This is a genomic window from Streptomyces sp. NPDC052225 (genome assembly GCF_040679615.1).
In the GTDB taxonomy this organism is placed as follows: Bacteria; Actinomycetota; Actinomycetes; order Streptomycetales; family Streptomycetaceae; genus Streptomyces.
Window position 1 is genome coordinate 172,255 of the sequence record NZ_JBFAVD010000013.1, and the last position, 47,930, is coordinate 220,184.

Genomic DNA, 47,930 nt, shown 5'->3' on the forward strand with positions numbered 1-47,930 from the left:
CGCTGGCGGTCCCCGTCGCACAGGCGCAGCAGGTACGAGAACAGCGGTCCGCCGTGCTCCCGCTGGACCTGGGCGAGGTCCTCCTCCGGTGTCGTGGGTGTCGTGAGCGCCGTCGTCATGCGCGTATGGCAACGCAGCCCGCCGCGCCCGCCCAGGGGCCGCGCGCGGATCTGCGGCAGGCGGTCGAAGCCGTCGACGAGCGGTGCGGTGAACGGGCCGAGTGGCCCAGCGAGGTGACGCCGATTCAGGGATGTACCCGGTATGGGGACTTGACTCCCGCTGATGCTCGTACGTGGATTCGTATGGCGAAAATCACCCCGAAAACCACCCACATACGGACTCGTTCCGTCCAGTGACCCCAGGGAGCCTTGTCGATGACACGGAGCACGCGCCGCACGCGGCAGGCGGCGGCCGCCCTCGCGGCCGTCCTGACGGGCCTCGGCGCGGGCTGCGCCGCCGCCCCCGAGCGGCAGCCCTCGCCCCCCTCGGCCTCCGCCTCCGGGCAGCCCGCGCCCGCGGCGGCCCGCGGCTTCACCCTCGTGGCGTCCGGCGACGTCCTGCCCCACACGTCGATCATCGCCAAGGCGAACGAGGACGCGGGCGGCGACGGCTACGACTTCCGTCCGATGCTCGCGGGCGTCAAGCCGGTCGTCTCCGCCGCCGACGTGGCGATCTGCCACATGGAGACGGTGTACGGCGCCGACGGCGACTACAGCGGCTACCCGGCCTTCAAGTCCCCGCCGCAGGTGGCCGCCGCACTGCGCGCCACCGGCTACGACTCCTGCTCCACCGCCTCCAACCACACCCTCGACGACGGCGCGGACGGCATCGCCCGCACCCTGGGCGCGTTCGACCGCGCGGGCCTCGGGCACGCCGGTTCGGGCCGCACCGCGGCCGAGGGCCGTGGCCCGGCCTGGCTGCGCGCGGGCGGCGCCAGGGTCGCCCAGCTCGCCTACACCTACGACACGAACGGCTACCCGCTGCCCCAAGGCAGGCCCTGGGCCGTGAACTTGATGGACCGTCAGCGCATCGTCGCCGACGCTCGCGCCGCCCGGAAGGCGGGCGCGGACGTGGTCGTCGTCTCGCTCCACTGGGGCACCGAATGGCAGGACGACCCGGACACCCGCCAACTCACCCTCGGCCGGCAGCTCACCGCGTCGCGCACCCACGGCCGCCCCGACATCGACCTGATCCTCGGCACCCACGCGCACGTCCCGCAGGCGTACGAGAAGGTCAACGGCACCTGGATCATCTACGGCATGGGCGACCAGATCGCCGGCGAGATGTTCAACCACGAAGGCGCCCAGGACGCCCGCGGCAACATGAGCACCATCGGCCGCTTCACCTTCGCCCCGCCTGCCCGTGCCGGTGAACGCTGGCGTGTCACCAAGGCCGAGTTCGTCCCGCAGTGGTTCGACCTCGGCTCCGACCGCGTGGTCAACCTGAACCGCGCCATCGACCGGGGCGCCGACCTGGAGGGCATCCGCGACGAGATCCGCCGCGTCGTCCTCGGCAGGGGCGGCGCCCGGGACGGCCTCGTCATGGGGAAGTAGGCGGCACCTTCGCCAGCTCGGACCTCTTGTACGAGTACCCGAAGTAGATCCCGAGACCGATCACGAACCAGACGGCGAACCGCACCCACGTCTGCCACTGCAGGAACGTGATCAGCCAGATCGAGAAGACGACGCCCACCGCGGGCACCACCGGCATCCCCGGCGTACGGAACGTGCGCGGCAGCTCCGGCTGCCGGTAGCGCAGCACGATCACCGCCACGCACACCACCACGAACGCCAACAGGATCCCGATATTGGTCAGTTCGGCCGCCTCGCCGATCGGCAGGAACCCGGCGATGGCGGCCGACGCGGCCCCGACGATCCACGTGACCCGCGTCGGCACATGCCGCGTCGGATGCGTCTTGGCGAACCACTTCGGCAGCAGCCCGTCCCGGGACATGCTGAACCACACCCGGGTGACGCCCAGCATGAACGTGAACATGACGGTCAGGATGCCGATGATGGCGCCCACCGCGATCACATCCGCGAGCCCGCTCAGGCCCGCCGCCTTGAACGCGGTCGAGAAGCCGCTCTCCGGGTCGATGTCCTTGTAGTTCTGCATCCCGGTGAGGACCAGGCACGCGAGCACGTACAGGACCATCGAGATCGCGAGCGAGTACAGGATCGCCTTCGGCATGTGACGCTGCGCGTCCTTCGACTCCTCCGCCGCCGTGGACATCGCGTCGTAGCCGAAGACGGCGAAGAACACCGTCGCCGCACCCGTGAACGCGCCGCTCACCCCGAACGGGAAGAACGGCGTGTAGTTGCCCGTGTCGATGTGGAAGAAGCCCACGCCGATGACGAGCAGCACCACCAGGACCTTCAGGACGACGACGATCGTCTCGAAGCGGGCCGCGTTCTTGATGCCGAGCGTCAGCAGATACGCGATGAGCAGGCAGAGGGCCGCGGCGAACAGGTCGACCTTGTGGCCGTCACCGGTGCCGGGAGCGCCCAGCATCCAGTTCGGCAGGTCCACGCCCATCTCGCCGAGCAGGAAGCTGAAGTAGCCGGAGATCCCGATCGCGACGACCGCGACGATCGCCGTGTACTCCAGGAGCAGGTCCCAGCCGATGAACCAGCCGGCCAGCTCGCCGAGGACCGCGTAGCCGTACGTGTACGCCGATCCGGCCTTCGGGATGAGGCCCGCGAACTCGGCGTAGGAGAGGGCCGCGGCCGCACTCGCGATGCCCGCGATCAGGAACGAGACGAGGACCGCGGGCCCGGCCGTGCCGTTGGCGACCGTCCCGGCGAGGGTGAAGATCCCCGCGCCGATGATGCCGCCCACGCCGATCGCGGTGAGCTGACCGAGCCCCAACGTGCGGGTGAGCTGCGGCCGTTGGCCCTCCGTGCCGGCCTCGGTGTCCTCGATCCGTTCGATGGGTTTGCGGCGCAGGACGCCCTGGCCCATCCGCAGTTTCGGGGGAACGGTCATGAGACCACCTCTTCGCATACGCGACGGCTGATGGCCGATCATGATGCACCCGGGGCGGCAGGGACGGAAGACGGCACGCCCCGCCCGCGGCCGCGGGCTCTAGGGCACCACTGTGACGGGCCAACGGCCCGCCTTCACCAGGCGGATGGCGACCGAACCGACGATGCGATGACCGGCCTGCTCCGAGGCGCCGACCACCACGGCGTCCGCCTTCAGCTCGTCGGCGGCGGTGACCAGGCCGTTGAACGGGTCGCCGCGGAAGGTGTGGAACTCCCAGCGCACGTCGTATATGTCCTTGACCCGTTCCGTGGCCTCCCGGATCTCGGCGATGAGGCCCTCCGCGATCTCGTCGGTCGTCTCCGCGACGGGCACCCCGAGCGCGGCCCCCGCCGCCATCACGGGCTGCACGTAGACGACGGCGAGCAGGGCCCGCTGGCGCCGGGCGAGGCCGCCCGCGTAGGCCGCGGCACGGAAGGAGGAGTCGGAACCGTCGACGCCGACCACGATCACCTTGGGCCCGTCGGTGCCGCGCTCGAACTGGTGTGGCTGTTGTTCGGTCACGGGCAGAGGCTAGCGGAAACCCGCAGGTGGAGCGATGGGCGGGGCGTCACGGCTGAACGGGTGCTTTCCCGCGTCCCATCCGGTGGTGCTCTGCGCGGCGCCACCGGCGCCGTGTGACGCATAAAGCATGAAAACGCACCAGATCGCAGCAGGGCGTCGGACGCTGATCCGCGGGTTCACCGCCGTCGGCCTGGCCGCACTCACCGGCTGCGCCGCCGGCGAACGGGCGAGCTCCCCGCCGAGCGCGAGCCCGAGCGCCGCGCCCGCCGCGGGACCGCCTGCCGCCCGCGCCCTCAACCCCTCCGCCTACCGGCTGCGCCCCATGGCCGGGTACGAGCCCCAGCGCGCCGCCACCGCGAAGCTCACGGTCCGTCACAAGCCCATCCTCAGCATGGACTTCGAGCGCGGCGAGCGCGCCATGGTGCTCACCTTCGACGACGGGCCCGACCCCCGCTACACCCCGGACATCCTGCGCACGCTGCGCAAGCACGACGTGCGCGCCATGTTCTTCGTGTGCGGCGAGATGGCCGTCGACAACAAGGACCTGCTGCGCGAGATGGCCGACGACGGACACGTCATCGGCAACCACACCTGGACCCATCCGCTCCTGACCCGGATGACCCGCTCCGGTATGCGGCCCGAGATCGAGCGCACCTGCGAGGTCATCGAGGACACGGTGGGCGAACCCCCCGCCTGGTTCCGTGCGCCGTACGGGGCGTGGAACCGCGCCGCGTTCCGGCTCGGCGCCGACCTCGGCATGGAACCCCTCGCGTGGACCGTCGACACCCTCGACTGGAACACCCCCGGCACCGGCACCATCGTCACCCGCGTCCTTCGCGGCGCCGCGCCCGGCGTCGTCGTCCTCAACCACGACGCCGGCGGCAACCGCTCGCAGAGCGTCTCCGCGCTGCGCGAGTACCTGCCGCAGCTGATCGACGACGGGTACCGCATCACCGTCCCGCGCCGCCGCGGCATCTGATCGTCTGATCCCCCCCCGCTGGTGTCCGTGCGTCAGCGCACGGACACCAGCCGGGCGAAGGCCACCACGTTGCCGTCGTAGCCGCTCTGCTTCGAGAAGCCGCCGCCGCACGTGATGACGCGCAACTCCGGTGTCCCGTTGGAGCCGTAGACCCGGTTGCCCGGGAAGTTGGCCTTCTCGAAGACCTCGATCCCGTACACCTGGAACACGGCTGTCCTGCCGTCCCTGCGCCGGACCTCGACGTGGTTGCCCTTCTTGAGGGAGCCGAGCCCGTAGAACACGGCCGGGCCCTGCATGTTGTCGACGTGGCCGACGATGACGGCCGTGCCCTTCTCGCCCGGCGACACCGCCCCGGTGAACCAGCCCGCCAGGTTCGGGTCCTGGGGCGGCGGCGCGTCCACCCAGCCCTCCGCGTCCAGGCCGACCTGCGTCACCGGGGCATCCACCCGGATCGCCGGGATCCGCACCCGGTCCACGAGCGAGAACGGCAGCGGCTGCGGCCCCTTGGACGTGGCCCACGTGGGTGTGCGGCTGTCCGCGGCGGCGGCCGACGCGGGCTGCGGCGGACCGATGTCGAATTCCCCCGAACCGTTGCGGATCAGCGCGAGACCGGTGAGCAGCACCAGCGCTATCACGCCCCAGGGCGCACGCTTTCTGGGCTGCTCCTCGTCTTCGGGCCTTGCGTAGGACATTCGCTCATCCCCTCTGGATCCGGCGGCGAGACCGGCTCCGTCGCGCGTACCGAAACGCTAAGTCGACCGCGCACGGAGAGCGACGGGGCGAGGGCGAACGGGTGCACCGGCCGCGTCCGTTCAGGGGCCGGGTGAGCCATCCGAGGTGCGGGTGTCAGGAAATTTCTGACGGTCTGTGACCTGCGGCAATATCGGCTTGTACGGAATTCCTTCGGTGTGTCGGATCACCGGGACGGCCGATTCCCGAAATGCGGGCGTGCGCACGGCATCTGAGGGTTCGTCTGGGAGGCGTTCTCGCCGAAATTCCCGGGGACCGTTCCCCGGGGACGCCTTCCGCGGAGGATTTTCATGCGTACCACCCGTGCCCTGGCGGTGTCCGCCGTCGCCGTCGCCGCCGTCGGTCTCGCCGCCCCCGCCGCGTCCGCCTGGACGGACCCGTCCAACCTCACGGTCTCGCCCAGCGTCATTCCGCGCGGTGGCCAGGTGACGATCTCCGTCACCGGAACCAAGTGCCAGTCCGGGAGCACCGCCACGTCGGACGCGTTCGGCACGGTGAACCTGACCAACGCGGGCGGCGAGCAGGCGAGCGCCAACGCGACCGTGCACAGCGACGCCGCCCCCGGCGCCCACGACGTCTCCGTGAGCTGCCAGGGCGTGCCGCTCACGCGTCCTGCCGCCTTCACCGTCATCCACGGCGGTGTCCGCGGTGGTCTCGGCGGTGCCAGCGAGACCGGCGCCACCTCCACCGACATGGCCATCGGCGGCGCGCTCGTCGCGTCCGCGCTGGTCGGCGGCGGCGTGTTCTGGATGCGCCGCCGCTCGGAGGGCAAGGCGTAAGCAGCGGTTACGAGGATCAGCGGGCCCCGCCCCCCTTCGCGGGGCCCGCGGCGCACGTGAACGGACCGGTGCCCCGAAGACAGCGTGGTCTTCGGGGCACCGGCCCGTGTGCGGGAGCGTCAGGCGTTGTCGTCGCCCGTGCGGCGCCGGGAGAAGTAGTACGCCGTACCGAGCGCGCCCGTGATCAGCGCGGCGCCAAGCCCGATCTCCTGGAGGTCGAACCCGCCGAGACTGCCGCCGACGCCCGCCCGGACACCGTGGTGCACCGGTGGGGGAGTCGGATCGACGGGTCTGCCGCCCGCGATGGTGAGGTCGGCCGTGCGGGTCCAGCTGCCGGAGCAGGAGAACGTCACCGAGTACATGGCGCCCTGCTTGGCGTCCCAGTCGACGATGGCGGTCTGCGACCCGCGGCCGCTGCCGCTGCCGATCGTGACGGTGTCGAAGATGCCGGAGGACACCGTGATGTCCTTCGAGCAGCCGCTTCCGTAGACCGTGACCTGGCCGCCCGCGGCGATGGTCGTGGGGGAGACGCGCACCGAGCCGCCGGAGTCGGACTCCGCCAGCGCGGGCGGTGCGGCGAGGGTCAGAGCGGTGAGGGAGAGCGCGGCGGCACAAGCGGCACGTATCGCCTTCATGGGGGTTCCTCCGGGTCCACGAGGAGCAGCTGCGGACCGGTTCCGCGCGCTTGGGACAGGCACCTCGATGCCCGAAACGCTAGGGACACCCCTTGAGGGGCGCGATCGGTGTCGTGCGAACGGGGCATGTCCTTGGGCCGGTCAGGGGACCTCGTGGCGTGCTGACGCCCCGTCGGGGCCCGTCGTGTGCCAGACGTGCGGGCCGGCGCCCCGCCATTCGACGAGGTGCGGATCGTCGAGGGTCAGGTCGGCCGAGCCGAGCCCGGCCCGGCCGAGCAGCCGGGTCAGATCCGCGTCGCTGTGCGCGAGTCCGACCGCCTGCCCGCGCACGGTCACATGCCGCCCGCCCTCGGGCGCGAGCGGGTGGACGACGATCGGGGCGTGCCATGGAGTCATGCCCCCAGCGTGCTCCAGGTGGGGTCAGCCCGCTCCCGGAAACAGCATCAGGAAGGGCTCCGCGGTGGCCGCGATGCCCCGGCTGTAGGGCGCGTCGAAGTCCCAGATCAGGAAGAGCAGGAACGCGATCAGGGCCGAGAAGAGCCCGGCGAGGATGAGTTCGCGCAGGGTGCGTCTGATCTGGAGCGCGAAGATCATGCCGATGGTGACGAGGCCGCCGACGATCAGGCCGAACCAGACGACGCCCGGCATCGTGGCGCCCGTGGAGTCGGCGCGGGCGTTACGGGCGTCGTCGGCGGCCGTGACCTGGTCGACCAGCGGCTGGTAGGCCTGCGCCTGGAAGTCCGTCTTCGGCTCGTAGTCGGTGACGTCGTGGCGCACGGTGTCCAGGAGTTCGGTGCCCTCAGCCGTCAGTTCGCCGCGCGAGCGCATGGCGTGCCACTCGGTCGTGACGACATGGCTGACATACATGTCGACATCCGCCCGGATCCGGTCCCGGACGTCGGCCGGGTAGACGCGGACGCGCTCGTGGATCTCGTGCAGCGCCTGCGCCTCGTCGCGCACGTGGTCCTGGGCCGCGCTGCGCGCCTCCCAGACACCGGCGATGGCCAGGCCGAGGACGATCGCGTAGACCACGCCGATCATCATCGTCATGTACTCGATGACGTCCGGGGTCTCCGTGGGGTCGTCGTCCTCGCCGATTCTTCGCTGTTGCAGGACCAGGACGACGAGGACGATCGCACAGACGGCGACCATCGCGAGGGCGAGAACAAGCCATTCCGACATGGGTACCTCCACAAAGGTTCAGCGGGGGCGCAGAGCGGCGACCGCGAGCACCGCGGGCGCGGTGATGAGCAGGGTGAGCGTGACGATCGACGGGCCGCCGCGCGGGGGCGCGCGGTGCACGGCCGGCCGGTACACCGGGTAGTGCACGGGTGTCGGAGTGGGATGTGCGGACGGGGTCGGCGTGGGGCTCGGCGGCGGCGGCGGGGGTTCGGGTGCGGGCGGGGGCGGCGCGGCAGGGGGTGAAGGCGGGGGCGGGGGCGTGGGTGAGGGCGGTGGAGGAGGAGGGGGTGGCGGGGCCGGCGGGGGCGGCGTCGGCTTCTTGGGCGGGGGCGGTTTCGGTACGGGCTTCTCGGGCGGGGGCGTGCGCGGCCCCGCGCTGCACGTGACGCCGTCGCCGGAGACCGCGACGGCGCCGCCCGTTCCGCCGCCGTCGACCGAGGCGTACGCGCAGCTGTCGGCCGGCGCGAGCAGGGGCAGGGCTGTCGCGGCCGCCGCCGGGACGCCGCACAGCCACGCGGTGACGACCATCGCGACAGCACGGGTGACCAGGGCGGCTCTGGCCCGCTGTGTTGGAAGCACGACGGAGATCATGGGCGGCGGCCGTGACCGGCACGCCGTTTTCCGTGCGGAGTACCCCGAACGTGGGGCGCGGGCGCCGAGCTGGTTTGCGCCCCGGTCCTTCGCTCGTCCGAGTCAAGAAATCTTCGGCCCCGTTGAACACACCGGCCACCCCCGCCCGTACCTAGGGCCATGTGCGGACCCGACCGGGTGTGCACAACACCCAAGCAACATGCGGGAGTTGACGATGAAGACCTCCTGGCGGAGCGCCTCGCTCGTAGCGACAGCTGCGGCCCTGCTGGCGCTGACGACGGCGTGCGGTCAGGACAAGGGCGACGCGTCCGCGAACGGCCAGAACGTGGGCAACGCGGCCCCGGCGCAGGGCGGTTACGGATCCGACGACGGCTACGGCGCGGGCAAGGGTGACGCCTACGGGTCGGGTTCCGCGGACAAGGACACCGGCGCCAAGACCAAGTCGGCGGGCCGGCTGGCGGTCTGGGACAGCAAGAAGCTCGGCCGGGTCCTCACGGACGACGCCGGGTTCACGCTCTACCGGTTCGACAAGGACACCGCGCAGCCGCCCAAGTCGAACTGCGACGCCGCCTGTCTGAAGGCGTGGCCCGCCGTGCCCGCGAGCGGCGCGACCGCCGCGTCCGGCGTCGACCCGTCGCTGCTCGGCGAGGTGACCGCCGCCGACGGCAGCAAGCAACTCACCATCGACGGCTGGCCGATGTACCGCTACGCCATGGACACCAAGGCCGGTGACGCCAAGGGGCAGGGGGTGGGCGGTACGTGGTACGCGGCGGCCCCCGACGGGAAGAAGGCGAGCCCCGAGCCCGCCGCTGAGCCGGCCGACGCGGCGGGGCTTTCCACGCGAAGGGATCCGAAGCTCGGCGAGATCGTCGTCGACAAGAACGGAATGACGGTCTACCGGTTCCTGAAGGACTCGGCCTGGCCCATCAAGTCCAACTGCCTGGGAGCGTGCGCCGAGAAGTGGCCCGCTCTCGCACCGGTCGCCAAGAACGACACCAAGAACATTCCGCTCAAGGGCTACATGACGTTCGACCGCCCCGACGGCACCAAGCAGCAGACGCTGAACTGCTGGCCGGTGTACACCTTCTCCGGCGACAAGAAGCCCGGTGACGTCAACGGGCAGGGTGTGGGCGGCACTTGGTACGCCGCGGCCCCCGACGGAAAGCCGGTCGGCGCCCCGCGGAAGTAGTGGCCGTCACAGGGGCGGCCGTGGGATGAGCGGCTCCGGGCGGAGCCCTCGAAGGTAGAGTGTTCAAAGGATTTGGTGAATCGCCGGTCCGTTCCTCGCGTGACCACGTGATGGTCCCGTATCGGGAACGGACCGGTTCTCTTCGGTGGGGATAGAGATGGTTTCGGGGTGGTTTCGGATCATTGCCAATTGGCACGTGCCGGAGGCAGTGACCGAGAACGGACGGTCAATTTCCGTTTTGACTCGCTCCTTTGGCGGCTGATCAGTAGCCTCAGCTCGAACACCGGCTCGCCTACGCCTTGGAGAGATTGATGGAGCGTCCTGCCTGGGCCCCGCAGGGCATCGACATCTCGGTGCCCAGTGTGTCCCGGATCTACGACTACTACCTGGGCGGCTCGCACAACTTCGAGGTCGACCGGGAGGCCGCACGCAAGGCCATGGAGTTCATGCCGGGCCTGCCCAAGATCATGCAGGCGAACCGGGCGTTCATGCGGCGGGCCGTGCGCTTCGCCGTCGACGAGGGCATCACCCAGTTCCTCGACATCGGCTCCGGCATCCCGACGTTCGGGAACGTCCACGAGGTGGCGCAGCAGGCGAGCCCCGGCGCCCGCGTGGTCTACGTCGACCACGACCCGGTCGCCGTCGCGCACAGCAAGGCCGTCCTCGACGGCAACCCCGACTGCGCCGCCGTCTCGGCCGACCTGCGCAAGCCGCGGGACATCCTGGGCAGCCCCGAGGTCCATGAACTCCTCGACCTGAAGCGGCCGGTGGCGCTGCTCCTGGTCGCCGTACTGCACTTCATCGAGGACGCCGACGAGCCGCAGCGGGCCGTGGCCGAACTGAGCGCGGCGCTCGCACCCGGAAGTCTGCTGATCGTGACGCATGCCTCCTTTGAGGGAATGCCCATCTCGACGGAAACGGCCAGTGGCGCGGTCGACGTCTACCGGAACGATGTCCGCAATCCGCTGATCATGCGGAACCGCGAGGAGATCGCACGGTTCTTCACGGGATATGAGACCGTCGAGCCGGGCATCGTGCCGATGCCCGTGTGGCGGCCTCAGACCGCGCCCGAGGACGAGGACCCGTACACATTCGCGGGCTATGTGGGAGTGGGGCGCAAGGCGTGAGCGAAGAGCCGGGCGGACCGGAAGACAGACTGCGCAGGTTCGCCACGATCTGGAGCCGGGCGATCTTCCCGGTGACGGCGACGTCCCTGACCCGGCACGAGTTCGAGGACGAACTCGTGCCGCTCGCCCGCCGGCTGCGCGACGCGCTGGCCGCGCGGACCTTCGACGCCGAGCAGGGGCGGGCCGTAGGCGGCGCGCTCGTCACGGCGCACTGCACCGACCCCGAGGCGCTCAGCCGCACCCTCGACGTCGTCGACGCCTACCTCGTCCTGTACTGCGGCGACGAGGCGCGCACCCCGGAGCGCGAGGACGATCTGCGGGCGCGCTGCTCGCGTATCCAGCACCAGCTCGCGGCCGGTTTCGCCGCCGCGCTGCGCGAGCGGACCCTCGTCGAGCAGGAAGCCATCTCGCGGGCGGCGCTCGCCGCCCGCAGCGCCGTCGCCGAGGCGCTGCACGCGAGCGAGGCCCGGTTCCGCGCGGTGTTCCACGGCGCCGCCATCGGCATCGGCATCGCCGACCTCGACGGCACCGTCCTGGAGGTCAACGACGCGCTGGTGCGGATGTTCGGCGGCAGCGAGGGCCTGGTGCGCGGGCGCAACGTCGCGGAGTGGACGCACCCCGAGGACGCCCCGCAGGTCTGGCACCTCTACCACGAGCTGGTGCGCGGCGAGCGCGAGCACTACCGCGTGGACAAGGCGTTCTACCGCCCCGACGGCACCGCGCTGTGGACGAATCTGACGGTGTCGCTGCTGCGCGACAAGGACGGCGTCCCGCAGTACCAGCTGGCGCTCATGGAGGACACGACCGAGCGCCGGCTGCTCAACCTGCGGCTGCGCTACGAGGCGACGCACGACGCGCTCACCGGCCTGCCCAACCGCACCCTGTTCTTCGAGCGCCTGGAGAAGGTGCTCGGTGCGGGCGAGGGCGCCCGGTTCGGCCTGTGCTACCTGGACCTCGACGGCTTCAAGACCATCAACGACAGCCTCGGCCACGCGGTCGGCGACCGGCTCCTCGTCGAGGTCGCCGACCGGCTCCAGGCGTGTGCCACCGCCCCCGGCGAGATGGTCGCGCGGCTCGGCGGCGACGAGTTCGTGGCCCTGACCACCGGCAAGGACACCGAGACCGAGGTCGACGAGCTCGCCGGGCGCATCATGCACGCCCTCGCCACCCCGATCCGGATCGACGGCCGCGAACTCACCGTGCGCGGCTCCGTCGGCATCGTCGAGGGACCGGCCGCCGAGCGCAGCCCCGCCGAGGTGCTGCGCAGCGCCGACATCACGATGTACCGGGCCAAGTCCGCGGGCGGCAACCGCTACGAGCTGGCCGACCCGGAGGCCGACGCCCGCGCCATCACCCGCCACGGCCTCACGACGGCGCTGCCCGCCGCCCTGGACCGCGGCGAGTTCTTCATCGAGTACCAGCCGCTCGTCCATCTCGGCGACGGCAGCGTGCGCGGCGCCGAGGCACTGGTGCGCTGGCTCCACCCGCAGCACGGCGTCCTCGGCCCCGACCGCTTCATCCCGCTCGCCGAACACACCGGCCTCATCGTCCCGTTGGGCCGCTGGGTCCTGGAGGAATCGGTACGCCAGGCCCGCGTCTGGCAGGAGCGGCACGCCGAGGCGGGCCCGATGCGCATCAACGTGAACCTGTCGCCGATGCAGCTCACCCACCCCGGCCTCGTCTCCGACACGGTCGACATCCTGGAGCGGGCCGGGCTCGCGCCGGGCGCGCTCTGCCTGGAGGTCACGGAGTCGGCTCTGATCGGCGCCGACGACGACCTCCTCAAGCCGCTGCGCCGGCTCTCCGAGATGGGTGTCGACATAGCGCTCGACGACTTCGGCACCGGGTACTCGAACCTGGCGAACCTGCGCCGGCTCCCGGTCAACGTCCTGAAGCTGGACCGCTCCTTCACCCAGGGCATGCAGCAGTTCCCCGCGGACCCGGTCGACCTGAAGATCGTCGAGGGCATCGTCTCGCTCGCCCACAGCCTGGACCTCGCGGTCACGGTCGAGGGCGTCGAGACCGGCGCGCAGGCCGAGCAGTTGAAGGAGCTCGGCTGCGACACGGCGCAGGGCTGGTACTACGCGCGCCCCGGCCCGCCGGACCGCCTCCACGAGCTGGCGCTCGCGGACGCCACGGGATGAGGCCGCTGTCATGATCCGGTGGGCGTACCTGTTCGTCGACCGGCCCTACGAGGACTTCGGCGCCGCCTGCGACTTCTGGGCGCGGGTCGCGGAGGCTCGGCTCTCTGAACTCCGGGGCGAGCGCGGTGAGTTCACGACGCTGCTGCCGTCCGGGGGTGACCCGTGCGTCAAGGTGCAGGGTGTCTTCGACGGGCCCGGCGGGGCGCATCTCGACCTGGCCGTGGACGACGTGCCGCACGAGGCGCGACGGGCCCGTGAACTCGGTGCCGGCGGTGTCCACACGGAGCCCGGTCTGGAGGTCATGCGGTCGCCCGCGGGGCATCTGTTCTGCCTGGTCGAGTGGGCCGGTGAGCGCACGGGCCCCTCGGCGGTCTCCGGCACCCGCATCGACCAGCTGAGCCTGGACACGCCGCCGAGCACGTACAAGGCGGAGGCCGAGTTCTGGGCCGCGCTCACCGGCTGGCCCGAAGTTCCGTGCGAGAGCCCGGAGTTCAGGCTGCTGTCGGCCGGTCGTACGGTGCTGCCGGTGCAGGTCCTCCTCCAGCGCCTCGACACGGAGTCGGTGCCCTCGGCTCATCTGGACATCGCGTGCTCGGAGCGGGCTGCGGCGCGGGCTGAGCATGAGCGGCTCGGGGCGACGTACGTCAGGGACGGGCGCGGCTGGACGGTGATGCGGGACCCTGCCGGGGGGTTGTACTGCCTCACGGACCGGGCGCCGTAGGGGTTGGTGTTCCGTTGCCGGGTGCGGCGTTCGTCGTGGCTGGTCGCGCCCCGCGGCGGAGCCGCCAATGACACAGCCCCGCGCCCCTGAGATGCGCACTTCGTGCGCCATCTCAGGGGGCGCGTTCGCGGAGCCGGCCTTTGTCGGGGAAATGCGCGCGAAGCGCATGCATTTCAGGTGCGCGGGGAACTGCGCGACCAGCCCCCACCGAACCCGCATCCAGCAACGAACCCACGCACCCCGAGCTGTCACCCGTCCCGCTCCACGAGCATCCGCTGAAGCTCACGCGCAGCCCGCGGCGGCGCCACGTCCGACCGGTGCGCCAGCGCGATGGTCCGATGCAGCCCCGGGCGGGCCAGTGGAGTCACCCGGAGATCCGCCCCGGCCCGCGTCGCCACCATCGACGGCACCACCGCGACCCCGAGCCCCGCCCGCACGAACCCCAGAACCGCGTCCATCTCGCCGCCCTCCACCGCGAAGTCCGGCTCGAACCCCTCCGCCCGGCACGCGGCGACGGTCAGCTCCCGCAGGTCGTAGCCGTGCCGGAACATGACGAGGCGCTCGCCCTCCAGATCCGAGACGCGCACGGATCTGCGGCCCCGGCCGGGGCTCGGCGCGGTCGGGGACGAGACGATCACCAGTTCCTCGCGGAGCAGCTCCACCGTGGTCAGGGCGGGCGCGGGGGTCGGTAGCGGCAGGACGACGAGGGCTAGGTCGAGCGCCCCGCGCGCGAGTTCCCGTACGAGATCGTGCGAGCCGCCCTCCTCGATCAGGAGCTGGATGCCGGGGTAGCGGTCGTGGAAGGCGCGCAGCACGTCCGGGAGCAGGCCCGTGCACAGGGACGGCGTCGCACCGAGGCGGACGCGGCCGCGCTTGAGCTGGGCCAGCTCCTGCACCTCGTGCCGCGCCGTGTCCGCGTCCGCGAGGATGCGCCGGGCCAGCGGAAGCAATGACTCGCCCGCGTCGGTGAGGGTGATGTTGCCCCGGGCCCGCTGGAAGAGATCCGCTCCCAGCTCCCGTTCGAGGGCCCGGATCTGCTGGGACAGCGACGGCTGCGCGACGTGCACCTGCTCGGCCGCGCGCGTGAAGTGCCGGGTCTCCGCGACCGCGACGAAGTACTGGAGTTGCTGGAACTGCATGCCGCCACCCTAGCCCTTCCATAGGCCATGCCTATGGAAATGAGCCGGACCATGTCTTGGACCGATCGGGGCCTTCGGCCCTACCGTCTCTGACATGGCTCTGGCAACGCGGACGGACCGACGGTCGTCCATGACGCGCACGATCTGGGACAGCTCCCTCGGCAAGAAGACCGTGATGGCCGTCAGCGGCATCGTGATGCTGCTCTACCTGGTCGCGCACATGATCGGGAACCTCAAGATCTTCTTCGGCCCGGGCGAGATCAACCACTACGCCCACTGGCTGCGCACCATGGGCGAGCCGGTACTGCACTACGAGTGGGGCCTGTGGCTCGTACGGATCGTGCTCGTCGTCGCCGTCGTGGCGCACGCGACGTCCGCGTACCAGCTCAGCCGGCGCGACATCAAGGCGCGGCCCACCCAGTACGTGCACAAGAAGCCGCGCGCCAGTTACGCCACGCGCACCATGCGCTGGGGCGGCATCATCCTCGGCCTCTTCATCGTCTGGCACATCCTCGACCTGACGACGGGGACCGTGCATCCGGGCGGCTACGAGCACCTGCACCCGTACCAGAACATCATCGACACGTTCTCGACCTGGTACAGCAACGTCATCTACATCGTCGCGATGCTCGCCCTCGGCTTCCACGTGCAGCACGGGTTCTGGAGCGCGGCGCAGACCCTCGGTGTCGGCAGCCGCACCCGCGACCGCGTCCTGAAGACCGTCGGCACGGCCCTCGCCGTACTGCTCACGCTCGGTTTCATCGCCGTGCCCGTGGGCGTCATGACCGGATTGGTGAGCTGAAGAACATGACTTCGTACGCCGACTACACGACCGGGGAGCCGGTCGCCGACACCAAGGCACCGGCCGGGCCCGTCAACGAACGCTGGGACACGCGGCGCTTCGAGGCGAAGCTGGTCAACCCCGCCAACCGCCGCAAGCACACCGTCATCGTCGTCGGGACCGGCCTCGCGGGCGGTTCGGCCGGCGCGACGCTGGCCGAACAGGGCTACCACGTCGTCCAGTTCTGCTTCCAGGACTCGCCGCGCCGCGCCCACTCGGTCGCCGCGCAGGGCGGTATCAACGCCGCGAAGAACTACCGCAACGACGGCGACTCCGTGCACCGTCTCTTCTACGACACCGTCAAGGGCGGCGACTTCCGCGCCCGCGAGTCGAACGTGCACCGCCTCGCCCAGATCTCCGTCGAGATCATCGACCAGTGCGTCGCCCAGGGCGTGCCCTTCGCCCGCGAGTACGGCGGCCTGCTCGACAACCGGTCCTTCGGTGGCGTCCAGGTCTCCCGTACGTTCTACGCGCGCGGCCAGACGGGACAGCAACTGCTGCTCGGCGCCTACCAGGCACTCAGCCGCCAGGTGGCCGCCGGGAACATCGAGCTTCATCCCCGTACGGAGATGCTGGACCTGGTCGTCGTCGACGGGAAGGCGCGGGGGATCGTCGCCCGCGACCTCGTCACCGGGAAGATCGACACCTACTTCGCGGACGCCGTCGTGCTCGCTTCGGGCGGCTACGGCAACGTCTTCTATCTGTCGACGAACGCCATGAACAGCAATGCCACGGCCGTGTGGCGGGCGCACCGGCGCGGCGCCTACTTCGCCAACCCGTGCTTCACGCAGATCCACCCCACCTGCATCCCGCGCACCGGCGACCACCAGTCGAAGCTGACGCTGATGAGCGAGTCGCTGCGCAACGACGGGCGGATCTGGGTGCCGAAGGCCAAGGGCGACGACCGGCCCGCGAACGAGATCCCCGAGGACGAGCGCGACTACTACCTGGAGCGCATCTACCCGTCGTTCGGCAACCTCGTGCCCCGTGACATCGCCTCCCGCGCCGCCAAGAACGTGTGCGACGAAGGGCGGGGCGTCGGACCCGGCGGGCAGGGCGTCTACCTCGACTTCGCCGACGCCATCGCGCGGATGGGACGCAAGGCCGTCGAGGCCAAGTACGGCAACCTCTTCGACATGTACCAGCGGATCACCGACGAGGATCCGTACCAGGTGCCCATGCGGATCTACCCCGCCGTGCACTACACGATGGGCGGCCTGTGGGTCGACTACGACCTCCAGACCACCGTCCCGGGCCTGTTCGCGATCGGCGAGGCGAACTTCTCCGACCACGGGGCCAACCGGCTCGGCGCGAGCGCGCTGATGCAGGGCCTGGCCGACGGCTACTTCGTCCTGCCCGCCACCATCAACGACTACCTGGCGAGGAACCCGCACACCGACGAGGTGAACGCCGAGCACCCGGCGGCCGTCGAGGTCGTGCGCGAGACCGAGGAGCGACTCGCCCGGCTCCTCGCCGTCGACGGGGACCGCACCCCGGACTCCTTCCATCGTGAACTCGGCGAGCTGATGTGGGAGTTCTGCGGCATGGCCCGCACCGAGAGCGGCCTGCGCAAGGCCCTGGAGCGCATCCCGCAGATCCGCGAGGAGTTCTGGCGCCGCATCAAGGTGCCCGGCACCGGCGAGGAGTTCAACCAGTCCCTGGAGAAGGCGAACCGCATCGTCGACTACCTGGAGCTGGCCGAGCTGATGTGCCTGGACGCGCTGCACCGCGCCGAGTCCTGCGGCGGGCACTTCCGCGAGGAGTCGCAGACGCCGGACGGCGAGGCCGCGCGCGTCGACGAGGAGTTCTCGTACGCGGCCGCCTGGGAGTTCACCGACACCGGCGCCTCGCCCGTCCTGCACAAGGAAGACCTCGTCTTCGAGTACGTCCACCCCACTCAGCGGAGCTACGCATGAAGCTCACCCTGCGCGTCTGGCGCCAGAAGAACACCGACGCCGAAGGCGCCATGTCCACGTACGAGGTGGACGGGATCAGCCAGGACATGTCGTTCCTGGAGATGCTCGACACCCTCAACGAGGACCTCATCGTCAAGGGCGAGGACCCCGTCGCCTTCGACCACGACTGCCGCGAGGGCATCTGCGGGGCCTGCTCGCTCGTCATCAACGGCGACGCGCACGGCCCGGAGCGCACCACCACCTGCCAGCTGCACATGCGGTCCTTCAAGGACGGCGACACGATCGACATCGAGCCGTGGCGCGCCTCGGCCTTCCCGGTCATCAAGGACCTGGTCGTCGACCGCGGCGCCCTCGACCGGATCATCCAGGCCGGCGGCTACATCACGGCGCCCACCGGTGCCGCGCCCGAGGCGCACTCCACGCCCGTGCCCAAGCCGGACGCCGACTTCGCCTTCGAGCACGCCGAGTGCATCGGCTGCGGCGCGTGCGTCGCCGCGTGCCCCAACGGCGCCGCCATGCTGTTCACCTCGGCGAAGATCAACCACCTGAACGTGCTGCCGCAGGGCGCCCCGGAGCGCGAGACGCGGGTCCTCGACATGGTGGCCCAGATGGACGACGAGGGCTTCGGCGGCTGCACTCTCACCGGAGAGTGCGCGACGGCCTGCCCCAAGGGCATCCCGCTGTTCTCCATCACCAGCATGAACAAGGAGTGGCTGCGCGCCAACCGCAAGGTCAGCCGCTGACCGGCGCTGACCCACGCTGAGACGTCCCGCGAAGAGCGCGGGGTGGGCGGGACCGGGAGTGGTGCTCAACCCCCGGTCCCGTCATCGCGTTGTCAGTGGCGCTCTGTACGCTGCGCGCATGATCTTCAACCGCAGGGGGAGGGAGCGGTTCCTCGACGCCGTCACCGGCTTCGAGACCGCCGTGGAACAGCAGGACAGCGCGGGGGCCGAGCGCGGCTTCCAGGCGCTGCACCAGCACTATCAGGACGCGGGGGAGCGGGAGTTGGCGGCGGGGGCGGCGCGTCTGGCGCGGCTGCTGCCCACCGTGCCGCCGGGGCCGCGCGGCACGGTCGCGGTCGTCATCGGGGCCTGCGTCGAGCGCGGCGCGGATCCGCTCGTGTGCGCGCCGGCGATCCTCGACGGGCTCGCCGACGCGGTGCGGGCCGCGGGCGAGTTCTGCGAGCGCTGGGCCGCGACCGGGGGCGATGAACTGCCCGACCCCGAGGAGTCGGGGCCCGACGAGGCCGCGTTCGAGCGGGCCGGCTTCGAGCAGACGATGGCCTGGTGGACGCTGCCGCAGTGGGAGATGGCCTCCGTCGCGATGCTCAACCACGCTGGCGTGCGCACCGGCCTGGACGCCGGTCGGCGCGCCGAACTGCTCACCTCCATACGGGCCGTGGAGGAGGCGTCGGGCCACGACTTCAAGTGCCTGACATACGCCCTGCTGGTCCTGGACGACGAGCCGCTGATCGTCATCGACCGGCCGACCGGCACCGGATACGCCCTGCGGATGACCGGCCTCGGCGACACCTTCCAGCTCCACACGCTGCTCGCCGACCGGCTGACGGGCGGCGGCCACCTGCCCGGGTACGCGCCCGCGCCGCAGGAGGTCGCCGTGTGCCGGGACGCGCCGGGCCAGGTCCCCACCAAGGGCAGCTTCAATTTGGTGGCGCCGGACGGCGGTTGGATATGGAATGAGGGCACACCCAGCGACATCCCCGTCGTCGACGGCTCCCGCCTGCTCGTCCTCGACCCGCCGCCGTACGAGCGCGGCTGGCCGGCCGGACGGTTCTTCCCCGGCATGACGGGCGACCTGGTCCTGGAGCGGGTGCTCACAGCGGAGGAGACGGCACGGTGGTCCGCCCACGTCCGACCGGCACGGCAGCCCGGGAACTAGCGCGCTATGAGGGTGAGTTGGAGACCCACCTCACGGTCGGCGCCGAGGCGGGGGAGACGCTCTCCTCCTGGGCGGCGGCCCGCGGGCTCGGCTTCACCCACATCGTGCTCGCCCGGGGCCGCCACCCGTCCCAGCCGATGGTGACGCTGCGCGGGCGCGGGCGGGCCGACGCGTGGATCGCGGGCCGTGTCGCGCGCACCGCCGAGGACCTCGCCAGGGACGGATTCCCCGTCGTACGGGCGAAGACCGAGGCCGCGCCGTGGGCCAGGGGTGTTCCGACGACCGACGCCGAGGCCCGACAGGCGCCATCGCACCTGCACTTCGAGCACCACGTGAAGGTCCTCCTGGACCGGGAGTGCGCCCCGCGCGCGCTCGCCGCCCGCGTCGAGGAGCACACCGCGCACGTGTCGTGGAACGCCCGCCGGGTCCGCCCCGACGGCCGCCACGAGCGCTTCGTGACCCAGCGCTGCCACGCCGTCGGCCGCGCCACCGCAGGGCGCCGTCTCGACGCGCTCGTCGCGGCTCTGACCGCCGCACCGGGCGTCCGGATCCTGGAGACCGAGCGCGAGTACGTCCTGCACGACACCCGGCTCGGCCTCGACGCGGGCTGGATCACGAGCCCGACCACGCAGGGAGCACCGTCATGACACCGTCCGCACCGCCACCCGACGAGCGGGACTGGCGCCGTGCCCTGTCCCCGGGCGGCTCGATCCCGCACACCGCGCCGGCCCGAGGCGACGAGCGGCCGGGCCTCGGCCTGCCGCGCACCCTCGTGCCCGCGCCGCGGGGACTCGACCAGCCGGCCGTCTTCGACCCGGCGCTGCTCCAGTTCCCGTACGCGTACCGGGCGGGCGACCCCCGGTTCGCGGACGAGAGCGAGGCGCGGGCCTGGTTCCTCGCCCGCCGGACCGCACTCGACCTGGTGCTCGCCGCCGCGGCCGGCACCCCGCTCGGCGCGCGGCTCGTGCTGCGCGGCAGTGTGCTGATGTCGACCTGGTTCGGTGCCGAGGCGCGTGAGCCGGGCGACCTCGACTATGTGGCGCCCGACGACTGGGAGTTCGAGGGCGCCGAGGCGCGGGAGCTGTTCGCACAGCTCGCGACAGCCGCGCAGCGGACCGCGGCGGCCCGGCCCGGCGCAGGCGTCCGGATCGACGCCGAGGGCGCGGTCACCGAGGACATCTGGACCTACGACCGGGTACCGGGACGGCGCCTTCTGCTGCCCTGGACCGCGCCCGGCACGGCCGGCGGCACCGTACAGATCGACGTCGTCTTCCACGAGCTCCTCGCGACCCCGGCCGTCCGCACCCCGCTGCGCCCGCTCGGCGCCGGTCCTGGCACCGTCGTCGACGCGGTCACCCCCGAACTGTCGCTGGCCTGGAAGGTCATGTGGCTGATCAGCGACATCCACCCGCAGGGCAAGGACCTCTACGACGCGGTCCTCCTCGCTGAGCGCGGCACACCCTCCCTCGACGTCCTGCGGGCCGCGTTCGTGCTCGCGGGCGACGAGATGCTGCGGCCGGGCGGGCGCTGGTGGCTCTCGGAGATCGCCGAGTGCGCCGACATCGGATGGGAGCACTTCCGGGCCGAGTACCCGCAGGTGACGGGCGAGGCGGGTGAGTACGTCGACCGGCTGCGGACCGTGCTCGGACCGCTGGCCGACCAGGCCGAGGCCGCGCGTGAAGGCCGGTCCGACCCGTACGACCGGTGGGCGCGGTGGCTGGCGCCGCTCGTCGAGCACGTGCGCGAGACCGCTCCGGACGCGCCCGCGACGGCGGTCGCCCGCCGCTTGTCGGCCTCCGGCCGCTGGGGGTTCGTGGCGTCGGTCGTCGTCGTCCGCGAGGTCCTGGGACGCCGGACGACCACACTGGACGACGCGTGTGCCACTGTGCTGCGGGACGAGGAGAGGTGGGCGTACCTGCGCGGCCGCCCCGATCTGCGCTCCCTGTTCCTCGACGAACTGCGCTGACGACCCCTGACGCCCCGTCATATGGGCGGGGTACCGTCTGCCCATGTATCCGGGAGCGTACGACCCCGCCAGGCCGGCCGTCGTCACAGCCGACGGCAACACCACTCTCACGTACGGGCAGTTGGAGGAGAACTCGCTGCGGCTCGCCGACCATCTGCGGTCGGCGGGGCTGCGCCGAGGGGACCACGTCGCCCTGCTCGCCGACAACGATCCGCGGGTCCTTGAGGTCTCCTGGGCCGCCATGCGCTCGGGCCTCTACCTCACCGCCGTCAACCACCACCTGACGGCCGAGGAAGCCGCGTACATCGTGCGGGACTGCGGGGCCGGCACGCTCATCGTGTCGGGGGCCCTCGGCGAACTCGGCGCGCGCGTCGGCGCGTTGGTACCCGAGGTCACGCACCGGCTCGGGCTCGACGACGGGTCGTACGACGCGGCGCTGCGCGAGGCCTCGCCCGAGCCGCCGGACGCCCAGCCGCGCGGCGCCGACATGCTCTACTCGTCCGGCACGACGGGCCGGCCCAAGGGCATCGAACCCGCGCTGCCCGACGGCGACATCCGCACGGACCCGACCACGTACCAACTGCTCTTCCAGCCCATGTACGGCTTCGGCGAGGACACCGTCTATCTGTGTCCCGCGCCGCTCTACCACGCGGCTCCGCTGCGCTTCTGCCACACGATCACGGCGACCGGCGGCACGGTCGTCCTGATGAAGTCCTTCGACGCGCAAGAGGCGTTGGAGGCGATCGAGCGGCACAAGGTCACGCACAGCCAGTGGGTGCCGACCATGTTCGTGCGGATGCTCAAGCTGCCGCAGGAGGTGCGCGAGCGGTACGACACGTCGTCGATGAAGGTCGCCATCCACGCGGCGGCGCCGTGCCCGGTCGAGGTGAAGCGGCGGATGATGGAGTGGTGGGGGCCGGTCCTGTACGAGTACTACGCAGCGACGGAGGGGAACGGGATCACGTTCATCGGCCCCGAGGAGTGGCTGCGCAAACCGGGGTCCGTGGGCCGCGCCGGGCTCCTCGGCGAGCTGCGCGTCTGCGACGAGGCGGGCAAGGTGCTGCCGCCCGGGGAGACCGGCGTCATCTACTTCGAGCGCGAGGAACTGCCCTTCCGCTATCACCGCGACGACGGCCGCACCCGCGAGGCCCAGCACCCCGACCACCCGACCTGGACGACGACCGGCGACATCGGCCACGCCGACGAGGACGGCTATCTCTACCTCACCGACCGCAAGGCATTCATGATCATCTCGGGTGGGGTCAACATCTACCCGCAGGAGATCGAGGACTGCCTCGTGCTACACCCCGCCGTCGCCGACGTCGCGGTCATCGGCGTGCCCGACCCGGAGATGGGCGAGTCCGTCCGGGCCGTGGTGCAGGCCGCCGAGGGAGCGGAAGCCGGACCGGAGTTGGCGCGTGAGCTGATCGCGTACGTACGGGAGCGGATCGCGCACTACAAGGTGCCGCGCGACGTCGTGTTCGTGTCCGCGCTGCCGCGCACCCCGACCGGAAAGCTCGCCAAGGGCAGGCTTCGGTCAGCGGCCCAGTAGCCGGGCCAGATAGGGCGCGGTACGGCTCTCCGGGTCCGCCGCCACCAGCCGCGGCGGGCCCGCGACGACGACCCGGCCGCCCGCGTCCCCGCCGCCGGGACCCAGGTCGACGACCCAGTCGGCGCCCGCCACCACCGCCATGTCGAGCTCGACCACCACCACGGAGTGGCCCGCGTCGACCAGGCCGTGGAGCTGGCGAAGGAGCACCTCCACATCGGCGGGGTGCAGGCCGGTGGTCGGCTCGTCGAGGAGGTACAGCGTGTGCCCGCGCCGCACCCTCTGCAACTCGCCCGCCAGCTTGATGCGTTGGGCCTCACCGCCGGACAGCTCGGTGGCGGGCTGGCCCAGTCGCAGGTACCCGAGGCCCACGTCGAGCAGGGTGTGGAGGCTGCGCAGCACCGGCCGGGCCGCGTCGTCGCCCGCCGCGTCCGCCGCTGTGAAGAACTCCGCGGCCGCCTCCACCGTCAGATCGAGCACCTCCGCGATGTTCCGCCCCCGGTAGGCGACGTGGAGCGTCTCGGGGTTGTAGCGCGCACCCCCGCAGTCCGGGCACGGCGCGTACGTGCTCGGCAGGAAGAGCAGCTCGACGCTGACGAACCCCTCGCCCTGGCAGGTCTCGCACCGTCCGCCCGCGACGTTGAAGGAGAACCGCCCGACCCCGTACCCCCGCTCCTTCGCCTCGGCGGTGCCCGCGAAGAGTTTCCGTACGACATCGAACAGGCCCGTGTACGTGGCCAGGTTCGAGCGCGGCGTGCGGCCGATCGGCTTCTGGTCGACGACCACGAGCCGCCCGACCCCGTCGAGTTCCTCGGTGATCTCGCCGATCAGCGTCGACTTGCCGGACCCGGAGACGCCCGTGACGGCGGTGAACGCGCCGAGCGGGAACTCGGCCGTGACCTCGTGCAGGTTGTGCCGGGTCACCGGGCCGACCTTCAACCAGCCCTTGGGTTCGCGGACTTGGCGCATGTCGGCGGGGGAGCCGTCGAAGAGGAAGCGGGCGGTCGCCGAGTCCGGCACGTCCCGCAGCCCCGCCACCGGACCGCTGTGCAGGACACGGCCGCCGTGCTCCCCGGCCAGCGGCCCGACGTCGACCAGCCAGTCCGCGTGCCGCATCACGTCCAGGTGGTGCTCGACCACGAACACCGAGTTGCCCGCGGCCTTGAGACGGTCGAGGACGGTCAGGAGAGACTCGGTGTCGGCCGGGTGCAGCCCGGCCGACGGCTCGTCGAGGACGTACACCACACCGAAGAGCCCCGACCTCAACTGGGTGGCCAGACGCAGGCGTTGGAGCTCGCCCGCGGAGAGCGTCGGTGTCGGCCGGTCCAGGGCGAGATAGCCGAGGCCGAGCTCGGTGACCGTGGCGATCCGGGCCCGCAGGTCGTCGGTGAGGACCCGTGCGGTCTCCGAGGCGTCGCCCGGAACGGTGAGGATCCCGGCCAGCTCGGACAGCGGCAGTCGCGCCAGCTCGGCGATGGTGCGCCCGGCGAACGTCACGGAGAGGGACTCCGCCCGCAGCCGTGCGCCGCCGCACACCGGACACGGCGTGCTGTGCAGGAACTTCTCCGCCTTCGCCCGCAGGGAACGGCTCTTGGAGTCCGCGAACGTCTTGAGCACATACCGGTTCGCGCTCATGTACGTGCCCTGGTAGGGGCGTTGGATGCGGTCGGCGTCCCGGACCGGGTGCACCGTCACCACCGGCTGCTCGTCCGTGAAGAGAATCCAGTCCCGGTCCGCCTGCTTCAACTCCCGCCAGGGGCGGTCCACTTCGTAGCCGAGCGTGTCGAGGATGTCGCGCAGGTTCTTGCCCTGCCAGGCACCCGGCCACGCCGCGATGGCGCCCTCACGGATCGACAGCCCGGGGTCGGGGACCAGGAGCTCCTCCGTGGTCCGGTGCACCAGGCCGAGGCCGTGGCACTCCGGACACGCCCCGGCCGCCGTGTTCGGCGAGAACGCGTCGGAGTCGAGGCGCTCCGCGCCCTCCGGATAGCGGCCCGCTCGCGAGAACAGCATGCGCAGCGAGTTCGACAGCGTGGTCACCGTACCGACCGAGGACCGGGACGTCGGCGCCGAACGGCTCTGCTGCAAGGACACCGCCGGCGGGAGCCCGGTGATCTCGCCGACCTTCGGGGCGCCCACCTGGTGGATCAGCCGGCGCGCGTACGGGGCGACCGACTCGAAGTAGCGGCGCTGCGCCTCCGCGTAGATCGTCCCGAACGCGAGCGACGACTTCCCCGACCCGGACACGCCCGTGAAGACCGCCAGCACATCGCGCGGGATGTCGACGTCGACGCCCTGGAGGTTGTGCTCGCGGGCGCCGCGCACCCGGACGAGACCGTCGTGGCGGGGATCGGACGAGTCGGGGTGGGGCATGGGGCGCGGCTCCGCTGGTCGTGCTGGTGTCGGGGTCCTGGCAAACCCCACGATTCTAGGACCCCGTCAGTCGCGCGACCCGGGCGAGCCTGCGGTACGACTCCAGGAGGCCCTCGCGGTCGTACGTACTGGTCGTGACCAGCACCTCCTGCGCCCCGCTCTCCTTGATCAGGGTGTCCAGCTCGTCCGCGACCTGGGACTCCGTGCCCACGATGTGGCCGCGCAGCCCCGCCTCGTACAGCTCGCGTTCCTTCGTGGTCATCTCGCGCGCGGCGACGCGTTCGGCGGGCGGCAGCGGCGGGAACGTGCCGTGCGTACGCGAGTACGCCATCGACCACGCCTCGGGGATCAGAAGGCGGCGCGCCTCGTGCTCGCTGCCCGCGACGGCGACCGTCCCGGAGATGACGACGTACGGCTCCTCCGCCCAGGCGGACGGGCGGAACTCGGCGCGGTAGCGCTCGATGCCGCGCAGCATCTTCTCCCGGCCCCGGAAGTCACCGATGACCATCGGCAGACCCGCGCGGGCGGCGATGACGGCACCCTCACCCATCGCGAGCACGAACGGCGGCACGCGCAGCCCCTCCGAGGGCCGGGCGTGCACGCGCGTCGACGACGTGCCGGTGAAGAACGCGAGCAGCTCGTCGAGCTGGCCCGCGAAGTCCTCCGCCTCGTCCTTGCCGCGCCCCAGCGCCCTGCGCACCCCGTCGGTGAACCCCACCGAGCGCCCCAGGCCCATGTCGATCCGGCCCGGGAAGAGCGACTCCAGGACGCCGAACTGCTCGGCCACGACGAGCGGTTGGTGGTTGGGCAGCATCACGCCGCCGGTGCCGACGCGCAGCGTACGGGTCGCCGCGGCGACCGCCGCCGCGAGCACCGTCGGCGCGGAACCGGCGACCCCCGGCACCCCGTGGTGCTCCGAGACCCACAGCCGCTCGTACCCGAGGTGCTCCAGGTCGCGGGCGAGGGCGACGGTGTCGCGCAGCGCCTCGGCGTCGCTGTGGCCCTCGCGGGTGCGGGAGCGGTCGAGTACGGAGAAGCGGGTCGTTTCGATCACGGAGGTCACGCCTTGTACAACGTCGGGGCCGTGGGAGGATTCCCGCGGAGCGGCAGGCCGCGGTTCCTTAGGCTGGTCCCATGGTTCACGACAGACGCCCCCTCGCCGTGTTCGACCTCGACGGCACGCTCGCGGACACCGCGCACCGCCAGACGTATCTGGAGCGCAGGCCCCGCGACTGGGACGGGTTCTTCGCGGCGGCGCCGCAGGACCCGCCGCTCGCCGAGGGCATCGCGCTCGCGCTGAGCAGCGCCGAGGAGTGCGAGATCGTCTACCTCACCGGGCGGCCCGAGCGCTGCCGGGCCGACACCGTGGCGTGGCTGGCCGCGCAGGGGCTCCCGGACGGGCCGCTGCACATGCGCCGCAACGACGACCGCAGGCCCGCGCGCCGCACCAAGCTGGACGTCCTCAAGCGCCTTGCCCGCGGCCGCGACGTGCGGGTCCTCGTCGACGACGACGAGCTGGTGTGCGACGAGGCGGAGCGCGCCGGGTTCACCGTCGTACGGGCCCGCTGGGCGAGCACGTCGACGGCGCTCAAGGACGCGCAGGAGCGCGCGGGACGGACCTGAGCCGAGGCCGCTCCTCAGCCCTCGTCCTCCAGGCGGAAGCCGACCTTCAGGCCCACCTGGTAGTGCTCGACCTGCCCGTCGACGATCTGCCCGCGGACCTGCGTGACCTCGAACCAGTCGAGCTGGCGCAAGGTCTGCGAGGCGCGCGCGATGCCGTTGCGGATCGCCTGGTCGACGCCCTCGTGCGAAGTGCCGACGATCTCGGTGACGCGATACGTGTGATTCGACATGCCTCCACGGTGCCCCAGGGCGGCGCGGAGCGCGAGGGGACAGCGGGCGGGAGGCGCGGCGCCCGCCATCCGTGTGACGCGCCCGGCCGCCGCGTGTAGCCGGCACGGACCGCCGGTCAGGGATGGCCTCGGCCGACAACCGTCCGGCGCGCGGCCCGGCCGTGCGCCCGCCCGTGGAAAGAGGTTCGTCTTGACGACCCGCCGACTCACCCGTGCCGCCGTCGCGACCGCCCTGACCCTCCTGGCCTTCGGCACCCCCGCCGTCGCCCAGGCCGCCGTGACCGCGGCGCCCGAGCCCTGCCACCGCTACCAGGCGACGGTCAACCGCCACCAGAACACCATCGACGAGCTGGACGCCCGGCTCGCCCCGGTGGAAGCGAGGATCGAAGCGGTCGAGCACGACTACCAGGTCGCCGAGGCCGAGTTGGAGTACGCCCACACGCGGTACAGCGAAGCCCGCGACTGGGTGCGGGAGTTGGAGTCCGAGGAGGGCTTCGACCCGGCCGACCCCGACTACCTGAAGGCCGTCGCGGACCGTGACCACGCGGCGAAGCGGCTCGAAGAGGCCAACGCGGCCGACCGCGCGGCGTACGAGGCGATGACGTCGGTCGAGCGTGACCCGCAGCTCCTCGCCGACCGGGCCCGCGCCCAGAAGCTGCTGCGCACCGCCGAGAAGCGGCTCGCGACCTGCCTGGCCAAGGCCGCCGCCTGACCGAGCCGCCCCGGACACGGGACGGTCGGACTCCGGTTGAAGTGCCGCGAATTCCGGATAGCCCTTGACCGTCCCGTTGGTCCATACCAAAATCCCAGCACACCCGTACGAGCCATGCGCTCGCCCCCACGTCGGGCCGCCCCTCCCTGTCCGCAGGCAGAAAGTGACCCCCGTGAGATCGCGCCGTGCCGTGCTGCCCCTTGTCTCCCTCGCCGTCGTGACCGGCACCCTGCTCACGGCCTGCGGGGCGCTGCCAGGCTCCGAACCGGCACGGCGGACCGTCACCGTGTGGCTGATGAGCAACAGCGCGTCCGACGCCTTCCTCGGCCGGTTCACCAAGGAGTTCGAGGCTCAGCACGCCGACGTCGACCTGGACATCCGCATCCAGGAGTGGACCGGGATCGGCGAGAAGGTCACCAAGGCGCTCGCGGGCGACGGCGGCAAGGACGGCGCCCCCGACGTCATAGAGGTCGGCAACACCCAGGTCCCGCAGTACATGGAGGACGCCCGGCTCGTCGACCTGTCCCTGGAGGCCGCGCGCGACCTCGGGATGGAGCACTGGCTGCCCGGCCTCGCCGAGCCCGGCATGGACGGCTCCCGGCAGTTCGGCATCCCCTGGTACGCGGCGAACCGCGTCGTCATCTACAACAAGGACCTCTTCGAGCGGGCCGGCATCAAGAAGCCGCCCACGACCCGTGAGGAGTGGCTCGAACTGACGCGCCGTCTGGACACCGGTACGGAGCAGGGCATCTACCTCGCGGGCCAGGACTGGTACACGCTCTCCGGCTTCATCTGGGACGAGGGCGGCGAGCTGGCCCACGAATCGTCCGGCACCTTCACCGGCGCCCTCGACACGCCCGCCGCACTGCGCGGCATGGAGTTCTACGCGCGCTTGCAGGCGCTCGGCGACGGCCCGAAGGACGCCGATGAGGAACACCCGTCCCAGGCCGACCAGTTCGCGAAGGGCCGCATCGGGCAGATCATCTCGGTGCCCGGCGCGGCTCAGCGCATCATCGAGAAGAACCCGGACCTGAAGGGCAAGCTGGGGTTCTTCCCGATCCCCGGCAAGACGGCCGCGCGCCCGGGTTCCGTCTTCACCGGCGGCTCGGACCTGGTCATCCCGGCGAACACCGACGACGAGGCCGGAGCGGTCGCCGTCGTCAAGGCGCTGGCCGGCAAGAAGTGGAACACGGACCTGGCCAGGACCATGAACTACGTGCCGAACAAGACGACCCTCGCCGACGCCGTGGCCGGGGAACCCGGCGTCGCCGCCATGGCCGTGGGCGCCGCGTACGGCAAGGCGACCCCCGCGTCGCCCCTGTGGCCCACGGTGGAGGCCGCCGACAACCCGATCAAGGCGTACATGAGCCGGGTCCTGCTGGGAGCCGACCCCGCCACGGAGGCGAAGAAGGCGTCCCGGATCGTCACCGAGCGGCTGGACGAGAGCGGCGAGTGACCCGCCGCTCCCGCCCGGCGCGTCACGTCGCGGTGGAGAGCGAAAGGGCGAACCTCCCGGCCTCGTCCGTCCACCAGTGGGCCAGGTCGAGCCCGGCCAGGGCGAGTTCGTCGCGCACGCCGCCCCGGCGGAACTTCGCCGACACCTCCGTACGCAGCTCCTCGCCCGCGGCGAAGTCGACCGCCAGGTCGAGAGCCGGGATCTTCACGGTCTGCGCGACGGTCGAGCGCAGCCGCATCTCGATCCACTCCCGCGTCGCGTCCCACCGCGCCACGTGCTCGAACGCGGCGAGGTCGAAGTCGGCGCCGAGCTCGCGGTTGACCACGGACAGCACGTTCTTGTCGAACGCCGCCGTGACGCCCGCCGCGTCGTCGTAGGCCGCGACCAGGGTCGCCTCGTCCTTCACCAGGTCCGTGCCGAGCAGGAAGAAGTCGCCGGGCGAGAGCAGACCCCGTACGGACGTCAGGAACGCGGCGCGCTCGGCGGGCAGCAGGTTGCCGATCGTGCCGCCGAGGAACGCCACCAGGCGCGGTCCCGGCGTCGCGGGCAGCGCGAGGGCGGCCGTGAAGTCGGCGACGAGGGCGTGGATGTCGAGATCCGGATGCTCGGCGAGCAGGGTCCGCGCCGCACCGCGCAGCGCGCTCTCGCTCACGTCCACGGGTACGTACGTCGTCAACCCGCCGAAGGCGTCCAGGAGATGGCGGGTCTTGTCGGACGAGCCCGAGCCCAGCTCGACCAGGGTCCTCGCGCCGGTCGCGGCCGCGATCTCCGCGGCCCGCGCGAGAAGGATCTCGCGCTCGGCCCGGGTGGGGTAGTACTCGGGCAGGGTGGTGATCTCGTCGAACAGTTCGCTGCCGCGCGCGTCGTAGAACCACTTCGGCGGCAGCGTCTTGGGCGTACGGGTCAGGCCGTGCAGGACGTCGGCGCGCAGCGCGGCGTCCGTCGCGTCCTCGGGCAACGTGCGGGTCAGTGCGAAGGGGCTCACGCGGACGGCTCCTTGAGCGGGGTCAGCAGGACGTCGGTACGGCTCGCCGCGAGCAGCGTGCGGTCGGGCACCTCGGCCCAGTGCGGATCGTCGTCGTACGGTTCGGAGGCGACGACGGTGCGGCGGCCGGGCTCGGCGAGATACCACAAGGTGTCGCCCCACGCGGTCGCGGCGATCGTCTCGCCGTTGGTCAGCAGGAAGTTGAGGCGCGCGCCCGGCGCCGCCTCGGCGACCTCCAGGACGGTGTCGGCCAGCGCCTGCCCCTCCTCGTCGCCCGCGCGCAGCCGGTGCAGCACCAGCGCCCACAGAAACGCGGCGTCGCAGCGGGCCTCCAGCGAGAGCAGGTCGGTGGCCGGGAGCGTGCTCGTCAGGGACGCCAGGGAGCGCGGCCAGCCGGGCACCGCGCCGTTGTGGCTGAACAGCCAGGGTCCGGACGCGTACGGGGCCGCTGCCGCCTCCCCGTCGGCCCCGGCGAGCGTCGCGTCGCGTACGGCGGCCAGGACCGCGCCCGAGCTGACCACCCGGGCGAGATCCCGGTAGGCCTGGTCGCCCCAGATGGGGGTCGAGCGCCGGTAGCGGGCCGGCACCGGATCGCCGTCCGCGTACCAACCCACCCCGAAACCATCGGCGTTGACCGTGCCGTGCCGCTGCCTGCGCGGCTCCCACGACTGCCGGAACAGGCTGTGCGGCGGCGCGTCGACGACCTCGCCGAGCGGGATCTCGGGCCCCAGGTAGGCCAGATGACGGCACATCAGGAGGCCTCCTGGGGATGGGCGTCGCGCGCGGTGCGGAACCCGGAGAAGATCTGCCGCCGGATCGGATAGTCCCAGTTGCGGAACGTGCCCCGGCACGCCACCTGGTCCACCGCGAACGAACCGCCCCGCAGCACCTTGTGGTCGGGGCCGAAGAACACCTCCGAGTACTCGCGGTACGGATAGGCGACGAAGCCCGGGTAGGGCAGGAAGTCGCTCGCCGTCCACTCCCACACGTCGCCGATCAACTGCCGCACGCCGAGGGGGGATTCGCCGAGCGGATAGCTGCCCGCCGGTGCCGGGCGCAGATGGCGCTGGCCAAGGTTGGCCCGGTTGGGGGTGGGGTCGGTGTCGCCCCACGGGTAGCGCATGGAGCGGCCCGTCGCCGGGTCGAAGCGGGCCGCCTTCTCCCACTCCTCCTCCGTCGGCAGCCTGCGCCCCGCCCAGCGGGCGTAGGCGTCGGCCTCGTACCAGCTCACGTGCAGGACGGGCTCGTCGGGCGGCACGACCTCGGTCACGCCGAACCTGCGGCGCAGCCACTGGCCCGCCTCGCGCCGCCAGAACAGCGGCGCCTGAAGGTCGTGGTCGCGGACCATCGCCCAGCCCTCGGGCGCCCACCAGCGCTCCTCGCGGTAGCCGCCGTCGGCGATGAACTCCAGGTACGCGGCGTTCGTCACCGGCGTCGTGTCGATGTGGAACGGCGGGACGAGGCGCGCGTGCGCGGGCCGTTCGTTGTCGAGCGCCCACGGCTCGGCGGTCGTCCCCATCGTGAACGGGCCGCCGGGGACGAGGACTTCGGCCGGACCGCGGAACGGCGCGTCGAGCGGTGCGGGGTCGGGAGCGGTGAGCGCCGCCCCGCCCTTCCTGAGCTGATGGGTGATCAGCATCGTCTCGTCGTGCTGCTGTTCGTGCTGGGCGATCATGCCGAACGCGAACCCCGAACGGGTCAGCCGGTCGGCCCCGTCCGCCTCGAACGACGCCCCGTCCAGGATGTCGAGGGCCCGGCCGCGCACCTCCGCCGCGTAACCGCGCGCCTCCTGCGGGGCGAGCAGCGGCAGCGACGGACGCTCGGAGCGCGGGTGCTCGAAGGCGTCGTACAGCGGGTCGATCTCGGGCCGCATCGCCTCCCGGCCCGCGACCGCCCGCAGCAGCCACTGCTCCTCCTGGTTGCCGATGTGCGCCAGGTCCCACACCAGCGGCGACATCAACGGCGAGTGCTGCGCGGTGAGTTCGGGCTCCTCCACGCAACTCGTGAGCAGGGTCGTGCGGCGCCGCGCGGCCTCCAGGGCGTCCGCCGCGCGCCGCCGCAGCGCCTCCGGCTCCACGGTGACGTGCTCCGTCTGGTTCTCCTCGGTGGTCATGAGCGGACGGTCCTCCCTTGAGAGGTCGGGTGCGGCAGGTCGAGCACGTCGTCGGCGGGACAGCGGCCCCGTACGACATAGCGGTGCGTGAAGTCCGCGACCGCCCGCCGTACGTCCTCGTCCACGCCGAGCCGGGGCAGCGCGTCGAGCGCCGCCGTGAAACAGGCCGTGGCCGCCTCCCGCAGCTCCGGGTCGGCGAGCCCGAGACGGGCCGCGTCCCGCCACAGCGGGTTGTGCGGCGCGGGCAGCGGCCCCGCCCGCTCGGCGAGCGGCTTGACGACGCGGTACGCGGTCTCGGCCGCCTCCGGATCGTCGAACAGCGCGGTGGTCACGGCGAGCGGCACCAGCCACCCGTCGTCGCCCGGCTGTGCGTCGATCATGCGGAGTTCGAGATGGCCGCGCGGCCGCACCGGCGGGAACAGTGTCGTGAGGTGGTAGTCGAGATCGGACCGGGTCGGCGGGCGCGGCCCGGCGCCGCGGATCCACTCCCGGAAGGACAGCCCTTCGGGCACCTGCCACGGCCCCTCGTCGCTGCGCACGCACATCACCGGCGCGTCGAGCACGTGCCGGGCCCAGGCGGAACGGGGCTCCGCGCCGAGCGGCGGCGCGCCCGACCGCCCCGAGTCGATCCGCTCCCACAGCAGCTGCCGCGTGGAGCGCCAGCCCGTCGAACGGCCCGACAGCATCGGGGAGTTGGCGAACGCGGCGACCAGGACCGCGCCGAGCAGATGGGCGAGCAGCCAGCGCCGCCCGTGCCCGAGCGGTCCCGGCTCCTCGTAGCCCGCGTCCAGGCAGACCTGGACCGAGGCGGAGGAGCACATCATGGAGCGGCCGGCCGGTCCTGCCCGGTCGAGGGACGCTTCGAGAGCGTCGTAGCGGGGTTGTCTGAGTACACGCCTCGGCGGGCGCCACGGGTCGGTGCCGTGGCCCGAGACGACGAGACCGTGCTCGCGGAGCGCGGTACGGACGGCGGTCAGATCGGCCCGCATGGCCGAGACGCATTCCGTCAGCGTGGCGGCCGGGAGCGAGCTCAGCTCCAGCTGTCCGCCGGGTTCCACGGTGAGCGCCGAGCGCAGGGGCAGGGCGCGGAGTGCGACGTAGGCCGCGTCGAGCCGCTCGGGAGCTAACGGGAGCCGGGGGCGGTGCGGCTCGTGGACGATCCACTCCAGTTCGACCCCGACGGTGCGGGGCGGTCCGGTCTTGAAGCAGATGCCCCGGACAAGGGCCTCCACTTCCGGCTCGGTGACCAGGTCACCGAGGTTCGTACAGTCTCCCTCGCGCATGCGGAGACCTCCTGATCCTTGTGCCTTCCATGGTCCCCGGTGGGGGCCACGGCGTCGATTCGGCCGGGGACCGGTGCGGTTCCCGGCCCCGTTCGGGCAATGCCGCGTACCACCCAAGACGGTCACGGCCGATCGCACAAGAGGGCGAAAATTCAGTTGCCCGAGCGGTCACCCGGTGCACACGATGGGTTCATGAGCACGACGGGGGAGCGGGCGTGAGCGCCCGGCTGCGCGAGATCGCGCAGAGCACGGAGAAGATCGTCGAAGCGGGCACGTACGAGACGGGGGACGGCCGCACGGTGTGGCTGGCCGACGCGTTGGCGCGGGCCCGGGCGGGCACGCGGATGTACGGCCCGGACGCGGTGGAGATACCGGCCGCGCCGTCCGCCGCGGCGGCATCCGTCGAGGTCACGGGGGAGAGCAGCCTCGATGCCGCGCGCCGCCTGACGGGGGAGCGGCCCGACCCGGTCGCGGTCCTGAACTTCGCCTCGGCGCGCAACCCGGGAGGCGGCTACCTGAACGGGGCGCAGGCCCAGGAGGAGGCCGTCTGCCGCTCCTCCGCCCTGTACACCTGCCTCATCGAGGTCCCGGAGTTCTACGCCCACCACCGCGCCGACCGGGACGTCTTCTACACCGACCGCGTCATCCACGCGCCGGGCGTGCCCGTGTTCCGCGACGATCGCGGCCGGCTCCTCGACACCCCGTACGAGGTCGGCTTCCTGACCTCACCCGCGCCGAACGCCGGGGTGATCGCGCAGCGCACGCCGGAGCGCGTCCCCGAGATACCGGCGGCCCTCGCGTCCCGCGCCGAGCGTGTGCTGGAAGTCGCGGCCGCGCACGGCTACCGGCGCCTCGTGCTCGGGGCCTGGGGCTGCGGCGTGTTCCGCAACGACCCGGCGCAGGTCGCCGAGGCCTTCCGGACGCTGCTCGACGGCCGGTTCACCGGCTACTTCGAGCAGGTCGTCTTCGCCGTGCTCGACCGCACGAAGGGCGCGACGACCCGCGAAGCCTTCGTGCGGGTCCTCGGGTCCGGTCAGCTCCAGCCGTAGCGCTCCCGCAGGCGCAGCACCACGGTGTTGAACCGCCCGCGGTCCAGGGCGCACGCCTCGCGCCGCATCCCGCGCTCGTGCACCCGAAGCACCCGGTCCAGGTCCACCCACGAGTCGCGGCCACTGCTGTCCCAGGGGCCCGAGCCGAGCGCCACCCACTCGCGGTCGCCGTCGTGCCGCTTGCTGGACAGCTGCACGGCGAGCAGCGTGCCCGCCGCCTCGCGGGCGACGACAAGCACCGGCCGGTCCTTGCCGCGCCCGTCGTTCTCCTCGAACGGCACCCACGTCCAGACGATCTCGCCCGGATCGGGGTCGCCGTCGTGCGCCGGCGCGTACTCCGTGCGCACCCGCCCCACCTGATGCGGGTCGGCCTCGACCGTGGCCGTGTCGCCGGTCCGGCCCGGGTGGTCGTACGCGTGGTCATCCGTAAAGGCAGTCACGCGGGTCACGTTAGAGGCTGGACGGCCCAATCCGCGCGGCGGGGCGGCCGGATGCGTCACAGGCTCGGCGCATGGCCCGACGAATACACGCAATCACCCTGTCCGTGCTGGCTGTTCTGCTCGCCTTCACCACCGCGGCCCCCGCCCGTTCCGCTCCGCCGCCCCCGCGCACGGTCTCCGCCTGGCTGCCGTACTGGGACCAGGAGGCCGCCTACCGCAACGCGCTCGCCCACGCCGCGCAGATCCGCACCATCAGCCCCTTCTGGTACGAGACGAAGTCCGCGACCCGGGTCGACGGGCACCCCGGCGCCGGCGAGCGCCGCATCATCGACGGGCTGCACGCCAAGGGAATCCAGGTCGTCCCGACCGTCATGGAACAGCTGAAGCCCGGCGCCCTCGCCGCGATCATGACCAGCCCCGCCCGCAGGGCCGAACACATCGACGCACTGCTCGCCGTCGTCCGCAGCCGCGCCTACGACGGCATCGACCTCGACTACGAGACCATCGCGCCGACCCCCGACGCCACCTACAAGGCGGTACGCGCCGGATACGCCGCGTTCGTCACCGGCCTCTGCGCCCGCCTGCACGCCATGGACAAGCAGTGCTTCGCCACCGTCACCCCCAAGACGCCTGCAACGGGCCGCGTGTGGGACTACGAGAAGCTGGGCGCCGCAGCGGACCGGCTGCGCATCATGGCCTACAACCTGCACCACGCCGAGGGCGAGCCGGGCCCCCTGTCCACCCCGCAGTGGTACGACACCATCCTGGCCACCGCCACCGCCGAAGTGCCGCCCGCGAAGCTGGAGATGGGGATCCCCGCGTACGGCTGGGACTGGACCGTCGGCAGCAAGTCCCGTGCCCAGCACGTCACATGGAAGGACGCCGAAGCGCTCCGCCGCAAGGTGAAGGCGCCCTACGCCCTCGACGAGGCCTCGCGCACCCCGCACTTCACGTATCAGGACGGCACACGGCGCCACACCGTCTGGTACCAGGATGCCCGCGGCACCGCGGCCCATCTGTCCGCCCTGCGCAAGTACGGCGTGCCGCACACCGTCCTGTGGGCGCTGAACTTCGAGGACCCGGAGCTCTGGAAGACACTCGCCGACGGCTAGGAAGCCGGCGGCCACCGCTCGAACCACCGCTGGTCCGACTCCAGTTGAGCCGCGAGCGAGATGAGCAGCGGTTCGCTGTGGGCGGGGCCGAGCAGTTGCGCGCCGACCGGCAGGCCGTCGCCGACCAGGCCGGCCGGCACGTTCACCCCCGGCCAGCCGAGCACGTTCCACGGCCAGGCGTACGGGCACGCGGCGATCATCGCCCGGTCCGTGCGCCAGCCGCTGAGCCGCGCCAGATCGCCGACACGCGGCGGGGGAGCGGCCGTCGTCGGCGCGAGCACCACGTCGTACCGGTCGAAGAGCGCCCCGACCCTGCGGTGCAGCACCGCCTCCGCGCGCCTGGCGGCCCGCAGCGGAGCCCCGCCGAGAAGCCGTCCCATCCGGGCGGCCTCCCGGGTGCGCGGGTCGAGCCGCGCCGGATCGGGCACCCGGTCCACCCACTCGGCGATCCCGGCCGTCGCACGCGGCACGAACGCGAGGCCGATCTGCCCGTAGCGCGGATCGGCTTCCGCCACGTCGTGCCCGAGCGCCGCGAGCCGCTCAGCGAGCGCCACGACACGCGAGCGCACCGCCGGTTCGAGCCGCTTGGGGGTCGCGGTGAACGGCATCCGCAGTGACAGCGCGATCCGCAGCCGCCCCGGCTCCTGCTGCGCCGCCCGCGCCGCGTGCACCGGGGCGGGCCGGTGGGGATCGCCGTCGTGGTTGCCGCTCGCCGCGTCGAGGAGCAGCGCGGCGTCGGCGACGGTGCGGGCCAGCGTCCCGTTCACCGTGATGCCGTGGAACGCCTCGGCCCACGGCCACGTCGAGATCCGGCCCCGCTGCGGCTTGATGCCCACCAGATGCGTCCACGCCGCAGGGATACGGACGCTGCCCGCCCCGTCGGAGCCGAGCGCAGCCGGGACCAGGCCCGCGGCGACGGCCGCCGCCGAACCCCCGGACGAGCCGCCCGGGGTGTGCGCGGGCGCCCACGGATTACGGGTGTCACCGAAGGCGGGCCCTTCGGTGAACGGCCACTGCCCCAGCTCACAGGTGTTCGTCTTGCCGACGACGATCGCGCCGGCCGCCCGCAGCCGCCGCACCGCCTCCGCGTCCCGCTCCCGCGCGGGGAACTCCCCGGCGCAGCCGAACGCCGTCGGCTCCCCGGCCACGTCCATGTCGTCCTTCACCGCCACCGGCACCCCGAGCAACGGCCGCCGCTCGCCCGATGCCAGCGCCCGGTCCGCCGCGTCGGCCTCGGCGAGCGCCGCCTCGGCCCGCACCTGCCGGAACGCGTTCAGCACCGGCTGCGTCCGCTCGATCCCCGCCAGCGCCCGCTCGACCAGCGCGCGCGACGACACCGACCCGTCGGCCAGCTCCCGCGCGGTGTCACCGAGCCCGAGCGGCCGCTCCCGCTCCCCGGTGGCCTCCGGCATCCTCATGGACATCCCCCAATTCCCGTCAGGTCAACGCACGTTAGCCCCGGGGCGGCGCAGAGAGCACGCCCGGGGACCTTCTGTCGTACCCCGTCTGGAAAGATGCCGTACGTCATGGTGCAGATACCGAAGCAGCAGCCCGCCCAGCAGCCGTCCGTCAAACCGTCGTCCGTCAAGCAGCCCGCCCGGGGCTCCGTGCCGACCAGCGCGGACGTCGCACGCCTGGCCGGCGTCTCGCGTGCCACGGTCAGCTATGTCCTGAACAACACCAGCGCCGTGCGCATCAGCGAGCCCACCCGCCGCCGCGTCCACGACGCCGCCAAGGAACTCGGCTACGTCCCGCACGCCGCCGCCCGCAGCCTGCGCGCCGGACACACCCGCATCGTCCTGATGCCCACCCCCGAGGTGCCGGTCGGCCCCCTGTACAGCGGGTTCCTCAACGAACTCCAGTGGGCGCTGAGCCGCCTCGACTACACCGTCGTGCAGTACGGCAGTGTCGGCGTCGGCGGTGACGACGCGGCCCGCGCCTGGGCCGAGCTGCGCCCCGTCGCCGTGCTCGCCCCGGTCGGCATGGGCCCCGACGGCATCGCCGTCCTGAAGCGGTCCGGAGCCAAGGCCGTCATCACACTGGGCCCCGCCCCCGTCGAGGACGCGCACGCGCTGCTCATGGACCACCGCGAGGTCGGCCGCGTCGCGGGCGAGCACCTGCTGGCCCGCGGCCACCGCACGGTCGGCGTCGTCATGCCGCGCGAGGCGGGCCTCGACCTGTTCGCCGAACCGCGCCTTGCGGGCGTACGCGCGGCAGGCGCCGACACGGTGCCGCTGCCGCTCGCGTACAAGGAGGAGGACGCGGCCCAGGTCGCCGCGCGGATCCGCGCGGCGGGCATCAAGGCCGTCTTCGCGTACAACGACGAGTACGCGATGCTCCTGATGCGCGCGCTCCAGGACGCGGGCTGCGCGGTACCCGGCGACGTCGCGGTGATCGGCGCCGACGACCTGATGCTGGGCCGGCTGCTGCGGCCGCGCCTGAGCACCGTCCGCATCGAACTGCCCTCGGGCCGGGAGCTGGCCGAACTCGTCGACCGGCTGGTCCGTGACCCGGCGGCCGCGCCGGAGGTGCGCGACGTGATGGGCGCGACGCTCGTGGAGCGCGAGTCGACCTGAGCCGGTCGCCGCGGCGACCGGCTCACGCCGACAGTCGAGGGTCAGCCCTGCTCGGGCCCGCCTTCCTGGCCCTGGGCCTGCTCCTGCTGCTGCGCGATCGACTTGCGCACCTCGTCCATGTCGAGCTTGCGCGCCTGCCCGATCACGTCGTCCAGGGCCTCCTGCGGCAGCGCGCCCGGCTGCGCGAACACGGCGACCTGGTCGCGGACGATCATCAGCGTCGGGATCGACTGGATGCCGAACGCGGCGGCCAACTCGGGCTGCGCCTCCGTGTCGACCTTGCCGAAGACCAGGTCCGGGTTGGCGTCGGCGGCCTTCTCGTAGACCGGGGCGAACTGCCGGCACGGCCCGCACCAGGACGCCCAGAAGTCGATCAGCACGAACTCGTTCTCCGTGACGAGCTGATCGAAGTTCTCCTTGGTCAGCTCCACAGTGGTGCTGCTCATGGTGTGTTCCCTCTTCCTGCTTCCGGGGTTCGGGGCGAAGCCGTCGGGGGCAAAGCCGCTGTGCACAACCGTCCGCATGGCGGACGTATTCCGCGCTCGTACCCAGGCACTCGCCACGCACACCTGCGATCACGCTGAGACACTGGGACGCATGACGGAAGCCATTGCGTACGACGTTGTAGTGCTGGGAGCGGGACCGGTCGGCGAGAACGTCGCGGACCGGGCACGGGCGGGCGGCCTGAGCGCCGCGGTCGTGGAGAGCGAACTCGTCGGCGGCGAGTGCTCGTACTGGGCCTGCATGCCCAGCAAGGCGCTGCTGCGCCCGGTGATCGCGCGCGCCGACGCGCGCCGGGTGCCGGGCCTGCGCCAGTCGGTGCAGGGCGACCTCGACGCCGCCGCCGTCCTCGCCCACCGGGACGACTACACCTCCCACTGGAAGGACGACGGCCAGGTCGGCTGGCTGGAATCCATCGGCGTGGACCTGTACCGCGGCCACGGCCGCCTCGCGGGCCCCCGCACGGTGACGGTCACCGCCGAGGACGGCACCCTCACCACCCTCACCGCCCGGCACGCCGTCGCCGTGTGCACCGGCACGCGCGCCGCCCTGCCCGACCTGCCGGGCCTCGCGGACGTGAAGCCCTGGACCAGCCGCGAGGCCACCAGCGCCGACCACGTCCCCGGCCGGCTGATCGTCGTCGGCGGCGGCGTGGTCGCCACCGAGATGGCCACCGCCTGGCAGGCCCTCGGCTCGCAGGTCACCGTGCTCGTACGGGGCGGGGGCCTGCTGGACCGCATGGAGCCGTTCGCCGGCGAGCTGGTCGCGGACGCGCTGCGCGAGGCGGGCGCCGCCATCCGCACGGGCGTGTCCGTGAAGGGTGTCGTACGCGAGAACGGCACCGTCACCGCCACCCTCGACGACGGCACGACGCTCGACGCCGACGAGATCCTCTTCGCGACGGGCCGCGCCCCGCGCACCGACGACATCGGCCTGGAGACGGTGGGCCTGGAGCCGGGCGCATGGCTGCCCGTCGACGAATCGCTGCGCGTCCAGGGCAGCGACTGGCTGTACGCGGTCGGCGACGCCAACCACCGCGCCCTCCTCACCCACCAGGGCAAGTACCAGGCACGCATCGCGGGCGCCGCGATCACCGCGCGCGCGGCCGGCGTGCCGCTCCTGGAGACCGACCGCTGGGGCGCGCACTCGGCGACCGCCGACCACGACGCCGTCCCGCAGGTGGTCTTCACCGACCCGGAGGCGGCGAGCGCCGGCCTGACCCTCGCGGAGGCCGAAGCGGCGGGCCGCCGGGTCCGCGCCGTCGACTACGACCTGGCGAACGTGGCCGGTTCCGGTCTCTACGCCGACGGCTACACCGGCCGCGCCCGCATGATCGTCGACCTCGACCGGGAGATCCTCCTCGGCGTCACGTTCGTCGGCCCCGGCGTCGGCGAACTCATCCACTCGGCGACGATCGCCATCGCGGGCGAGGTCCCGATCGACCGTCTCTGGCACGCGGTCCCCGCGTATCCGACGATCAGCGAGGTGTGGCTCCGGTTGCTGGAGACGTACCGGGGCTAGGACACGTCTCCCGGATCGCTCCTGCCGCGCGACGCCTGGCACGCACTCTCGCACCAGACGCCGCGAGGCCGCCCGCCGGGCGACGGAGGGATCCGGGAGATACGTTCCAGCCGGACCCGGCAACGGCACCGAGCGCCCGTCCGCGTGACGAAGAGTCCGCTCTCCGGTGAACCGAGGGCGGACTCATCGGCGCGTACAGGCGCGGCGCGTGGCACCGCCGGTCCGGCGTGGGGGGGGCGGGTGCCTCACAGGCCGCTGTGGGTCCTGAGCACACACTCCGCGACCACTTCCCGCAGGCTGCCCGTACGCCGGAAGGCCTCGCGCTGCACGTGCGTGCCGTTGCCGTCGCGCAGCAGCCGGGAGAGAAGGGAGCGGGCCTCCTCGAAGTCACCGGCGTCCTCCAGTGCGGGCCGCACGTGGTCCAGGAGCGCGTCGACGGCGGAGCGGGCCGCTACGGGGTGCATCAGCCGGGGGCTCACGAGATCGGCGTCCAGGCCCGAGCGGCTCGCGCGCCAGGCCGCGAGGTGCAACAGTGCCACCGGGTGGTCGGCGGCGGGGGTGCCGGACCGCCACTCACGGGCCGCCGTCTCGACGAGTCCACGTACCAGCATGGCGAGCAGGACGGTCGTGGACGGCTCGAGACACACGTCGGCGACACGTACCTCGACGGTCGGGTGGGCGGCCGACAGACGGGCGTCGAAGTAGACCATCCCCTTGTCCCGGATGACGCCGGTGGCGACCATGGCCTCGACCTGGCGGTGGTACGCGGCGGCGTCCTCGAAGAGTTCCACCGGGCCGGCGGAGGGCCACCGCCCCCATACCTGGCTGCGATAGCTGCTGTACCCGGAGTCCTTGCCCTGCCAGAACGGTGAGTTGGCACTCAGCGCGACGAGCACGGACAGCCAGGGGCGGATCCGGTTCAGCACGGCGACGCCCTCTTCGTCCGACTCGACGGACACATGGACGTGGCAGCCGCAGGTGAGCTGCTCCTGCGTGGTCAGGCCGAACTCCTTCGCCAGCCACTGATGCCGTGTGCCGGGACCCACGGTAGGGCTCGCCGGGAGCGGGGACGTGGCGAGAGCGGCGGCCGCGCAGCCCAGCTTCTCCGCGTGATCGGCGGCGGCTCTGCGCCACTGGACGATGTCGTCGGCGAGAGCCGCCATCGTGTCGTGCGGGCTGGTGGCGAACTCCAGTTGCTCGCGGTGCAGTTCCGCCTCGAAGGCCTCGTCGCCGCTGCGCGCGGCGACGGCGAGCACCGCGCTCGACATGGAGCGTGGTTCGCCGCTGTCGCGGTCGACGAGCAGCAGTTCCTCTTCCACTCCGACACTGCGCATACGTCGTACTCCCTACTCCAGATGACCGGCGCACCATCGGAACTCCTGCCGGCGCGAGAACGGTCTACCGGTTGCTCCACGAACGATCGGTCAAACAGCTCAGCGGCGACCGGCCGGCTCAACGGCGCCGACGCGGTGGGAGAGGACGACCAAGGAGTGCGCCTCCAGCCGGACGGTCGCCTCAGCCTTGTACTCCGACTCGTCCGGCGTGCCGTCGGGTTCCGCGGTGTCGAGGCGGGGCGTCCAGGAGGTGCCGTACGACGCATCGGGCAACCGGAACTCCTTCGCGTCCCAGTAGAAGTTGAAGAGGAACAGGAACGAGTCGTCGACGACACGCTCTCCGCGGCTGTTCTGGTCCACCATCGCGTCGCCGTTGAGGAAGACGGCCAGGGTGTGTGCGTCCGGCCGGTTCCAGTCCTCCTGCGTCATCTCCGTCGCGTCGGGGCGGAGCCAGACCAGGTCCGGCAGACCGGGGTCGCGGCCCGTGGGAGCTTCACCGCGGAAGAAGCGACGCCGGCGCAACACCGGGTGGGCGGCGCGCAGTTCGATGAGGCCACGGGTGAAGGCCAGCAGGGAGGCGCGGTCGTCGTCGAGGTCCCAGTCGACCCACGTCAGTTCGTTGTCCTGACAGTAGGCGTTGTTGTTGCCCTGCTGGGTGCGGCCCAGTTCGTCCCCGTGACTGAGCATCGGGACGCCCTGGGACAGCAGCAAGGTCGCCAGCAGGTTGCGTTGCTGTCTGGCGCGCAGCGACAGCACGCCGGGGTCGTCGGTCGGCCCCTCCGCCCCGCAGTTCCAGGACCGGTTGTCGTTCTCGCCGTCGTTGTTGTCCTCACCGTTGGCCTCGTTGTGCTTCTCGTTGTAGGAGACGAGATCGCGCAGGGTGAAGCCGTCGTGCGCGGTGACGAAGTTGATACTGGCCCGCGGGCGGCGGTGCTCGTGTTGGTAGAGGTCCGCCGACCCGGTGAGCCGGGAGGCGAACTCCGGGAGGGTGCCGTCCTGGGCTCGCCAGACGTCCCTGACGCAGTCGCGGTACTTGCCGTTCCACTCGGACCACAGCGGCGGGAAGTTGCCCACCTGGTAGCCGCCTTCGCCGAGGTCCCAGGGTTCGGCGATCAGCTTGACGCGGCTGATCACGGGGTCCTGCTGGATGAGGTCGAAGAAGGCCGACAGCCGGTCGACCTCATGGAACTGGCGGGCCAGGGTGGCCGCCAGGTCGAAGCGGAAGCCGTCCACGTGACATTCGGTGACCCAGTACCGCAGCGAATCCATCAGCAACTGAAGGACGTTGGGGTGGCGCATGAGGAGGCTGTTGCCGGTGCCGGTGGTGTCGTAGTAGCGGCTGAAGTCGTCGTCGGCGAGGCGGTAGTACGCCGCGTTGTCGATGCCGCGGAAGGACAGCGTGGGGCCGTTCTCGTTCCCCTCCGCCGTGTGGTTGTAGACCACGTCGAGGATCACCTCGAGACCGGCGGCGTGGAGCGCCTTGACCATGCTCTTGAACTCGGTGACCTGTTCGCCGAGTGTGCCGTGCGCGGCATAGGCGTGGTGCGGCGCGAAGAAGCCGATCGTGTTGTAGCCCCAGTAGTTGGACAGTCCGCGGCCGTGCAGGAAGCCGTCCTGCACGAACTGGTGGACGGGGAGCAGTTCGACCGCGGTCACCTTCAACGAGGTGAGGTGGTCAAGCACCGCGGGTGTGGCCAGGCCCGCATAGGTGCCCCGCAGTTCTTCGGGGACACCGGGGTGTCTCGCGGTCAGACCCCGCACATGCGTCTCGTAGATGACGGAGTCGGCGTACGCGTGGTCCGGCGGGGTGTCGCCGGACCAGTCGAAGGCCGGGTCGACGACCACCCCGCACAGGCCTTCCCCGTCGACCCCCGTCGCGCCGGAGCGATCGTGTATCGCCTTGGCATAGGGATCGAGGAGGAACGCGTCGGCATCACAGCGATGCCCCGAGGCCGGCTCCCACGGGCCGTGGACGCGGTATCCGTATCGCTGGGGCGGCCCGGCGTGCGGCACGTAGCCGTGCCACACGGAACCGTAGACCTCGGGCAACGGCACGGTGTGCTCGGTGCCGTCGGCGTCCAGCAGCACGAGATCCACCCGGTCGGCCACGGAGCTGAACAAGGCGAAGTTCGTGCCGTGGCCGTCGTAGGTCGCTCCGAACGGGTAGGGACGCCCGCTGCGCACGTGGATCCCGTCCACGGGGCGAGCGGTCACGAAGCGGTGCCTGCGGCGACAGGCGCGGGCTCCGGGGCGGCGTCCGGCAGCGCGGACGAGCGGGGCAGCTGGAGCGCTTCGCTCGCGTCCGGAACCGGGAACTTGGGGACGAGGACCTCCCGTACCCCGGACCTGCTGCGCAGGGAGAACCACACGATGCGCCGGGCTTCCCGTGTGCAACTGCCCCATCCGTCGCTCAAGGCCGCGATCTGCGCGGAGCACCGCTGGGGGAGCCCGCGGAGGGTTCCGGGGGCGGGGTCCTCGTAGGACACCGCGTTGATCAAGTGTTGCCCGTTCCACCACACCTCGACCTCGATGCGGCCGTCGGGGCACACCTCGACGGCCGGTTCCAGCAGAAGGCCGAGACCGTGGACCGCCGGGGGTGTCAGACGCTGGAGTCCCCAGTAGCGCGTGTGTGCGGCCACGATGCGCTGGACCTGGCCGACGCGCCCGGGGGCCGGCTCCACGGAGATGTGGTAGTAGCTGGGCGTTGCCTGATGCATGGTTCCTGCTCCTCACCGCGCCGCTCACGGTCCGCCCGGTCGGTGGAACTGTGCGAACGGATCGTGAGCACGGCTCGCTCGAGAGTCACGATCAGCCTGTGCGCTGTACTCCATTCGTGCAACCGGACGTGTTCGCGGGGCGACGCTCCGCTCAACAGGACGGATCGCCGAGCGCGTCGCACTATGGGTGCAGGAGCGGCCCACGGTAACGGCACGCACTCTCTCCGTGATCGGTCAGGTGAAGCCGCTGGGCCGGACGCCGCGTCGAGCCCGCTGGGCTGGGCGCCGCGGAGGCCCGGAGGTCAATCATGGGGACACCACGTGTCACCGGAGAAGTCGACCGGTGCCTGGCGAGCTACCGCGTCTGGGAGCGCCGGTTCCTGGCTGCTCCGGACGACTCCCGGGCACGCGCGAACTTCGCGCGTGCCGTCGCCGCGCTGTGTCAGGTCACGGGTGAGCGATGCGGCCGGGAGGCCGCAGAGGCGGCCCAGCGCTCCAGCCGGTCGCTTGCAATCGGGAAGGGTGACACCGCATGACGACGCTGTCGAACACCGCTGTCCCCATCCCCATCGAGGACGTCAGGCCGTCCGTCGACGGAGGCCGGCGCCCGGCCAAGACGGTCGTGGGGGAGACCTTCACGGTCACGGCCCTGGTGTTCGTCGAGGGTGACGGCGTCCTCGGCGCCGAAGTGGTACTGCGCACGTCCGACGGGGACGAGGCGGGGCGGTGGCCCATGACGCCGACGGCCCCGGGGACCGACCGCTGGAGCGCCGAGGTGAGCCTCGACCGGCCCGGCCGGCTGAGCTACCTCGTGCGGGCGTGGCGTGATCCCGTGGCCACCTGGTTGCGGGACGCGACGATCAAGGTCCGTGCGGGCGTCGACTGCGAGATCACACTGGAACAAGGGGCCGTTCACCTGGAGGACGCCCTGGCTCGGGCCTCGGGCGAGGAGACGCGCCAGGTGCTGCGCGCGGCGGCGGACGCGCTGTGCGATGCGGACCGCAGCCCGCTGGACCGACTGGCCGCGGCCTCCACCCCCGCGGTGTGCGCCGCGCTGAGGGACGTCCCGCAGCGCGAGCGCCTGACCGAGAGCCGGCCCTTCCCGTTGCTGGTGGAGCGGGAGCGGGCGTTGTTCGGCTCCTGGTACGAGTTCTTCCCGCGTTCGGAGGGTGCCGTGGTCGAGCCCGGCAGGCCGCCGGTGAGCGGCACGTTCCGCACCGCCGCCGAGCGGCTCCCGGCGATCGCCGCGATGGGCTTCGACGTCGTCTACCTGCCGCCGGTCCACCCCATCGGCACCACGTTCCGCAAGGGTCCGGACAACACGCTGACACCGGGGCCGCACGACGTGGGTGTGCCGTGGGCGATCGGCTCGCACGAGGGCGGCCACGACGCGATCCACCCGGACCTCGGCACCTTCGAGGACTTCGACCACTTCGTGGCCAGGGCCCGGGAGTTGGGCCTGGAGCTCGCCCTCGACTTCGCGCTCCAGTGCTCCCCGGACCACCCCTGGGTGCAGAAGCATCCGGACTGGTTCCACCACCGCCCGGACGGCTCCATCGCGTACGCGGAGAACCCGCCGAAGAAGTACCAGGACGTCTACCCGATCGCCTTCGACAAGGACATGCCGGGCCTGACCGCGGAGACGACCCGGATCCTGCGGTTGTGGATGGACCACGGAGTGCGGGTCTTCCGCGTCGACAATCCGCACACCAAGCCGGTGGCGTTCTGGGAGCAGGTGATCGCGGACATCAACCGCACCGACCCGGACGTGATCTTCCTGGCGGAGGCGTTCACCCGCCCCGCGATGATGCACACGCTGGCGCAGACCGGTTTCCAGCAGTCGTACACGTACTTCACCTGGCGTAACACGAAGCAGGAACTCACCGAGTACGTCGAGGAGTTGAGCGGTGAAGCGGCCTCGTACATGCGGCCGAACTTCTTCGTCAACACCCCTGACATCCTGCACGAGTTCCTCCAGCACGGCGGCCGTCCCGCCTTCGAGCTGCGGGCCGTGCTCGCCGCGACGCTCTCCCCCTCGTGGGGTGTCTACAGCGGCTACGAACTGTGCGAGAACACCCCGCTGCGCCCCGGCAGCGAGGAGTATCTGCACTCCGAGAAGTACGAACTGCGGCCGCGCGACTGGGAGTCGGCCGAGCGCGAGGGGCGCACGATCGCCCCGCTCATCACCGCCCTGAACGCGATCCGGCGCCGCAATCCGGCCCTGCGCACCCTGCGCGACGTGCACTTCCACCACGCCGACAAGGACGAGGTGATCGTGTACTCGAAGCGGGCGGGCTCGAACACGGTTCTGGTGGTCGTGAACCTCGACCCGCACCACACCCAGGAGGCCATGGTCAGCCTGGACCGTGAGGCGCTGAAGGCCCCGCCGGACAGCACCTTCCGCGTGCACGACGAGTTGACCGGCCGGTCGTACACCTGGGGTGCCACCAACTACGTCCGTCTGACGCCCGGCGAGGCGCCCGCGCACATTTTCACTGTCGGCTGAGTCAGGAAAGCGCTCATCCGTCATCCGCATGAACGACCGAGGGGAGAAACCCTCATGACAACCGCAGAATTCGTGCTGCCGGAACGGCCGTACGTCCTGCCCCGGGACCCGGACTGGTTCAAACGCGCCGTCTTCTACGAGGTGCTCGTCCGGTCCTTCCAGGACAGCAACGGCGACGGCGTCGGCGACCTGAAAGGGATCACGGCCAAGCTGGACTATCTCCAGTGGCTGGGCGTCGACTGCCTGTGGCTGCCACCGTTCTTCAAGTCCCCGCTGCTGGACAATGGTTACGACGTCGCCGACCACATCGTCACGCTGCCCGAGACCGGTGACCTGGTCGACTTCGTGGAGTTCGTGGACGCGGCGCACCAGCGCGGGATGCGCGTCATCATCGACTTCGTCATGAACCACACGAGTGACCAGCACGAGTGGTTCCAGCAGTCCCG

General features: G+C 71.8%; 46 protein-coding genes (1 of these 46 running past the window's edge). 24 read left to right on the top strand and 22 right to left on the bottom strand.

Annotated features, from left to right (window positions below; translation table 11 throughout):
- Positions 1-119 carry the 5' end (the start) of a sigma-70 family RNA polymerase sigma factor gene (locus tag AB0L37_RS20795; RefSeq protein ID WP_365507212.1) on the bottom strand. It extends 418 nt beyond the left edge of the window, so 119 of the gene's 537 nt are visible here — the first part of the coding sequence; its start codon is at positions 117-119; its stop codon lies beyond the left edge, outside the window.
- 255 nt (positions 120-374) lie between these two features.
- On the opposite strand from AB0L37_RS20795, the gene AB0L37_RS20800 reads away from it, so the two are divergent.
- Positions 375-1,553: a CapA family protein gene (locus tag AB0L37_RS20800; RefSeq protein ID WP_365507215.1), complete on the top strand. Its 1,179-nt coding sequence runs from the start codon at positions 375-377 to the stop codon at positions 1,551-1,553.
- On the opposite strand, the gene AB0L37_RS20805 is transcribed toward AB0L37_RS20800, so the two are convergent.
- Both AB0L37_RS20805 and AB0L37_RS20810 read right to left on the bottom strand, forming a co-directional pair.
- Positions 1,540-2,985 carry an amino acid permease gene (locus tag AB0L37_RS20805; RefSeq protein WP_365507218.1) on the bottom strand — a complete coding sequence of 482 codons (1,446 nt, stop codon included), beginning with the start codon at positions 2,983-2,985 and terminating at the stop codon, positions 1,540-1,542. The genes AB0L37_RS20800 and AB0L37_RS20805 overlap by 14 nt on opposite strands.
- Positions 2,986-3,084: 99 nt before the next feature.
- Positions 3,085-3,546 carry a universal stress protein gene (locus AB0L37_RS20810; RefSeq protein ID WP_365507221.1) on the bottom strand — a complete coding sequence of 154 codons (462 nt, stop codon included), beginning with the start codon at positions 3,544-3,546 and terminating at the stop codon, positions 3,085-3,087.
- Positions 3,547-3,673: 127 nt separating this feature from the next.
- Between AB0L37_RS20810 and AB0L37_RS20815 the strand changes: the two genes are divergently transcribed.
- A complete protein-coding gene (locus tag AB0L37_RS20815; RefSeq protein WP_365507224.1) occupies positions 3,674-4,525 on the top strand; it encodes a polysaccharide deacetylase family protein in 852 nt (283 codons plus the stop codon).
- Positions 4,526-4,557: 32 nt separating this feature from the next.
- Here AB0L37_RS20815 and AB0L37_RS20820 read toward each other — a convergent pair whose 3' ends face one another.
- A complete protein-coding gene (locus AB0L37_RS20820; RefSeq protein ID WP_365507226.1) occupies positions 4,558-5,217 on the bottom strand; it encodes a class F sortase in 660 nt (219 codons plus the stop codon).
- 348 nt (positions 5,218-5,565) lie between these two features.
- Between AB0L37_RS20820 and AB0L37_RS20825 the strand changes: the two genes are divergently transcribed.
- Positions 5,566-6,054, top strand: coding sequence for a hypothetical protein (locus AB0L37_RS20825; protein WP_365507229.1), 489 nt, complete (start codon positions 5,566-5,568; stop codon positions 6,052-6,054).
- A 119-nt stretch (positions 6,055-6,173) separates the two neighbouring features.
- Here AB0L37_RS20825 and AB0L37_RS20830 read toward each other — a convergent pair whose 3' ends face one another.
- The 4 genes from AB0L37_RS20830 to AB0L37_RS20845 form a co-directional block, all read right to left on the bottom strand.
- Positions 6,174-6,689, bottom strand: coding sequence for a hypothetical protein (locus AB0L37_RS20830; protein WP_365507231.1), 516 nt, complete (start codon positions 6,687-6,689; stop codon positions 6,174-6,176).
- A 141-nt stretch (positions 6,690-6,830) separates the two neighbouring features.
- Positions 6,831-7,085, bottom strand: a complete 255-nt coding sequence (locus tag AB0L37_RS20835) for a hypothetical protein (RefSeq protein WP_365507234.1) — start codon at positions 7,083-7,085, stop codon at positions 6,831-6,833.
- Between the two features lie 24 nt (positions 7,086-7,109).
- Entirely contained in the window at positions 7,110-7,871 is a 762-nt protein-coding gene (locus AB0L37_RS20840) for a hypothetical protein (RefSeq protein WP_365507237.1), read from the bottom strand.
- 18 nt (positions 7,872-7,889) lie between these two features.
- The gene (locus AB0L37_RS20845; RefSeq protein WP_365507239.1) at positions 7,890-8,450 is read right to left on the bottom strand and encodes a hypothetical protein; all 561 of its coding nucleotides are present in this window, start codon (positions 8,448-8,450) and stop codon (positions 7,890-7,892) included.
- 226 nt (positions 8,451-8,676) lie between these two features.
- Between AB0L37_RS20845 and AB0L37_RS20850 the strand changes: the two genes are divergently transcribed.
- The 4 genes from AB0L37_RS20850 to AB0L37_RS20865 all read left to right on the top strand — a co-directional run bounded on the left by AB0L37_RS20850 (position 8,677) and on the right by AB0L37_RS20865 (position 13,643).
- Positions 8,677-9,651 (top strand): SCO0930 family lipoprotein, encoded by a 975-nt coding sequence (locus AB0L37_RS20850; RefSeq protein WP_365507242.1) that lies wholly within the window; start codon positions 8,677-8,679, stop codon positions 9,649-9,651.
- A gap of 311 nt (positions 9,652-9,962) precedes the next feature.
- Positions 9,963-10,778 carry an SAM-dependent methyltransferase gene (locus tag AB0L37_RS20855; RefSeq protein WP_365507244.1) on the top strand — a complete coding sequence of 272 codons (816 nt, stop codon included), beginning with the start codon at positions 9,963-9,965 and terminating at the stop codon, positions 10,776-10,778.
- Positions 10,775-12,922: an EAL domain-containing protein gene (locus AB0L37_RS20860; RefSeq protein ID WP_365507247.1), complete on the top strand. Its 2,148-nt coding sequence runs from the start codon at positions 10,775-10,777 to the stop codon at positions 12,920-12,922. Before AB0L37_RS20855 ends, AB0L37_RS20860 begins: the two co-directional genes overlap by 4 nt.
- Before the next feature lie 10 nt (positions 12,923-12,932).
- Positions 12,933-13,643 (top strand): VOC family protein, encoded by a 711-nt coding sequence (locus AB0L37_RS20865; protein ID WP_365507250.1) that lies wholly within the window; start codon positions 12,933-12,935, stop codon positions 13,641-13,643.
- 248 nt (positions 13,644-13,891) lie between these two features.
- Here the strand turns inward: AB0L37_RS20865 and AB0L37_RS20870 are convergent, their stop codons facing one another.
- Positions 13,892-14,782 carry a LysR substrate-binding domain-containing protein gene (locus tag AB0L37_RS20870; protein ID WP_365507253.1) on the bottom strand — a complete coding sequence of 297 codons (891 nt, stop codon included), beginning with the start codon at positions 14,780-14,782 and terminating at the stop codon, positions 13,892-13,894.
- A gap of 130 nt (positions 14,783-14,912) precedes the next feature.
- Here AB0L37_RS20870 and AB0L37_RS20875 point away from each other — a divergent pair, with 130 nt between their 5' ends.
- The 7 genes from AB0L37_RS20875 to AB0L37_RS20905 all read left to right on the top strand — a co-directional run bounded on the left by AB0L37_RS20875 (position 14,913) and on the right by AB0L37_RS20905 (position 22,956).
- Positions 14,913-15,584 (top strand): succinate dehydrogenase, encoded by a 672-nt coding sequence (locus tag AB0L37_RS20875; protein ID WP_365507358.1) that lies wholly within the window; start codon positions 14,913-14,915, stop codon positions 15,582-15,584.
- A gap of 5 nt (positions 15,585-15,589) precedes the next feature.
- Positions 15,590-17,539 (top strand): fumarate reductase/succinate dehydrogenase flavoprotein subunit, encoded by a 1,950-nt coding sequence (locus tag AB0L37_RS20880; RefSeq protein ID WP_365507256.1) that lies wholly within the window; start codon positions 15,590-15,592, stop codon positions 17,537-17,539.
- Positions 17,536-18,282: a succinate dehydrogenase/fumarate reductase iron-sulfur subunit gene (locus AB0L37_RS20885; protein ID WP_365507259.1), complete on the top strand. Its 747-nt coding sequence runs from the start codon at positions 17,536-17,538 to the stop codon at positions 18,280-18,282. Before AB0L37_RS20880 ends, AB0L37_RS20885 begins: the two co-directional genes overlap by 4 nt.
- Before the next feature lie 118 nt (positions 18,283-18,400).
- A complete protein-coding gene (locus tag AB0L37_RS20890; protein WP_365507261.1) occupies positions 18,401-19,438 on the top strand; it encodes a hypothetical protein in 1,038 nt (345 codons plus the stop codon).
- 17 nt (positions 19,439-19,455) lie between these two features.
- The gene (locus tag AB0L37_RS20895; protein ID WP_365507264.1) at positions 19,456-20,085 is read left to right on the top strand and encodes a hypothetical protein; all 630 of its coding nucleotides are present in this window, start codon (positions 19,456-19,458) and stop codon (positions 20,083-20,085) included.
- Positions 20,082-21,404, top strand: coding sequence for a nucleotidyl transferase AbiEii/AbiGii toxin family protein (locus tag AB0L37_RS20900; RefSeq protein ID WP_365507267.1), 1,323 nt, complete (start codon positions 20,082-20,084; stop codon positions 21,402-21,404). Before AB0L37_RS20895 ends, AB0L37_RS20900 begins: the two co-directional genes overlap by 4 nt.
- Positions 21,405-21,447: 43 nt before the next feature.
- Positions 21,448-22,956, top strand: coding sequence for an acyl-CoA synthetase (locus AB0L37_RS20905; protein WP_365507270.1), 1,509 nt, complete (start codon positions 21,448-21,450; stop codon positions 22,954-22,956).
- Here the strand turns inward: AB0L37_RS20905 and AB0L37_RS20910 are convergent.
- The gene (locus AB0L37_RS20910) at positions 22,942-25,326 is read right to left on the bottom strand and encodes an excinuclease ABC subunit UvrA (RefSeq protein WP_365507273.1); all 2,385 of its coding nucleotides are present in this window, start codon (positions 25,324-25,326) and stop codon (positions 22,942-22,944) included. The genes AB0L37_RS20905 and AB0L37_RS20910 overlap by 15 nt on opposite strands.
- 55 nt (positions 25,327-25,381) lie before the next feature.
- Positions 25,382-26,389 (bottom strand): LLM class flavin-dependent oxidoreductase, encoded by a 1,008-nt coding sequence (locus AB0L37_RS20915; protein WP_365507276.1) that lies wholly within the window; start codon positions 26,387-26,389, stop codon positions 25,382-25,384.
- Positions 26,390-26,460: 71 nt separating this feature from the next.
- Between AB0L37_RS20915 and AB0L37_RS20920 the strand changes: the two genes are divergently transcribed.
- Complete coding sequence (locus tag AB0L37_RS20920) at positions 26,461-26,949, top strand: hypothetical protein (RefSeq protein WP_365507278.1); 489 nt, start codon at positions 26,461-26,463, stop codon at positions 26,947-26,949.
- A 14-nt stretch (positions 26,950-26,963) separates the two neighbouring features.
- Here the strand turns inward: AB0L37_RS20920 and AB0L37_RS20925 are convergent, their stop codons facing one another.
- Entirely contained in the window at positions 26,964-27,179 is a 216-nt protein-coding gene (locus AB0L37_RS20925) for a dodecin (RefSeq protein ID WP_365507280.1), read from the bottom strand.
- Between the two features lie 190 nt (positions 27,180-27,369).
- Between AB0L37_RS20925 and AB0L37_RS20930 the strand changes: the two genes are divergently transcribed.
- Positions 27,370-27,891, top strand: coding sequence for a hypothetical protein (locus AB0L37_RS20930; RefSeq protein ID WP_365507283.1), 522 nt, complete (start codon positions 27,370-27,372; stop codon positions 27,889-27,891).
- Positions 27,892-28,054: 163 nt separating this feature from the next.
- The gene (locus AB0L37_RS20935) at positions 28,055-29,347 is read left to right on the top strand and encodes an extracellular solute-binding protein (protein ID WP_365507285.1); all 1,293 of its coding nucleotides are present in this window, start codon (positions 28,055-28,057) and stop codon (positions 29,345-29,347) included.
- A 22-nt stretch (positions 29,348-29,369) separates the two neighbouring features.
- Here AB0L37_RS20935 and egtD read toward each other — a convergent pair whose 3' ends face one another.
- Genes egtD through egtA form a run of 4 tightly spaced genes read right to left on the bottom strand, consistent with a single transcriptional unit; the run spans position 29,370 to position 33,728 of the window.
- A complete protein-coding gene (egtD, locus tag AB0L37_RS20940) occupies positions 29,370-30,332 on the bottom strand; it encodes an L-histidine N(alpha)-methyltransferase (RefSeq protein WP_365507288.1) in 963 nt (320 codons plus the stop codon).
- Positions 30,329-31,084: an ergothioneine biosynthesis protein EgtC gene (egtC, locus tag AB0L37_RS20945; protein ID WP_365507290.1), complete on the bottom strand. Its 756-nt coding sequence runs from the start codon at positions 31,082-31,084 to the stop codon at positions 30,329-30,331. The genes egtD and egtC overlap by 4 nt, the downstream gene beginning before the upstream one ends.
- Positions 31,084-32,445, bottom strand: coding sequence for an ergothioneine biosynthesis protein EgtB (gene egtB / locus AB0L37_RS20950; protein WP_365507293.1), 1,362 nt, complete (start codon positions 32,443-32,445; stop codon positions 31,084-31,086). The genes egtC and egtB overlap by 1 nt, the downstream gene beginning before the upstream one ends.
- Positions 32,442-33,728 carry an ergothioneine biosynthesis glutamate--cysteine ligase EgtA gene (gene egtA, locus AB0L37_RS20955; protein ID WP_365507296.1) on the bottom strand — a complete coding sequence of 429 codons (1,287 nt, stop codon included), beginning with the start codon at positions 33,726-33,728 and terminating at the stop codon, positions 32,442-32,444. The genes egtB and egtA overlap by 4 nt, the downstream gene beginning before the upstream one ends.
- Positions 33,729-33,943: 215 nt before the next feature.
- On the opposite strand from egtA, the gene AB0L37_RS20960 reads away from it, so the two are divergent.
- Positions 33,944-34,777 carry a TIGR02452 family protein gene (locus tag AB0L37_RS20960; protein WP_365507298.1) on the top strand — a complete coding sequence of 278 codons (834 nt, stop codon included), beginning with the start codon at positions 33,944-33,946 and terminating at the stop codon, positions 34,775-34,777.
- Here the strand turns inward: AB0L37_RS20960 and AB0L37_RS20965 are convergent.
- On the bottom strand, positions 34,762-35,217 hold the full coding sequence (locus AB0L37_RS20965) for a type II toxin-antitoxin system PemK/MazF family toxin (protein ID WP_365507301.1): 456 nt from the start codon (positions 35,215-35,217) through the stop codon (positions 34,762-34,764). The two genes, AB0L37_RS20960 and AB0L37_RS20965, sit on opposite strands and share 16 nt — an antisense overlap.
- A gap of 104 nt (positions 35,218-35,321) precedes the next feature.
- Between AB0L37_RS20965 and AB0L37_RS20970 the strand changes: the two genes are divergently transcribed.
- Positions 35,322-36,329 (top strand): glycosyl hydrolase family 18 protein, encoded by a 1,008-nt coding sequence (locus AB0L37_RS20970; protein ID WP_365507303.1) that lies wholly within the window; start codon positions 35,322-35,324, stop codon positions 36,327-36,329.
- Here the strand turns inward: AB0L37_RS20970 and AB0L37_RS20975 are convergent.
- Positions 36,326-37,747 (bottom strand): amidase, encoded by a 1,422-nt coding sequence (locus AB0L37_RS20975; RefSeq protein ID WP_365507306.1) that lies wholly within the window; start codon positions 37,745-37,747, stop codon positions 36,326-36,328. The genes AB0L37_RS20970 and AB0L37_RS20975 overlap by 4 nt on opposite strands.
- A gap of 108 nt (positions 37,748-37,855) precedes the next feature.
- On the opposite strand from AB0L37_RS20975, the gene AB0L37_RS20980 reads away from it, so the two are divergent.
- Positions 37,856-38,905 carry a LacI family DNA-binding transcriptional regulator gene (locus AB0L37_RS20980; protein ID WP_365507309.1) on the top strand — a complete coding sequence of 350 codons (1,050 nt, stop codon included), beginning with the start codon at positions 37,856-37,858 and terminating at the stop codon, positions 38,903-38,905.
- A gap of 41 nt (positions 38,906-38,946) precedes the next feature.
- Here AB0L37_RS20980 and trxA read toward each other — a convergent pair whose 3' ends face one another.
- Positions 38,947-39,351 carry a thioredoxin gene (trxA, locus tag AB0L37_RS20985; RefSeq protein ID WP_365507312.1) on the bottom strand — a complete coding sequence of 135 codons (405 nt, stop codon included), beginning with the start codon at positions 39,349-39,351 and terminating at the stop codon, positions 38,947-38,949.
- A 151-nt stretch (positions 39,352-39,502) separates the two neighbouring features.
- On the opposite strand from trxA, the gene AB0L37_RS20990 reads away from it, so the two are divergent.
- Positions 39,503-40,927, top strand: coding sequence for an NAD(P)/FAD-dependent oxidoreductase (locus AB0L37_RS20990; RefSeq protein ID WP_365507315.1), 1,425 nt, complete (start codon positions 39,503-39,505; stop codon positions 40,925-40,927).
- Positions 40,928-41,172: 245 nt separating this feature from the next.
- On the opposite strand, the gene AB0L37_RS20995 is transcribed toward AB0L37_RS20990, so the two are convergent.
- From AB0L37_RS20995 to AB0L37_RS21005, 3 genes are all read right to left on the bottom strand, one after another.
- Entirely contained in the window at positions 41,173-42,261 is a 1,089-nt protein-coding gene (locus tag AB0L37_RS20995; RefSeq protein ID WP_365507318.1) for a glutamate--cysteine ligase, read from the bottom strand.
- Between the two features lie 99 nt (positions 42,262-42,360).
- Positions 42,361-44,451, bottom strand: a complete 2,091-nt coding sequence (glgX, locus tag AB0L37_RS21000) for a glycogen debranching protein GlgX (RefSeq protein ID WP_365507360.1) — start codon at positions 44,449-44,451, stop codon at positions 42,361-42,363.
- Between the two features lie 20 nt (positions 44,452-44,471).
- Positions 44,472-44,978 (bottom strand): pep a2, encoded by a 507-nt coding sequence (locus AB0L37_RS21005; RefSeq protein ID WP_365507319.1) that lies wholly within the window; start codon positions 44,976-44,978, stop codon positions 44,472-44,474.
- Positions 44,979-45,286: 308 nt separating this feature from the next.
- Between AB0L37_RS21005 and AB0L37_RS21010 the strand changes: the two genes are divergently transcribed.
- From AB0L37_RS21010 to AB0L37_RS21020, 3 genes are all read left to right on the top strand, one after another.
- On the top strand, positions 45,287-45,514 hold the full coding sequence (locus tag AB0L37_RS21010) for a DUF5133 domain-containing protein (RefSeq protein ID WP_365507322.1): 228 nt from the start codon (positions 45,287-45,289) through the stop codon (positions 45,512-45,514).
- A complete protein-coding gene (locus tag AB0L37_RS21015; protein ID WP_365507325.1) occupies positions 45,511-47,484 on the top strand; it encodes a maltotransferase domain-containing protein in 1,974 nt (657 codons plus the stop codon). The genes AB0L37_RS21010 and AB0L37_RS21015 overlap by 4 nt, the downstream gene beginning before the upstream one ends.
- A 54-nt stretch (positions 47,485-47,538) precedes the next feature.
- The coding region (locus AB0L37_RS21020) for an alpha-amylase family glycosyl hydrolase (RefSeq protein ID WP_365507328.1) at positions 47,539-47,930 on the top strand (392 nt) is incomplete at its 3' end.

Coding starts and splice junctions, on each gene's coding strand:
- AB0L37_RS20890 (WP_365507261.1), top strand. CDS start 18,401: ATGATCTTCAACCGCAGGGGGAGGGAGCGGTTCCTCGACGCCGTCACC.
- egtB (WP_365507293.1), bottom strand. CDS start 32,445: ATGACCACCGAGGAGAACCAGACGGAGCACGTCACCGTGGAGCCGGAG.
- egtA (WP_365507296.1), bottom strand. CDS start 33,728: ATGCGCGAGGGAGACTGTACGAACCTCGGTGACCTGGTCACCGAGCCG.
- AB0L37_RS20825 (WP_365507229.1), top strand. CDS start 5,566: ATGCGTACCACCCGTGCCCTGGCGGTGTCCGCCGTCGCCGTCGCCGCC.
- AB0L37_RS20875 (WP_365507358.1), top strand. CDS start 14,913: ATGACGCGCACGATCTGGGACAGCTCCCTCGGCAAGAAGACCGTGATG.
- AB0L37_RS20900 (WP_365507267.1), top strand. CDS start 20,082: ATGACACCGTCCGCACCGCCACCCGACGAGCGGGACTGGCGCCGTGCC.
- AB0L37_RS20880 (WP_365507256.1), top strand. CDS start 15,590: ATGACTTCGTACGCCGACTACACGACCGGGGAGCCGGTCGCCGACACC.
- AB0L37_RS20870 (WP_365507253.1), bottom strand. CDS start 14,782: ATGCAGTTCCAGCAACTCCAGTACTTCGTCGCGGTCGCGGAGACCCGG.
- AB0L37_RS20835 (WP_365507234.1), bottom strand. CDS start 7,085: ATGACTCCATGGCACGCCCCGATCGTCGTCCACCCGCTCGCGCCCGAG.
- AB0L37_RS20800 (WP_365507215.1), top strand. CDS start 375: ATGACACGGAGCACGCGCCGCACGCGGCAGGCGGCGGCCGCCCTCGCG.
- AB0L37_RS20820 (WP_365507226.1), bottom strand. CDS start 5,217: ATGTCCTACGCAAGGCCCGAAGACGAGGAGCAGCCCAGAAAGCGTGCG.
- AB0L37_RS21010 (WP_365507322.1), top strand. CDS start 45,287: ATGGGGACACCACGTGTCACCGGAGAAGTCGACCGGTGCCTGGCGAGC.
- AB0L37_RS20995 (WP_365507318.1), bottom strand. CDS start 42,261: ATGCGCAGTGTCGGAGTGGAAGAGGAACTGCTGCTCGTCGACCGCGAC.
- AB0L37_RS20975 (WP_365507306.1), bottom strand. CDS start 37,747: ATGAGGATGCCGGAGGCCACCGGGGAGCGGGAGCGGCCGCTCGGGCTC.
- AB0L37_RS20830 (WP_365507231.1), bottom strand. CDS start 6,689: ATGAAGGCGATACGTGCCGCTTGTGCCGCCGCGCTCTCCCTCACCGCT.
- AB0L37_RS20980 (WP_365507309.1), top strand. CDS start 37,856: ATGGTGCAGATACCGAAGCAGCAGCCCGCCCAGCAGCCGTCCGTCAAA.
- AB0L37_RS20855 (WP_365507244.1), top strand. CDS start 9,963: ATGGAGCGTCCTGCCTGGGCCCCGCAGGGCATCGACATCTCGGTGCCC.
- AB0L37_RS21015 (WP_365507325.1), top strand. CDS start 45,511: ATGACGACGCTGTCGAACACCGCTGTCCCCATCCCCATCGAGGACGTC.
- AB0L37_RS20885 (WP_365507259.1), top strand. CDS start 17,536: ATGAAGCTCACCCTGCGCGTCTGGCGCCAGAAGAACACCGACGCCGAA.
- trxA (WP_365507312.1), bottom strand. CDS start 39,351: ATGAGCAGCACCACTGTGGAGCTGACCAAGGAGAACTTCGATCAGCTC.
- AB0L37_RS20815 (WP_365507224.1), top strand. CDS start 3,674: ATGAAAACGCACCAGATCGCAGCAGGGCGTCGGACGCTGATCCGCGGG.
- AB0L37_RS20840 (WP_365507237.1), bottom strand. CDS start 7,871: ATGTCGGAATGGCTTGTTCTCGCCCTCGCGATGGTCGCCGTCTGTGCG.
- AB0L37_RS20905 (WP_365507270.1), top strand. CDS start 21,448: ATGTATCCGGGAGCGTACGACCCCGCCAGGCCGGCCGTCGTCACAGCC.
- AB0L37_RS20920 (WP_365507278.1), top strand. CDS start 26,461: ATGGTTCACGACAGACGCCCCCTCGCCGTGTTCGACCTCGACGGCACG.
- AB0L37_RS20925 (WP_365507280.1), bottom strand. CDS start 27,179: ATGTCGAATCACACGTATCGCGTCACCGAGATCGTCGGCACTTCGCAC.
- egtC (WP_365507290.1), bottom strand. CDS start 31,084: ATGTGCCGTCATCTGGCCTACCTGGGGCCCGAGATCCCGCTCGGCGAG.
- AB0L37_RS20850 (WP_365507242.1), top strand. CDS start 8,677: ATGAAGACCTCCTGGCGGAGCGCCTCGCTCGTAGCGACAGCTGCGGCC.
- AB0L37_RS21005 (WP_365507319.1), bottom strand. CDS start 44,978: ATGCATCAGGCAACGCCCAGCTACTACCACATCTCCGTGGAGCCGGCC.
- AB0L37_RS20910 (WP_365507273.1), bottom strand. CDS start 25,326: ATGCCCCACCCCGACTCGTCCGATCCCCGCCACGACGGTCTCGTCCGG.
- AB0L37_RS20865 (WP_365507250.1), top strand. CDS start 12,933: ATGATCCGGTGGGCGTACCTGTTCGTCGACCGGCCCTACGAGGACTTC.
- AB0L37_RS20990 (WP_365507315.1), top strand. CDS start 39,503: ATGACGGAAGCCATTGCGTACGACGTTGTAGTGCTGGGAGCGGGACCG.
- AB0L37_RS20805 (WP_365507218.1), bottom strand. CDS start 2,985: ATGACCGTTCCCCCGAAACTGCGGATGGGCCAGGGCGTCCTGCGCCGC.